This window comes from Streptomyces sp. NPDC006372 (genome assembly GCF_040612515.1).
Taxonomy (GTDB): Bacteria; Actinomycetota; Actinomycetes; order Streptomycetales; family Streptomycetaceae; genus Streptomyces.
Window position 1 is genome coordinate 1 of record NZ_JBEXQJ010000037.1, and the last position, 57,671, is coordinate 57,671.

50 protein-coding genes (1 of these 50 running past the window's edge) are annotated in these 57,671 nt (G+C 70.4%); 31 read left to right on the forward strand and 19 right to left on the reverse strand.

All coding sequences use genetic code 11. The features are described from left to right. The first annotated feature begins 375 nt into the window (after positions 1-375). Together ABZ016_RS35770 and ABZ016_RS35775 are read left to right on the forward strand one after the other, a co-directional pair. Complete coding sequence (locus tag ABZ016_RS35770) at positions 376-1,983, forward strand: MFS transporter (RefSeq protein ID WP_356920886.1); 1,608 nt, start codon at positions 376-378, stop codon at positions 1,981-1,983. A 301-nt stretch (positions 1,984-2,284) separates the two neighbouring features. Further along, the gene (locus tag ABZ016_RS35775; RefSeq protein ID WP_356920887.1) at positions 2,285-3,475 is read left to right on the forward strand and encodes an acyl-CoA dehydrogenase family protein; all 1,191 of its coding nucleotides are present in this window, start codon (positions 2,285-2,287) and stop codon (positions 3,473-3,475) included. Positions 3,476-3,512: 37 nt separating this feature from the next. On the opposite strand, the gene ABZ016_RS35780 is transcribed toward ABZ016_RS35775, so the two are convergent. After that, a complete protein-coding gene (locus ABZ016_RS35780; RefSeq protein ID WP_356920888.1) occupies positions 3,513-3,950 on the reverse strand; it encodes a cell division protein SepF in 438 nt (145 codons plus the stop codon). Between the two features lie 290 nt (positions 3,951-4,240). On the opposite strand from ABZ016_RS35780, the gene ABZ016_RS35785 reads away from it, so the two are divergent. The 7 genes from ABZ016_RS35785 (at position 4,241) to ABZ016_RS35815 (ending at position 14,466) form a co-directional block, all read left to right on the forward strand. After that, positions 4,241-5,488, forward strand: a complete 1,248-nt coding sequence (locus ABZ016_RS35785; protein ID WP_356920889.1) for a DUF5685 family protein — start codon at positions 4,241-4,243, stop codon at positions 5,486-5,488. A gap of 252 nt (positions 5,489-5,740) precedes the next feature. Beyond that, entirely contained in the window at positions 5,741-6,646 is a 906-nt protein-coding gene (locus ABZ016_RS35790) for a S1 family peptidase (RefSeq protein WP_356920890.1), read from the forward strand. Between the two features lie 431 nt (positions 6,647-7,077). After that, a complete protein-coding gene (locus ABZ016_RS35795; RefSeq protein WP_356920891.1) occupies positions 7,078-8,160 on the forward strand; it encodes a S1 family peptidase in 1,083 nt (360 codons plus the stop codon). Positions 8,161-8,762: 602 nt separating this feature from the next. Continuing rightward, complete coding sequence (locus ABZ016_RS35800) at positions 8,763-9,959, forward strand: amidohydrolase (protein ID WP_356920892.1); 1,197 nt, start codon at positions 8,763-8,765, stop codon at positions 9,957-9,959. 346 nt (positions 9,960-10,305) lie between these two features. Then, positions 10,306-12,882 (forward strand): hypothetical protein, encoded by a 2,577-nt coding sequence (locus ABZ016_RS35805; RefSeq protein ID WP_356920893.1) that lies wholly within the window; start codon positions 10,306-10,308, stop codon positions 12,880-12,882. Next, complete coding sequence (locus tag ABZ016_RS35810; RefSeq protein ID WP_356920894.1) at positions 12,879-14,147, forward strand: CHAT domain-containing protein; 1,269 nt, start codon at positions 12,879-12,881, stop codon at positions 14,145-14,147. The genes ABZ016_RS35805 and ABZ016_RS35810 overlap by 4 nt, the downstream gene beginning before the upstream one ends. Then, positions 14,122-14,466, forward strand: a complete 345-nt coding sequence (locus ABZ016_RS35815; RefSeq protein WP_356920895.1) for a hypothetical protein — start codon at positions 14,122-14,124, stop codon at positions 14,464-14,466. The genes ABZ016_RS35810 and ABZ016_RS35815 overlap by 26 nt, the downstream gene beginning before the upstream one ends. Before the next feature lie 119 nt (positions 14,467-14,585). Here ABZ016_RS35815 and ABZ016_RS35820 read toward each other — a convergent pair whose 3' ends face one another. The 4 genes from ABZ016_RS35820 to kynU are packed head-to-tail and all read right to left on the reverse strand — an operon-like array spanning position 14,586 to position 20,350. Next, positions 14,586-15,887 carry an FAD-dependent oxidoreductase gene (locus ABZ016_RS35820; protein WP_356920896.1) on the reverse strand — a complete coding sequence of 434 codons (1,302 nt, stop codon included), beginning with the start codon at positions 15,885-15,887 and terminating at the stop codon, positions 14,586-14,588. Next, complete coding sequence (locus ABZ016_RS35825) at positions 15,884-17,635, reverse strand: FAD-dependent monooxygenase (RefSeq protein ID WP_356920897.1); 1,752 nt, start codon at positions 17,633-17,635, stop codon at positions 15,884-15,886. Before ABZ016_RS35825 ends, ABZ016_RS35820 begins: the two co-directional genes overlap by 4 nt. An 11-nt stretch (positions 17,636-17,646) precedes the next feature. Next, positions 17,647-19,155 (reverse strand): AMP-binding protein, encoded by a 1,509-nt coding sequence (locus ABZ016_RS35830; protein ID WP_356920898.1) that lies wholly within the window; start codon positions 19,153-19,155, stop codon positions 17,647-17,649. Continuing rightward, the gene (kynU, locus tag ABZ016_RS35835; protein WP_356920899.1) at positions 19,142-20,350 is read right to left on the reverse strand and encodes a kynureninase; all 1,209 of its coding nucleotides are present in this window, start codon (positions 20,348-20,350) and stop codon (positions 19,142-19,144) included. The genes ABZ016_RS35830 and kynU overlap by 14 nt, the downstream gene beginning before the upstream one ends. Positions 20,351-20,674: 324 nt before the next feature. Between kynU and ABZ016_RS35840 the strand changes: the two genes are divergently transcribed. From ABZ016_RS35840 to ABZ016_RS35915, 16 genes are all read left to right on the forward strand, one after another. After that, on the forward strand, positions 20,675-21,625 hold the full coding sequence (locus ABZ016_RS35840; RefSeq protein ID WP_356920900.1) for a tryptophan 2,3-dioxygenase family protein: 951 nt from the start codon (positions 20,675-20,677) through the stop codon (positions 21,623-21,625). Then, positions 21,622-22,515 carry an alpha/beta hydrolase gene (locus tag ABZ016_RS35845; protein WP_356920901.1) on the forward strand — a complete coding sequence of 298 codons (894 nt, stop codon included), beginning with the start codon at positions 21,622-21,624 and terminating at the stop codon, positions 22,513-22,515. The genes ABZ016_RS35840 and ABZ016_RS35845 overlap by 4 nt, the downstream gene beginning before the upstream one ends. Before the next feature lie 105 nt (positions 22,516-22,620). After that, positions 22,621-24,216, forward strand: coding sequence for a tryptophan halogenase family protein (locus ABZ016_RS35850; protein ID WP_356920902.1), 1,596 nt, complete (start codon positions 22,621-22,623; stop codon positions 24,214-24,216). Next, on the forward strand, positions 24,216-24,710 hold the full coding sequence (locus ABZ016_RS35855) for a flavin reductase family protein (RefSeq protein WP_356920903.1): 495 nt from the start codon (positions 24,216-24,218) through the stop codon (positions 24,708-24,710). Before ABZ016_RS35850 ends, ABZ016_RS35855 begins: the two co-directional genes overlap by 1 nt. Positions 24,711-24,758: 48 nt before the next feature. After that, on the forward strand, positions 24,759-26,195 hold the full coding sequence (locus tag ABZ016_RS35860) for an MFS transporter (protein WP_356920904.1): 1,437 nt from the start codon (positions 24,759-24,761) through the stop codon (positions 26,193-26,195). Next, entirely contained in the window at positions 26,192-27,832 is a 1,641-nt protein-coding gene (locus tag ABZ016_RS35865; protein ID WP_356920905.1) for an AMP-binding protein, read from the forward strand. The genes ABZ016_RS35860 and ABZ016_RS35865 overlap by 4 nt, the downstream gene beginning before the upstream one ends. A gap of 70 nt (positions 27,833-27,902) precedes the next feature. After that, positions 27,903-28,172, forward strand: coding sequence for an acyl carrier protein (locus ABZ016_RS35870; RefSeq protein WP_356920906.1), 270 nt, complete (start codon positions 27,903-27,905; stop codon positions 28,170-28,172). Beyond that, positions 28,169-29,176 (forward strand): hypothetical protein, encoded by a 1,008-nt coding sequence (locus ABZ016_RS35875; protein ID WP_356920907.1) that lies wholly within the window; start codon positions 28,169-28,171, stop codon positions 29,174-29,176. Before ABZ016_RS35870 ends, ABZ016_RS35875 begins: the two co-directional genes overlap by 4 nt. After that, positions 29,173-29,403: an acyl carrier protein gene (locus ABZ016_RS35880; protein ID WP_356920908.1), complete on the forward strand. Its 231-nt coding sequence runs from the start codon at positions 29,173-29,175 to the stop codon at positions 29,401-29,403. Before ABZ016_RS35875 ends, ABZ016_RS35880 begins: the two co-directional genes overlap by 4 nt. Before the next feature lie 6 nt (positions 29,404-29,409). Then, the gene (locus ABZ016_RS35885; protein WP_356920909.1) at positions 29,410-30,060 is read left to right on the forward strand and encodes a 4'-phosphopantetheinyl transferase superfamily protein; all 651 of its coding nucleotides are present in this window, start codon (positions 29,410-29,412) and stop codon (positions 30,058-30,060) included. After that, positions 30,053-30,532, forward strand: a complete 480-nt coding sequence (locus tag ABZ016_RS35890; RefSeq protein ID WP_356920910.1) for a PaaI family thioesterase — start codon at positions 30,053-30,055, stop codon at positions 30,530-30,532. The genes ABZ016_RS35885 and ABZ016_RS35890 overlap by 8 nt, the downstream gene beginning before the upstream one ends. A 36-nt stretch (positions 30,533-30,568) precedes the next feature. Beyond that, positions 30,569-32,167: a class I adenylate-forming enzyme family protein gene (locus ABZ016_RS35895; protein ID WP_356920911.1), complete on the forward strand. Its 1,599-nt coding sequence runs from the start codon at positions 30,569-30,571 to the stop codon at positions 32,165-32,167. Between the two features lie 17 nt (positions 32,168-32,184). After that, positions 32,185-33,417, forward strand: a complete 1,233-nt coding sequence (locus ABZ016_RS35900; protein ID WP_356920912.1) for a cytochrome P450 — start codon at positions 32,185-32,187, stop codon at positions 33,415-33,417. Between the two features lie 153 nt (positions 33,418-33,570). After that, on the forward strand, positions 33,571-34,932 hold the full coding sequence (locus tag ABZ016_RS35905; protein WP_356920913.1) for a cation:proton antiporter: 1,362 nt from the start codon (positions 33,571-33,573) through the stop codon (positions 34,930-34,932). Between the two features lie 362 nt (positions 34,933-35,294). Beyond that, positions 35,295-38,786, forward strand: coding sequence for a DNA polymerase III subunit alpha (locus ABZ016_RS35910; RefSeq protein WP_356920914.1), 3,492 nt, complete (start codon positions 35,295-35,297; stop codon positions 38,784-38,786). Further along, complete coding sequence (locus tag ABZ016_RS35915) at positions 38,783-39,766, forward strand: hypothetical protein (RefSeq protein ID WP_356920915.1); 984 nt, start codon at positions 38,783-38,785, stop codon at positions 39,764-39,766. Before ABZ016_RS35910 ends, ABZ016_RS35915 begins: the two co-directional genes overlap by 4 nt. A gap of 16 nt (positions 39,767-39,782) precedes the next feature. Here ABZ016_RS35915 and ABZ016_RS35920 read toward each other — a convergent pair whose 3' ends face one another. Next, positions 39,783-40,157 carry a cupin domain-containing protein gene (locus ABZ016_RS35920; protein ID WP_356920916.1) on the reverse strand — a complete coding sequence of 125 codons (375 nt, stop codon included), beginning with the start codon at positions 40,155-40,157 and terminating at the stop codon, positions 39,783-39,785. 96 nt (positions 40,158-40,253) lie between these two features. Here ABZ016_RS35920 and ABZ016_RS35925 point away from each other — a divergent pair, with 96 nt between their 5' ends. Both ABZ016_RS35925 and ABZ016_RS35930 read left to right on the forward strand, forming a co-directional pair. Then, complete coding sequence (locus ABZ016_RS35925) at positions 40,254-40,700, forward strand: MarR family winged helix-turn-helix transcriptional regulator (RefSeq protein ID WP_356920917.1); 447 nt, start codon at positions 40,254-40,256, stop codon at positions 40,698-40,700. 172 nt (positions 40,701-40,872) lie between these two features. Beyond that, positions 40,873-41,733, forward strand: a complete 861-nt coding sequence (locus tag ABZ016_RS35930) for an alpha/beta fold hydrolase (RefSeq protein WP_356920918.1) — start codon at positions 40,873-40,875, stop codon at positions 41,731-41,733. Between the two features lie 96 nt (positions 41,734-41,829). Here the strand turns inward: ABZ016_RS35930 and ABZ016_RS35935 are convergent, their stop codons facing one another. After that, positions 41,830-42,834, reverse strand: a complete 1,005-nt coding sequence (locus tag ABZ016_RS35935; protein ID WP_356920919.1) for a lytic polysaccharide monooxygenase — start codon at positions 42,832-42,834, stop codon at positions 41,830-41,832. Positions 42,835-43,017: 183 nt separating this feature from the next. Between ABZ016_RS35935 and ABZ016_RS35940 the strand changes: the two genes are divergently transcribed. Beyond that, positions 43,018-43,467: a GNAT family N-acetyltransferase gene (locus ABZ016_RS35940; RefSeq protein WP_356920920.1), complete on the forward strand. Its 450-nt coding sequence runs from the start codon at positions 43,018-43,020 to the stop codon at positions 43,465-43,467. A gap of 26 nt (positions 43,468-43,493) precedes the next feature. Here ABZ016_RS35940 and ABZ016_RS35945 read toward each other — a convergent pair whose 3' ends face one another. Further along, complete coding sequence (locus ABZ016_RS35945) at positions 43,494-43,628, reverse strand: hypothetical protein (RefSeq protein WP_356920921.1); 135 nt, start codon at positions 43,626-43,628, stop codon at positions 43,494-43,496. A gap of 138 nt (positions 43,629-43,766) precedes the next feature. Here ABZ016_RS35945 and ABZ016_RS35950 point away from each other — a divergent pair, with 138 nt between their 5' ends. Further along, positions 43,767-44,438: a class I SAM-dependent methyltransferase gene (locus ABZ016_RS35950; RefSeq protein WP_356920922.1), complete on the forward strand. Its 672-nt coding sequence runs from the start codon at positions 43,767-43,769 to the stop codon at positions 44,436-44,438. Here ABZ016_RS35950 and ABZ016_RS35955 read toward each other — a convergent pair. Both ABZ016_RS35955 and ABZ016_RS35960 read right to left on the reverse strand, forming a co-directional pair. Beyond that, positions 44,397-44,888, reverse strand: a complete 492-nt coding sequence (locus ABZ016_RS35955) for a DUF402 domain-containing protein (protein ID WP_356920923.1) — start codon at positions 44,886-44,888, stop codon at positions 44,397-44,399. The two genes, ABZ016_RS35950 and ABZ016_RS35955, sit on opposite strands and share 42 nt — an antisense overlap. Further along, positions 44,869-45,798 (reverse strand): GNAT family N-acetyltransferase, encoded by a 930-nt coding sequence (locus tag ABZ016_RS35960; protein ID WP_356920924.1) that lies wholly within the window; start codon positions 45,796-45,798, stop codon positions 44,869-44,871. The genes ABZ016_RS35955 and ABZ016_RS35960 overlap by 20 nt, the downstream gene beginning before the upstream one ends. Positions 45,799-45,870: 72 nt before the next feature. Between ABZ016_RS35960 and ABZ016_RS35965 the strand changes: the two genes are divergently transcribed. Next, complete coding sequence (locus tag ABZ016_RS35965) at positions 45,871-46,239, forward strand: GntR family transcriptional regulator (RefSeq protein WP_356920925.1); 369 nt, start codon at positions 45,871-45,873, stop codon at positions 46,237-46,239. Positions 46,240-46,319: 80 nt separating this feature from the next. Here the strand turns inward: ABZ016_RS35965 and ABZ016_RS35970 are convergent, their stop codons facing one another. From ABZ016_RS35970 to ABZ016_RS35995, 6 genes are all read right to left on the reverse strand, one after another. Beyond that, entirely contained in the window at positions 46,320-47,093 is a 774-nt protein-coding gene (locus tag ABZ016_RS35970) for a DUF72 domain-containing protein (protein WP_356920926.1), read from the reverse strand. A 33-nt stretch (positions 47,094-47,126) separates the two neighbouring features. Further along, entirely contained in the window at positions 47,127-48,221 is a 1,095-nt protein-coding gene (locus ABZ016_RS35975) for a DUF5925 domain-containing protein (protein WP_356920927.1), read from the reverse strand. Between the two features lie 76 nt (positions 48,222-48,297). Then, complete coding sequence (locus ABZ016_RS35980) at positions 48,298-49,071, reverse strand: polysaccharide deacetylase family protein (protein WP_356920961.1); 774 nt, start codon at positions 49,069-49,071, stop codon at positions 48,298-48,300. Between the two features lie 19 nt (positions 49,072-49,090). Beyond that, positions 49,091-50,098, reverse strand: coding sequence for a glycosyltransferase family 2 protein (locus ABZ016_RS35985; RefSeq protein WP_356920928.1), 1,008 nt, complete (start codon positions 50,096-50,098; stop codon positions 49,091-49,093). Continuing rightward, positions 50,095-50,916: a glycosyltransferase family 2 protein gene (locus ABZ016_RS35990; RefSeq protein ID WP_356920929.1), complete on the reverse strand. Its 822-nt coding sequence runs from the start codon at positions 50,914-50,916 to the stop codon at positions 50,095-50,097. Before ABZ016_RS35990 ends, ABZ016_RS35985 begins: the two co-directional genes overlap by 4 nt. Positions 50,917-51,399: 483 nt before the next feature. Then, complete coding sequence (locus ABZ016_RS35995) at positions 51,400-52,605, reverse strand: S8 family peptidase (RefSeq protein WP_356920930.1); 1,206 nt, start codon at positions 52,603-52,605, stop codon at positions 51,400-51,402. 336 nt (positions 52,606-52,941) lie between these two features. On the opposite strand from ABZ016_RS35995, the gene ABZ016_RS36000 reads away from it, so the two are divergent. Beyond that, positions 52,942-53,748 carry an SGNH/GDSL hydrolase family protein gene (locus ABZ016_RS36000; RefSeq protein WP_356920931.1) on the forward strand — a complete coding sequence of 269 codons (807 nt, stop codon included), beginning with the start codon at positions 52,942-52,944 and terminating at the stop codon, positions 53,746-53,748. A 37-nt stretch (positions 53,749-53,785) separates the two neighbouring features. On the opposite strand, the gene ABZ016_RS36005 is transcribed toward ABZ016_RS36000, so the two are convergent. From ABZ016_RS36005 to ABZ016_RS36015, 3 genes are all read right to left on the reverse strand, one after another. Continuing rightward, positions 53,786-55,402: a serine/threonine-protein kinase gene (locus ABZ016_RS36005; RefSeq protein WP_356920932.1), complete on the reverse strand. Its 1,617-nt coding sequence runs from the start codon at positions 55,400-55,402 to the stop codon at positions 53,786-53,788. 106 nt (positions 55,403-55,508) lie between these two features. Further along, the gene (locus ABZ016_RS36010) at positions 55,509-57,131 is read right to left on the reverse strand and encodes a nickel transporter (protein ID WP_356920933.1); all 1,623 of its coding nucleotides are present in this window, start codon (positions 57,129-57,131) and stop codon (positions 55,509-55,511) included. Further along, a protein-coding gene (locus tag ABZ016_RS36015) for a tetratricopeptide repeat protein (RefSeq protein ID WP_356920934.1) crosses the window boundary here: on the reverse strand, positions 57,128-57,671 show its 3' portion. 1,301 nt of this gene lie beyond the right edge of the window; 544 of the gene's 1,845 nt are visible here — the last part of the coding sequence; its start codon lies off the right edge, out of view; it ends in the stop codon at positions 57,128-57,130. The genes ABZ016_RS36010 and ABZ016_RS36015 overlap by 4 nt, the downstream gene beginning before the upstream one ends.

The window sequence follows — 57,671 nt, forward strand, 5'->3', positions numbered from 1 at the left end:
CTTCGCTGATCGAAACCAGCGCCGCCCGCCGATCCCCAGCCTCACCCTGCCGGTTGGAGAGGTTGTTCATCCCGGCGCGGGGCGGGGCCGCGCGCGTCTCGAGATCGGTCACGGGCCCGATTATCGACCCGGGGCGGAACCGGACGGCCGTCCGGGGCGTGGTCGACCGAGAGGGGAGTGGCGTACGCCACATCGTTCCGCTGAGCCCGTGAGAGGTCCGCCACTCGGCTCCGGCGCGGACTCGCGTACTCTGACGTGTCACTCGCTTTTCGTAAGCGCGGGCCGGAGACCACCGCTCCTCTCCGGCCGAGTCGCGGGGGCGTCCCCCACCCCGTGAGCCCGCCGATCGCGAGGGAACATCTGGGAGGTACGTGCATGTCCGGGACGACCACGGCCGCCGCTGCGCTGCGCCGTCGGGCCGCCGGGGCCGGTGCCAACCGCTGGGTGGTTCTCGTCGTCCTCTGCGTCAGCCTGCTGCTGGTCGCCGTCGACGCCACCGTGCTGCACGTGGCGGTCCCCGCCGTCACGGAGGACCTGAAGCCCGGCGGGATAGAGCTGCTCTGGATCGTCGACGTCTACCCACTGGTCTGCGCCTCGCTGCTGATCCTGTTCGGCACGCTGGGCGACCGCGTGGGCCGAAGAAGGATCCTGCTCCTCGGGTACGCGCTGTTCGGCGTCGCCTCAGGGGTGGCGGCCCTGGCCGACAACGCCCAGGTACTGATCGCGGCGAGGGCGCTGCTCGGCGTGGGCGGCGCGATGATCATGCCCGCGACCCTGTCGATCCTGCGGCAGGTCTTCCCCGACCGGCGCGAGCGGGCGCTGGCGATCGGCATCTGGAGTGCCGTGGCCGCGGTCGGCGCGGCGGTCGGGCCGCTGCTCGGCGGTTTCCTGCTGGAGCACTTCTGGTGGGGTTCGGTCTTCCTCGTCAACATTCCGTTGATGCTGGTCAGTCTCCCGGTGGGGCGGCTGCTGCTGCCTGAGTCGAAGGGGGACGGGGAGGGCCCCTGGGACGTCGTCGGCGCGCTGATGGCGGCGGCCGGGCTGTTCGGCGTGGTGCTGGGCGTCAAGCGGCTCGGTGGCGGCGAGTCGTTGGGGAGTCTGCTCACCGTGCCGCCGCTGGTGGTGGGCGTGCTGCTGCTGGTCGGCTTCGTACGGCGGCAGCGGCGGCGGACGCATCCGCTGGTGGACCTGAAGATGTTCGCGCGGCCGGCGTTCAGCACGTCCGTCGGGTGCATCGTGCTGGCGATGCTCGCGCTGGTCGGTCTGGAGCTGATCGCGGCGCAGTACCTCCAGCTGGTGCTCGGCCTCTCTCCGCTGGAGACGGGGCTGCGGCTGCTGCCGCTGACGTTCGCCGCGATGGCGGCCGGGCTGGCGGGGGCGCGGATGCTCCGGCGGTTCGGGCCGCGGCGGATGGTGTGTTTCGGGTTCTGTCTGACGGCGTTCGCGGTGGTGCTGCTGACCGCGATGGGCCGGACGGACGACTGTGCGCTGATGGTGGCCTCCTTCGTGCTGCTGGGCTTCGGGCTGGAGACCACGCTGTTCGGGGCGTACGAGTCGATGCTGAGCGAGGCGCCTCAGGATCAGGCCGGTGGGGCGGCGGCGATCGGGGAGACGTCGTATCAGCTGGGGGCGGGGATCGGGATCGCGCTGCTCGGCACCGTGATGAACGCGGCGTACGCCCCGGGGCTGTCCGGTGTGCCGGGTGTTCCGGCGTCGGCTTCCGCTTCGGCGGGGCATTCGCTGGGGGAGGCGTACGAGGTCGCCGGGCGGCTGGGCGGGAGTGCCGGGGTCGCTCTGCGGCATGCCGCCCGGGACGCGTTCGTGCACGGGCTGCATGTGACGTTGCTCGTGAGCGCGGGGTTGTTGCTGCTGGGGGCGGTGATGGCGTTGCGGTTGCCGCGGGTCATGCAGTGCGAGGAGGCCGGCGCCGCGGTGGAGGTGCCTGCGCAGAGGGACGCCGCGGAGTCGCGGGTCTCTGTGTAGTCCTCTCCCACCCACCCACGCACCACCCGTAACGGTCCGATCGAGGGACCCGGGTCGCCCGTGGGGGTGGCGCGCGGTGTTGGTGCGCCGCCGTGGCGGTGTCTCGCAGGGGTGTTCCGGCTTCGCTGAGCCGTGCCGCGGCGATCGGCCGTCAGGGTGAGACCCGCGGACGCCGACGGTGCTTCGCCCCCACTGGCGACCTCGACCCGTGAAGTTGGCAGCTACGGGTGGTGCGCGGGTGGGTGGAGGTCGTAGCGTCTTGGTTAGCAGTGCTAGTTAAAGAGCCTCGGAGGGTGTCGTCATGTCCGTGTCGTCCAAGCTGCCCCCCTTCGACCCCGTCGACCCCCTCGGCCTCGACGACCTGCTGGAGCCGGAGGACCTCGGGATCAGGGACACCGTGCGGGCCTGGGCCGCGGACCGGGTGCTGCCGTATGTCGCCGAGTGGTACGAGAAGGGCGAGCTGCCGGGCATTCGGGACCTCGCCCGGGAGCTCGGCGGGATCGGAGCCCTCGGGATGTCCCTCGACGGCTACGGGTGCGCCGGCGCGTCCGCCGTGCAGTACGGGTTGGCGTGTCTCGAGCTGGAGGCCGCCGACTCCGGGATCCGGTCCCTCGTCTCCGTGCAGGGCTCCCTCGCCATGTACGCGATCCACCGGTTCGGCAGCGAGGAGCAGAAGCAGCAGTGGCTGCCCCGTATGGCCGCCGGCGACGTCATCGGCTGCTTCGGGCTCACCGAGCCCGACCACGGCTCCGACCCCGCCTCCATGCGGACGCACGCCAAGCGCGACGGCACCGACTGGGTGCTCAGCGGCCGCAAGATGTGGATCACCAACGGGTCTGTCGCCGGCGTCGCGGTCGTGTGGGCGCAGACCGAGGACGGGATCCGCGGGTTCGTCGTGCCGACCGACAGCGCAGGGTTCTCCGCACCCGAGATCAAGCACAAGTGGTCCCTGCGGGCCTCCGTCACCAGCGAGCTCGTCCTCGACGACGTACGGCTGCCCGCCGACGCCGTCCTGCCGGAGGGCACCGGCCTGCGCGGGCCGCTCAGCTGTCTCTCGCACGCCCGGTACGGGATCATCTGGGGCGCCATGGGTGCCGCTCGCAGCAGCTTCGAGGCCGCGGTCGACTACGCGAAGTCGCGGGAGCAGTTCGGGCGGCCCATCGGCGGCTTCCAGCTCACCCAGGCCAAACTCGCCGACATGGCGGTCGAACTGCACAAGGGAATTCTGCTCGCCCATCATCTGGGGCGGCGTATGGATGCCGGCCGCCTGCGTCCCGAGCAGGTCAGCTTCGGCAAGCTCAACAACGTACGGGAGGCGATCGAGATCTGCCGTACGGCCCGCACCATCCTCGGGGCGAACGGGATCTCCCTCGAATACCCCGTGATGCGGCACGCGACCAACCTCGAGTCGGTGCTCACCTACGAGGGCACCGTCGAGATGCACCAGCTCGTGCTGGGCAAGGCGCTCACCGGGCTCGACGCCTTCCGGTGAACCCCGCGCGGAGGCAGGGCCGGTGAGCGGCCCTGCCTCAGCTCTGGTTGAAGAAGCCGTCCGTGCGGTGCCCGTTCGGGTCGCCGTTCACGATCTCCGTGTTGGCGGGGGTCAGCAGGAACACGCGGGTCGACACCCGCTCGATGGAGCCGCGCAGGCCGAAGATCAGCCCGGCCGCGAAGTCCACCACACGCTTGGCGTCGGCGGCGTCCATGGCCGTGAGGTTCATGATGACCGGCACGCCTTCCCGGAACAGCTCGCCGATGGCGCGCGCGTCCCGGAAACTGTCCGGGGTCACCGTGCCGATGCGGCGGCCCTTCTCCTCGGCGACGTCCGAGGCCACCTTGACGCGCGGATCGGTGACCCAGGCGTCCCCGGGCTCGGTCCCGTCGGAGTAGTCGTCGTCGTAGTAACGCTCGTCTTCGTTGTCGTCGACGAGGCCAAGCCAGGCACTTGCCTTGCGTACCGATCCCATGGACGCCTCCTCTCACAGCGGTCTTTCTGCTTTCCGCATCCCTATGGTCGTCCATGATGCGGATGGCGCGCCAAGTGGATAGACGCCGCGCGGGGGGTTTGTGACGGTACTGGTGCACAGCGAATCCGTCGAGAGTCCGTGTGTCCCAAGGGTCGTTTCCCAAACGGCTGCTGACTGTGAGTGAAATATGATTCTTCCCGGCGTACGGGTGACGGCCGGGGCGTACGGGTGAACCCGTCGGCCGGTACGATGCCGCAGCTCAGCGTCGTGATGAAGCTCGGGGGAACGTCGTGTTCGGAATCGTCAGGCCTTGCCGGCACCGGCTCGGAGAGAAGTACACGAGCCAGTGGATGGCGCATTTGTGCGGACTGTGTCTCACACTGCGGGGTGACCACGGACAGTTCGCTCGAATAGTGACGAACTATGACGGGCTGCTCATATCAATTTTGACGGAGGCTCAGGCGGGGCTCGGCGGAGCCGGGCGGCGTACGGCCGGACCGTGCCCGCTGCGCGGCATGCGCACCGCCTCCGTCGCACAGGGCGAGGGCGCCCGTCTGGCGGCGGCCGTCTCCCTTGTACTGGCCTCGGCGAAGGTGCGCGACCACGTCACCGACGGCGACGGGGTGTTGGCCCGCAGGCCGGTGGCGCGTGCCGCCCGCCGGGTCGCCGCGAGCTGGGACGTGGCAGGCGCCCGTACCGGCACGGCCGTCGGGTTCGACACCGCCGTCCTGGTCGACGCCGTGGACCGGCAGGGCGGCATCGAGGCGCTCGCCGGGTTCGGGACGCCGATCCTGACGGTCACCGAACCGACCGAGACCGCCACCGCCGCCGCCTTCGCGCACACGGCCGTCCTGGCCGGCCGGCCGCACAACGCCGGGCCGCTCGCCGAAGCGGGGCGGCTCTTCGGACGGCTGGCCCACCTGCTGGACGCCGTGGAGGACCTGCACGCTGACGCCGTGTCAGGCGCCTGGAACCCGATCGCCGCGACCGGCACCTCCCTGGTGGAGGCCCGGCGGCTCGCCGACGACGCGGTGGCCGGAGTGCGGCTCGCGCTGCGCGACGCCGAGTTCGACGATCCCGTGCTCGTACATCTGCTCCTCGTGCACGAACTGCGTCGTTCGGTGGACCGGGCGTTCGGCACGGTGCCGGTGTGCGCGTCGCACCAGGGCGGCGGGCCGTACCAGCCGGGTCCGTACGGGCCGGGTCCGTACGGGCAGCAGCCGCCCCAGGGCCCGTACGCCCAGGGGCCCGGCTCCCCGCAGAACCCGTACGCGGGTGGCGGCGGAAATCCGTACGCCGGCGGCGGAGGAGCGTACGGCGGCGGTGGGTTCGGCGAGGGCGCCCCGGCGCCGCAACCGCCCCGGGGGCGGCGCGGGTTCTGGGCCGGCTGCGGGATGTTCTGGCTGCTGTGCTGTACCTGCAAGCTGTGCTGCGCCGAGGAGTACGAGGGGCCGTGGTCCCGGAAGGAGCGCGAGGGCTGCTGCCGGGACTGCGACTGCGACGGCTGCGACTGCTGCTGCCCCTGCGACGGATGCTGACGCCCCGGAGCGTGCAGGGGCGGGGGAGCGGGCGCCGGCGTGGCAGGAGCGTGGAGACGCTCTGGTAAAGGACTTCCAAAGGCCGACGGCCGAAAGGCCCTCTTGCGCCTACCGGCCGTTCGGCCGAATACTCCCCCTCAGCGCTTGTCAGGGGCACGGCGTGTTCGGAAACCGAACAGCCGGTCCCAGGCTGCGCCTCACGGGCCCGAAACCCCACGAGGGCCCCCGACTTCCTTTGTGGAGGAACGAAAAGTGAGGATCAAGCGCACCACCCCTCGCAGCGGCATTTCGAGACGGACCCGGCTGATCGCCGTCTCCACCGGCCTCGTTGCCGCTGCCGCGATCGCGATCCCCAGCGCGAACGCGTCCGACACCCCCACCACCTTCAGCGCCGCGGAGCTCAAGAGCGCCAGCGGCTCGCTGCTGAAGGCCGACATCCCGGGCACCGCCTGGGCCGTCGACAGCAAGAGCAACCGCGTGCTCCTGACCGTGGACAGCACGGTCACCCAGGCCGAGATAGCGAAGATCAAGCAGCAGGCCGGCGGCAACGCCGACGCGCTCACGATCAAGCGCACCCCCGGCAAGTTCAACAAGCTCATCCAGGGCGGCGACGCCATCTATGCGAGTAGCTGGCGCTGCTCCCTCGGCTTCAACGTCCAGAACAGCAGCGGCCAGCAGTTCCTCCTGACCGCCGGCCACTGCACCGACGGCGCGGGCACCTGGTACTCCAACTCCGGCCGCACCACGGTCATCGGCTCGACCGCCGGCTCCAGCTTCCCGGGCAACGACTACGGGCTCGTGCGCTACAGCGGCTCCGTCAGCAGGCCCGGCACCGCGAACGGCGTGGACATCACTCGCGCGGCCACCCCGAGCGTGGGCACCACCGTCATCCGCGACGGCTCCACGACCGGTACGCACAGCGGCCGTGTCACCGCCCTCAACGCCACCGTCAACTACGGTGGCGGCGACGTCGTCTCCGGCCTGATCCAGACCACCGTCTGCGCGGAGCCCGGTGACTCCGGCGGTTCGCTCTACGGCAGCAACGGCACCGCGTACGGTCTGACCTCCGGCGGCAGCGGTAACTGCACCTCCGGTGGTACGACGTTCTTCCAGCCCGTCACAGAGGCCCTGAGCGCCTACGGCGTCAGCGTGTACTAGGCCCCGTCGGGCAGCAGTTCGCAGCGTTTTGTGCCCCCGCACGTACTTCGTGCGGGGGCTTTCCTGTTTGGTGGGTATTGATGTGATGGGTGGAGATTTCGCGGAGATATGGAGAGGGGGTGTCAGTACCCCTTTTGGTGCTGCTGGTTGAGGTCGGCCGAGGGGGCGCTTTTCGGCCATGGGTGAACCTCGCAGAGTGCGCACACATTACTCACGCGTAATGTTTGCAGTGTGAACGCACGGGAGTCGGGTCCGATTTGACCGTGGACGGTCACTATGAGGGGGCGTGCGGCCCGTCATCTACGCGCGTCCTGAACTCGACCTTGTGTGCTCCCCGTTGTCCTCGGAATAGTGGGCGCTCGTCAACGAAGCCTTCCGGTTCGCGAGGTCCCCACAACCTCCCGGGCCGTCCCCCCACAGGAGGACAGAAGTTGAAGCACCGACGCATATCCAGGCGGCGTGCAGCCGTGGCAGGTGGCGGAATAGTCGCGCTGGTCGCCGCGGGAGTCACCTTGCAGTCCGCGAACGCGAGCGAGACGCCTGAGGCCTCCGCGCCCAAGACCCTGTCGGTCGCGGCGGCCGGAAAGCTCGCCTCGACGCTGGCCCAGGACCTGGGCGGCGACGCGGCGGGTACGTACTACGACACCAAGAGCAAGAGTCTCGTGGTGAACGTGCTCGACGAGGCCGCCGCGGATGCCGTGGAGAAGGCCGGAGCCAAGGCGAGAGTCGTGGCGAACTCGCTCGCCGAACTCAAGAGCGCCCGCAGCACGCTGAAGGCGGACGCGACGATCCCGGGCACCTCCTGGGTCACCGACCCGACGACCAACAAGGTCGTCGTGACCGCGGACCGTACGGTGTCCAAGGCGGAGTGGTCGACGCTGACGAAGGTCGTCGACGGGCTGGGTGCGAAGGCCGAGCTCCAGCGCACGAAGGGGGAGTACAAGCCCTTCGTCGCCGGCGGTGACGCCATCACCGGTGGCAGTGGCCGCTGCTCGCTCGGCTTCAACGTGGTCAAGGGCGGAGAACCGTTTTTCCTGACCGCCGGGCACTGCACCGAGTCCATCTCGACGTGGTCCGACTCCAGCGGCAAGAAGATCGGGACCAACGCGGACTCCAGCTTCCCGGACAACGACTACGGGCTGGTCAAGTACACCGCGGAGGTGGCTCACCCGAGTGAGGTGAACCTCTACAACGGGTCGGCGCAGAAGATCACGGGTGCGGCCGACGCGACCGTCGGTATGAAGGTCACGCGGAGCGGGTCGACGACGCAGGTGCACGACGGGAAGGTCACGGGGCTGGACGCCACCGTGAACTACGGCAACGGCGACATCGTGAACGGTCTGATCCAGACCGACGTGTGCGCGGAGCCGGGGGACAGCGGTGGGTCGCTGTTCTCGGGTGACAAGGCGGTCGGGCTCACGTCCGGTGGTAGCGGGGACTGCACCTCGGGTGGGGAGACGTTCTTCCAGCCGGTGACCGAGGCGCTGTCGGCGACCGGGACCGAGATCGGCTGACGCACGGCTTTCCGGAGTCCCGCCCCTTGTGTGAGGGGCGGGGCTTTTGCGTGGGCGTCGCCTGCCCGTCTCGTCGTGGGCCGGGTCGCGTCGGGGTGTCCGTCATCGGGACGGTGTGATGCGGCCGGACGCCGGCTGACTTGGCGGCGCGGAATTGAATCAACCCAGGTCAGAGTTGCCCCCGCCGTTCTGAAGATCGAGAGCAAGGAACACGACACCGATTACGCGGTTGTCAGTCCCACTCCAAACCAGAAGCACGCCCTGGGAGCTCCCCGCCACGGCCAGCAGCGGGGAGCTCCTCTCAGTACGTCTGTGTCCGAACGATCAGGGACGGAGACCGGAGGAGCATCAATCTCATCGCGGCGATGCCCCAGGGTGTGGTTACCTCCACCGCCAAGGGGTGGCTCACCGGATGGGCAGGGGCATCAGTTTGCGGCGATCGTGTGTCCCACAAGACGACTTGAGCCAAAGGGGTAGCAGTGGATCGTCCCGTAGAGCACGCTCTCGCGCGCCGCACGTTACTGGCCGGCACAGCGGCAGCCAGTGCGGGAATGGTGTGGGGAGGCATGGGGAAGGCCGTCGCGGGTGGGTGGAGAGAGCCGGTGAAGCAGGCGGCGGTGGCCGCCGAGGCGGCGCGTCTGGACCGCGTGCTGATTCAGCTGCGGCGGGACATCCATCGGCACCCTGAGGCTCCGGGGCAGGAACAGCGCACGGCCGCTGTGGTGGCCCGCGAGCTGCGGGCGGCGGGACTGGACGTCACCACCGGAGTGGGCGGCCACGGAGTCGTCGGGGTCCTGCAGGGCTCGCGTCCCGGCCGGACCGTTGCCTACCGGGCGGACATGGACGCGGTTCCGCCCAAAGACATCGTCGGAGGAGGTCCCGCGCCGGCTCATCTCTGCGGACACGACGTCCACACCACGGTGAGTATCGGCGTCGCCCGGGTACTGGCGCGGCTACGGCGGCAACTGAGCGGAAGGGTAGTTTTCCTTTTCCAGCCTGCGGAGGAGACGCTGTCCGGTGCCCGCGCACTGATCGACTCCGGTGTGCTGGAGCGCGAGGACGTCGAGGAAATCCATGCGCTGCACTGCGGACCGTTCCCAGTCGGCCGGTTCGCCGTGACCCCGGGCTACGGGATGCCAGGCCAGGACAAGGCGGAAGTGACCCTGTCCGGACCGGACGCACTCGATGCCGCGCGGCGCTTGGCTGTCGATATCAACGCGCTCGCAACCGTGGCCCTACCGCAGACCCCGGCGGACCTGGAGCGGATCATTGCTGAGGCCCAGACGCCCGACGGGCCGCTGACCCGGTTCGTAGCCGTCCGGGCAACAGCCCAGGAGGCCAAGGTGAGCGTGTCCTATCGCTGCTGGCCGCAGGAGCGGTACGCAGAGGTACGCGACAACATTCGTCGATTGGCCATGCCATATGCGGGGGCCGGGGTGCGCTTCCCCGCTGAGCCGTTCCCGGCCATGGTCTGCCCAGAACGCGACGCCCGCCTGCTCGCACGCCACCTGCGCCGCACCGCCGGCCAGGACAAGGTCACCGAGCTCTGTGCCGCCTTCCCGCCCTTCAGCGGCGAGGACTTCGCCCTCTTCCTGGACCGGATCCCCGGTACGTACACCTTCCTCGGTGTCCATGCCCCTGGCACACCCATCACAACGAGCTATCCGCACTACCCCGACTTCTCCCCGGATGAGCGCGCCATCGGCGTCGGCGTGCGGGCGATGGCGGGCTGGATCGCGGAGCGCACCCACAGGCGCGCAGAGCCTGCCAGGCGGACCCAGCCAGCGCCGACCGGCTGACCTGCCGGCGATGCCATCAAGCCCATCCCGCGAATGCCGGGGGCTCAGCCCTCTGCAGTCACCGGCTTCCTTCCTTGTCCCATGGCACCGAGGTGCGCCTTGCGCCCGTGGCGGTCCCGGCGTACTGGAAAGGCCCCACCTTCACACGGGACCCAGAAGTGGCGTCACTCCTGGAGGCGCAGGCCGACCGCAGGCTCCACGCCCGTGCAGCACCGAGCCGGAGAAGCTCGTCCGGATCACCGGTACAACTCGATGAGCTCCTTCGTCCGGGTGCGTCGCGGGCGGCCTCGCAACTGGCCATACTGGTGGTTGAGTTGTCGGTCCTGGACTAGTCGACGGGGATGTGATGGCGAGGAGCACGGGCACGACGCGGAACGTCGCCCTCTTCGCGACGGCCGCGACGGTCCTGGTCGCTGTGGGTGGCGCGGGTGCCGTACTCGTTCCCGTGCACGGCGCTGCGGCGCTCGGTCTGTGGCTGCTCGGCGGCTGGCTGGTGATCGCGGCGGCCGCCGTGTGGTGCGCTGAGGCGGCCGTCGCCCGCGTCCGGCGCAGCCGCCAGGCCACTCGTCAGGGAAAAACCCGGACGCTGCACCTGTACACGACCGGGACCCTGGCGACGGCCTTCGTGGGCGAACTGACCCTGATCATCGCCAGGCTGATCCGCAGCCAGGAGGACGCGACGGCCTGGGCGGCCGGAGGTCTCTTCCTCGCGCTGCTGGGCGCGGCGTCCTGGCGCGCTGCCAACATCAGCGACCGCTACGGCTCGGCCAGTGGTCACACCCCGTCCGACAACATCCTCACCATTGCTCCCTTCGCCCTGGCCGAGGCGTGCGGCGCCTGGCTCACCGCTCGCTTCGCGGCCGAGGGGCTCCTGTGGGCGGGCTGGGCCCTTGGCGGCGCGATGGTGGCGCTGGCCGCGGGTTTCTGGCTGTCCGATTCGCAGGACTGGTCGGCCGAAGACAGGTACCTGAAGGTGTTCGGGGCCGCCGGGGCCCTGGGCGCGGTCGGTGTGGTAGCGGGGTTCGCGCTGCGAGGCGAGGCCGTGGCCGCCTGGTGGGCGGGCGGTGTCGTGGTGGGCGTTCCGCTGCTCGTCGTCGGTGCGCTCTCCCTCACCTCCGCCCTCCGCCGAAGGACCGCCGGCCGTCGCGGCCGAACGGCTCCGCCCGGGGCGCAGCTCGCCGGGATCCTGGTCCCGCTGGCCAGTGTCGCGTGGGCGATGTCCCACGGAGAGCCGTGGAGCGCGGCGGACTCCAGCGAACGGCTGCTGCGGGTCGGCTGGCTGGCCGTGGCCGGCGCCGTTCTGCTGCTGGTGCAGAACGGCGTACTGCTGTGGACGGGCACCGGACCGTCGGGGGGCTGGACGGCCGAACTGGCCCGGCACGTAAGGGGGCTGGCGCAGGAGGAGACCGGGCCTCCGAGACGTCCGGACCGCTCCGGCCGACTGTCACGCGGGCATGGGTACGGGCCTGGGTGGTCCTCCCCGGAGGGAGAGTGGGACTGGGAGCGGGAGCAGGCCTGGGAACGCGAGCGGGAGCAGCTCCGGGAGCGCGAGCGGGAATGGGAGCGGGAACAGGAGTGGCAGCGGGAGCAGACCCGGGAGCGCCGCTTGCGCGAACTGGACTCCACTCCGGACAGCGTCCCCACCTGGTGGCGGCGTCTCGCACAGCCCCTCCGGTCCGCCGCCGTGATCGAACTCCACCGGCGTACGGCCCTGGCCACCGGCCTCGCCATCGACGAGGTCTGGCCCCGGATCGCCCTGGTCGCCTCCGACGAGGTCCTGCGACAGGTGCGGCGCGGGGAGCGGGGCATCCTCGTCTGGCGGATCACCATCGCCGCGGCCCTGAGCACGGCGGGTGCCTGGCTGCTCATCGGGATCACCGGCTTCGGCGGTTTCCGCTACACGGACTGGCGGGCCGCCCCGCTCGTCTGGGGGCCGCTGCTCGTGGCGGCGATAGCGCTGATGCAGGCGCGCAGGTTGCTGGCCGAGGTGAACCAAGCCAAGGCGGACGCGGTCGAGGTCTACCGGTACGACCTGGCAAAGCGCATGCACATCACCCTGCCGCCGGACCCCTCGGGCCCGTACATGATCCGGCTGGCCGGCGCGCTGAGCGGTGACGAGCCCCCGCACCGATCCGGGTGGCACCGGCCGCAGGAGCCAGAGCTTCCCGACGGCGCCCGGCTCGACGAACTCGCCGACCTCGTGGCGCTACGGGTGCGGAGCGGCGTACGCGCCGAGGTACGCCAAGCGGTCCGGGAGAGGTACACCTCACTCGACCCGCGGTTCCCGGCCGGCGCCACCGGCGCGGACCTCGACCTGACCGCCCTCGCCCGGGAAGTCGCCGACCGGGCGGCCGGTCCCGTCGCCGAAGGACTGAAGAACCATCTGACGGAACTCCACCGGCAGTTCGAGCGGGACGTCCGAGCCGCGATCCACTCCTCGGTGAAGGAGTCCGTGGCCGGCCCCGCCCTGTCGAACTTCGTCGGCTACCTCGCGATCGAGCTGGACCGCGGGCAGCAGGACGTACGGGCCGACGGCGGCGCGGTCACGGCACCGGCGGGACAGCGTGTGAAGCTGTTCGTCTCCGTCGTGCGCGACCCACGCGCCCGTGACCTCCCGTCGGTCGTCGAGAGCCCCCCGGGCCGGGACTTCTTCGTCTTCGAGCCGGTACGCGTCGAGGGCGGCAGGGACTCCCGTACGGTGTCCTTCGACGCCATGGCCGACAGTTCGACGCTTACACCCCTGCCACAACGCCGGAACCTCCTCGTCGAGAACGAGCAGCAGACCGCTTTCGAATTCCGGCTGCCCGAGGAGGAGGGTGGCCACGAGGTGTGGTTCCAGCTCTACCAGGCGGGCCACCTCGTCCAGGTCGTCGCCCTCAAGGTAGAGGTACAGGCCCCGGCAGGCGCGACAGGCGACGCATGAACGAGGCACGGCCGCCGGACGTCTCCGTACGCGTCCTGACCACCGACGAGGCGATCCGGCTGGAGTTCACCGCCGGGCGCCCCGGCGTCGCGCCCGTGCGCGCCACTCTGCTCGGCAGCGACGCGCTGCTCAGGGTCCGCCAGGAACTGGACCGGGGGCTGACCCGCCTCAAGGACGAACTCACCGCGTTCGACGTCGAGGACAAGGACCTCAACCGGGTCTTCCAGAGTTTGCACGGCCTCGGCCGCACCCTGCTCTTCATCCTCTTCGGCGGACAGCAGGCCGTCCTCAAGGAACTCCAGGCGTTCTGGAACAACGCCCTGCCGTACGGCATGAACCCCGAACTGCCGCCCCCGCTCGTCGAGTGCGTCGGCAGCCGGGACGGCTTCCTGCCCCTGGAGTTCCTTCCGCTGTTCCGGATGTTCCCAGGCGCGCCCATCGAGACCCCGGACGACTTCATCACCGCCTGCCGGACCCTCGTCGGCTTCTCGTGCGTGGTGCGCCGGGCCATGTTGCCCGCCCCGGTCCACGGCGGCCTTACCCTGCACACCGGCCCGCAGGGCCGGGTCCCCGCCCGCTACCTGTACTACGAGCACCTCGAAGGAGCCGTCGAGGAACTGGCCTGGTTCAGCGGTGCCGGAAGCGCGCACATCGACCTCGAAGGCCCGTACCCCGACGGCGCGGAGCGCGGACCGGGCCTGGCCGAGCAGATTTTCGACCCCCGGCTTCTCCTCGACGGCACCCGGCGCGAACGGCCCGACCAAGTACAGCACTTCGCCTGCCACTGCTACACGCGCTCGGACGACACACTCGCCTCCGAGATCGAACTCAGCGGAGCGGGACACCACTCGCGCACCACGCTGGGCGCCCTCGGAGCGGACCTCGTGGCCCTCGGCGCCAGCCAGGACCTGCGAGACTTCGACCTGCCGCTGGTGATGATGAACGCATGCGGGTCCGGTCGGATGCGCGCCCCGGGAGCTCCGTCGTTCCCGTACCTCTTCCTGATGAACGGCAACCGCGGCTTCATCGGCGCCGAGACCGAGATCCCCGACGACATCGCCGCCGCGTTTTCCACGGCGCTGTACGAACGCTTTCTCGTCCGCAGGATCCCGCTGGGCAGAGCACTCCTCGAATCCCGCCTGCACCTCTTGTACAAGCTGCGCAACCCGCTCGGCCTCACGTATGCCGCCTACGCCGATCCTGGCCTGCATGTCCGCCCGACACCCGAGGAGAGACCCCGTGCCTCAGCCCCAGCCCACCCCTGACCCCGCGAAGACGATCAGCGTCCTCGGCTTGGAGGACACCGACTCGGGTCGCACCGACCGGCTGACCCTGCGACGCCTTGAAGAATGGCGGGCCGCCCGCACCGAGATCCCCGCCGAGGAACTCCGCTCCCGCCTCGGCGACTTCGTCATGACGATGCACGACGTGATCGCCTCGCTGCCTCAGCGAGCGGGCGAGTTCCAGCTGAACGAGGTGACGTTCAGCGCGGAGGTGAGCGCGAAGGGAACGGTGTCCCTGCTCGGGTCCGGCGGTGAACTGGCAGGGCAGGCGGGGATCACCTTCACCTTCACCCGAGGCTGAACCGTCCTCCGGCAGATGCCACGGCATGGGCACGGAGTCAGGCGGCACTCCGCTTCTTGCTGCGGCGTCCTGCGGGGGCGAAAGCCTTTGAATGCCCAGTTCGGTGAGGTTCTTGCCGCTCAGGGCTCATCGCGGAGCATCTCGCGGCTCCGTTCGGCTGCCAGTCGCGCGGCAGCAAAGCCGGAGGCGATCGCGGACCGCAGCCCCGAGGGCCGGGAGAGGTAAGCGCCGGAAAGATATAGACCGTGTCGTGCGAGGTGGCCGATTGCCTCCTTCAGATGCGCGGCCGTCTCCGCAGTCGTTTCCGGAACACCGTGTGGGAAGACGTCCACCACTCGGTCCGCGATCGTCGGCAGCGGCCCGCAGACCCTGCCCAGCAGATCGACCGCGAGATCAGCGAGTTCCTGATGACGCATGGCGTGCGAAGAGGTGAGCCGCAGGCTGCATCGGACAACATTGGCGCTCGTTCCGGGGCTGTCGAACTTTCGGTCGACGAAGGTCACCGCAACCAGTGGGCTGAGTTCCGGCGCTCCGACGAGGATTCCGGTGACCCCTGGTGCGAGCGGGCGCATCCCAGCGTCGAACCGGAACGTCACTGTCGCGGAAGCTCGATAGCGCACACAGGACAACGGTGCTGCGGCGGAGGTGTCTGCGAGCAGTCGCCCGGCGACCGGTGCTGGAACGGCACTGATCACCGAGCGCGCCGAGAGTCTCACCGAGCCGTCCTCGTTCAGAAGATGCCAGCGGTCGGCGACCGGAACAATCCGCGCGACAGGGCTGCGCAGGCTGATCAGCGATGAGAGTTCCTCGCCCAGCCGTTCTGCCAGCCGGGCGGTACCACCGGCCAGCCCCCAGGCATGTCGACCTGTTCGGCTACGGCGCGGCAGGCTTGGATCGAACGAAGACTGCCGTACGGGCGAAAGCAAGGAATCGGCAGCGCGGCTCGTGACGGCCGACCGAACAGCCCGTCCGAGTGGCTCGTCGGCGCCAGGGCGTTGAAGGAAACGGCCCACGACCGCATGCGCGGCAGCTGATGCGGCGGCAGGCGGGGACACGTATCCATGGCGTAGGACTTCGCGTACTAGTGGTCCTGTGTCGGACCAGCGCGGCACCTGTCGCAGTTGGCCGTTCGTGAAAATGCGAACCTCGGGTGCCGCCGGCGCGATCTTGTGCTCGGCCAGTCCGAGATCTTGCAGAAGAGCGGCCAACTCGGACGAGCCGCCCCCGACTGTCTGCGCGCCGGTGTCCACTGGGATATCTCCGACTAACGCCCGCCGAAGGTTACCTCCCACCCTGTCGGCCGCCTCCAACACTCGGACGGAGACTTCCGGCAGGCTGGAGCGCAGCGCGTAGGCCGCGCACAGGCCGGCTATGCCGGCCCCTACGATGACGACATCGGCTGCATCGTTGGTTGACATCATCCCTCACACCACAGATCGAGACGCCTGCCCAGCATGTGTGGCTCCGTCCTTTCCGGGGGAGCGGTGAATCCGCTGAGCATCATAGGGACCCCGAGGACACTCCCTATCAGTTCAGCTGTCTCCAAAGCGGTCAGCAGCTGGTCATGGGAGGTGCCGCCTTCACCCGATGCCGCGAGGTCGACCATGTCGCAGTACCCGGCCGTACGGAGCGCGCCGAGCCAGGTCAAGAGCGGTTTCGTGGCGCCCCGAGCAGGTGGTTCGCCGGTGGAGGCGAGCCGGGTACGCACCGCTACCGGGCGCCCGCCGAGGTCCGCAGCACCCAGCTGGGCCAGCAACCGTGCCGCATGATCCTCTACCGGCTCTGCGGGGTGTGGCCCACCATCGAGCACCACCAGTTCGGGAGCATCGACTGCGTCCCAATCCCGGACGTCGTTCAGAGCGCCCACATCCAGGAGGATCGCGCGGACCGCGCCCGGGTACGCGGACGGCTTCGGCTTCGCCCGGTCGGTGCTGATCACCAGTCCGAATTCCGTCCCGTCGTCCACGCGTCGGGAGTCCGGGGTAAGGGAAATCGCTCGGCGGTTGCGGATCTTGACGTTCCTGATGAACAGTGGGAGGCCGAAAACACCGCCCCCCTCGTCGTCGGCATCGGCGGTGAACTCTTTCAACGCATGCTGGACGAGGGGTTGTGCGGTGAGCTCCAGTTCACGGACGTCAGGGTGTGCCGTCCGGCCGAGCAGCGCCATGGTGAACTGCGCCGGCGGCTTCTCCGCATACGCTGGAATGTTCTCGAACCAGCGCATGCTGCGTGCACCGGCGGACTGCAGATCCCCGACGGCCCGCAGGCGCCGGCGCTGGTATGCGTCCAGGGCATCACCCATTTCGGTGTGCTGAGCCAAGGAGCGGGCCAGGTAGAAGCCGTCCTCCAACGCCAGTCTCGTTCCGGACCCCACCGAGTAGTGCACGGTGTGGGCGGCATCCCCGATGACCACGACGTTGCCGTGTACGAATCTGTCGAGACGGACTTCGGGGAAGTGCGCCCAACGAGGTTCACCGTTGGCCTCGAGGACATGTCCCTGCAGGTGCTCTTCGAAGACCGAGGACCAGTGGGCGAGGTCCACCTCCTGAGCGCAGGGCGTCGGCCCGGTGCCGGCGATCTCGACGACGAATGTGCTGAGGTCGTCCCCGTGCGGGTAACCGTGACCGATGACCACGGTGTCGCCGCTCTGCTCGATGATGAAGGTCATGGCGTCGAAGCGGGCCCGAGTACCGAGCCACAGGAATCTCGACCGTCCGTAGGTGGTCCGTGCTCCGAGGCCGGCTGCGAACATCTGCCGGGTCTTGCTGTGGGCACCGTCGGCCGCGATGATCAGATCCGCACTCAGCTCATCGAGATCGACCGGGGTCTCATAATGTAGTTCGACTCCCAGATCGACGGCTCGGCGAGCCAGTTGGCCGAGGAGACGGTGACGGCTCACCGCCCTGTAGCCGTGGCCGGGTATGCGGTACCTCCGGTCGCGGCGGCGAACCTCGACGTCCTGCCAACTGGTCTGCTCCGCGAGCAGCGCGTCGAGGTGGGGGGCCATGTACTGGATCGCGCGTGCCGCGACATCGGAGAACACCACACCGTATCCGTAGGTGACGTGCTTCGGTGCTCGCTCGTACACCACGACATGGTGGTCGGGCCGTGTGCGTTTGATCTCGGCGGCCGCGAACAAGCCGGCGGGCCCGGCACCGATGCAGGCCACAGACATCGGTTTCAACTCGTCCTCGCTGCGACGGCCTCGTCGATGTGGCGGCTGACAAGGACCCTGCGCAGGATCTTGCCCGCCGGATTGCGGGGGATCTCGTCGACCAGCTTCACCAGCTTGGGCTGCTTGTAGGAGGCCAGGCGGTCGGCCAGAAACCGCTGGATGTCCACCGGTGAAAGAACGGCGCCCGCCCGGGCGACGACGAAGGCGACCGGCACCTCTCCCCAGTCCGCGTCCGGGACTCCCGCGACGGCCACGTCGTGCACGTCGGGGATCTCCCCGATCACGCTCTCCAACTCGGCGGGAAAGACGTTCTGGCCACCGCGCTTGATGAGATCCTTCTTGCGCGCCTTGAGGTGGATGTACCCGTTCTCGTCCATGTGGCCCACGTCGCCTGTGCGCACCCAGCCATCGACGATGATCTCCGCCGTCTCCGTGGGGTCGGAGGCATAGTGCGACATCCGGCCGATCGCCAGTACGCAGACCTCACCCATCTCTCCGCTCGGTACCGGCTGGTTGTGCTCATCATGGATCTCGACCCTGATGCCGGGCACGCCGCGTCCCGATGACTCAAGGGGAGCGCCCGGTGCCGCCGGGGAGCTTGCGGTGAGCCAGGTCGCGATGGTGCCCCCGGCCTCGGTCATCCCGTAGACGTTGCGGAAGTCGCAGCCGAAGGCATGCATCGCGTCCGCCAGCAGGTCCGGGTTTATCGGGGATGCACCGAAGAGGATCTCGCGGAGGTTGCTCTGGACGGTGGTGTCCTTGCCGACCGCCATCATCAGGAACCGCAGCACCTGCGGCACCAGCCAGACGTGGGTGATCTCCCGGCGCTCCAGTTCACGCAGGACGGCGCGCGGCTGGAACTCCCGCATCAGGCAGAGGGTCGCACCCGCGGCCAGGTAGTGCATGGTGAAGGTGATGCTGCCGTGGGTCAATGAGTTCAGGTTGAGCAGCCGCACCCGGTCGTCGGCCTCGACCGCGGCCAGCCAGGATAGCGACATCTGCCGCAGTGCGCCCGCGGTGTGCACGACCCCCTTGGGTTTCCCGGTCGTTCCGGAGGTGAGGAGGACGGCGTACGGATCGTCCAGCCGCGCGGCCGGCGGTGACGCCGGCACCTCGGCGGTCAGCAGCGCCTGGAACTCCTCGGTGTCGAAGACGATCTGCTGGTGGCCGCCCAGTCCGAGCCGTGCCACCGGGCGCTGCTCGCCGAGGACGTGCTTGACCTCCAGGCGCTCGGCGACCTCGTGGAACTCCGCCGCCGACATGGCGTGGTTGACCGGTACGAAGGGCGCCCCTAGGTGGGCCAGCGCGAAGTAGCTGACGACGACCTCGACCCGGTTGCGGGAGTAGACGGCGACCCGGTCCCCGTGCTTGACACCCAGGCCGCCCAGGTGGGCGGCGACCGCGTGCGCGGCCCGTCGCAACTCCCGCCAGGTTAACTGCTTTTCGCCTTCGACAACGGCGGGCGCGTCCGGTCGCTGCTGGCAGTGCCGGTCAAGGATCTCACTGAGCCACATGGTTCCGTCCGGTGATCTCGCGCAGCGTCTCGACCGCCTCGAAGACGTCGACGTGCGATACGTAGAGGGCATTGAGGCCGAACCGGAGCAGGTTCGGCGGGCGTACATCCCCGATGACGCCGCGGCCGATCAGCGTGTCCATGAGCGAGGGCGCGCTGTCGTGACTGATCGTCACCTGGCTGCCGCGGCGGTGCGGCTCGCGGGGGGTGACGAGTTCGAATCCACGGCCGGTGAGGCGCTCATCGACACAGGAGATGAAGAACTCACTGAGGGACAGGCTCTTGGCTCGGACGTCCTGCATACTGACGCCCTCGAAGGCGTCGAGTGCCGCGTCGAGCGCGATGAGCGAGAGCATGTGCGGTGAGCCGATGCGGGCCCGGGAGATTCCGGGAGCCGGCTGGTACTCGGCCGCCATGCCGAACGGCCGAACGTGCCCGTGCCACCCCGTCAGCGGCTGGTCGAGCACGGCGTGATGCCGCCGGGCGACATAGATGTAGGCGGGGGCGCCCGGGCCGCCGGAGAGGTACTTGTAGCCGCAGCCGACCGCGAAGTCCACCTTGTGCTCGTCCACCGCCAGCGGCATGGCGCCGGCGGCGTGGCACAGATCCCAGACCACCACGGCGCCGACGGCGTGCGCGGCGGCGGTCAGATCCTGGATGTCCCACAGGTCGCCGGTGCGGAAGTCGACGGCGCCGGCGGCGACCACCGCAACCTGCTCGCCGTAGGCCTGGATGTGGTCAGCCAGTTCGGTCATCGGGACGCTGTGCAGCTCCAGCCCGAGCATACGGGCGACGGATGCCGCCAGATAACGGTCGGTGGAGAAGCCGTCGCCGTCGACCAGCATGACCCGCCGGTCGGGGCGGAGGCGGGCCGCAGCCGTCAGCGAGTTGAAGAGCTGTACCGAGGTGGTCTCGCCGGCCACGGTCTGGTCGGCGGCGGCCCCCAGCAGCCGCCCGATCCGGTCACCGACCCGGTTCGGAGCGTCCCACCATCCGTCATCGGTCCACACCCGGATCAGGTGGTTTCCCCACTGCTCGGCAACTGCCTTCTGCACAGCCGCGGGAACGCCTGCAGGCAGTGCGCCCAGCGAGTTCCCGTCCAGATAAACAACGCCTTCCGGGAGTAAGAACTTACTTCGCCGGTCGGCGATCGGATCGGAATCGTCTAACTGCTTGGCCAGTTCACGGCTCGGCATATGGCACGCCCCCCAGGGAATTGCGAGTAATCACCTACAACCGGTCACAGTTCTCCCCGGATGTAGCGCCCGGCAGCATACCCCACGGTCGGCCATTCAATCGCCCCCGACCAAGGCCGGATTGGGATGCTTGACACTGCAGCAACCGGGGGCTACCTTCTGGTAGTGATCTTGGGCTTGCGCCTTTCCCTTGTACGATATTTCGGATTGCCTGACCGTTTCGCCCGTGATTAGGGTTTCGTCGGCGATCACGTGATCCGTGTCACTGGGGCAGGTGTTTTCCGCCTATCTTTCACGCGAATAGTTCGGGGGAGTTGACTGGTTATGACGGAATTACCCGGGGGGGCGTCGACTCGACACGGGGCGGCCGAGTCGAGCAGAAGTCAGCCGCGTGCCTATCGCCCGCTGACCGAGGAGGAGCGCCGGGCTCAGGCGGAGCAGACCGGCGGCGAGCCGGTGCTCGACTTCAGCTATGGGCGGGTCGATGCCAACAGCACGCCCTACATCGACTACCACAGTGTCGACACCCTGCTGAGCTTGCAGCATCCGCGCAGCGATGAGCCGGCCGAACTGTGCTTCTACATCACGGGGCAGGTCCAGGAGCTGCTCTTCAAGCTCATGTTCACCGAGGTCAACCGGGTCCGGGACCTCCTCTTCGAGGACAAGCTGGACGACGCCCTGTGGGGCCTGCGGCGGATCGAGCGAATCCAGCGCGCGCTGACCGCCAGCTGGGAGCCGGTGAGCACGATCACCCCGACGGAGTTCGCCGGGTTCCGAGACCAACTCGGCTCCGCGTCCGGCTTCCAGTCGTACATGTACCGGCAGTTGGAATTCTCCCTCGGCAACAAGGAGCCGAGGATGGCCGAGGCCTACCGGGCCGTACCGTGGCTGCACAAGCAGATGCTCGAAGTCCTGCGGGCGCCGAGCCTGTACGACGCGGTACTTGCCCTGCTGCACAAGCGCGGCCTGCCGATCCCGGAGGCGTGGGTGCGCCGGGACTTCACCCGGCCCTACGAACCCTCGTCCGAGGTGGAGAACGCGTGGGCAGTGGTCTACCGCGAGCGTCGGGAATTCCGCGATCTCCACATGCTCGCCGAGGCACTGGCCGAGCTCAATTACCAATACTCTCGCTGGCGCACCACTCATCTGCTGACCGTGGAAAGGATCCTCGGGAACAAGCCGGGCACCGGTGGAACCCTGGGGGTCGCCTGGCTCCGCAAGGTCGCCGAGCATCGCTTCTTCCCCGAACTATGGTCCGTCCGCTCGGAACTGTGAGCGAGAGGATCACGGGGGTGGGATCGCTTGTCTATGGCGCCTACGATCAGGCGGCGCTGGACATTCAGTATTCGCCGAGCTCGCGCACGACAGAAATGCCGGAGATTCTGGCACAATACGCCAGCAGAAGTTCCGCCGTCCGGTCGGAGCTTTCGGCACAGACAGACCTGCAGTACGGTAAAGAACCCTGCGAGCGGCTCGATTTATTTCCGGGCAAATTACCAGGCGCACCACTGGTGGTATTCGTACACGGCGGCTACTGGCAGGAACTGAGCAAAGACGACTCCTCGTTCCCGGCGCGCGGCCTGGTGGATTCCGGGGCGGCATTCGCCGCCGTAGGGTACGGCCTGGCGCCGCGGTACCGCCTGGACGAGATCGTCGAGCAGATCCGGTGCAGCCTCGAGTTCCTGATCGAGCAGGCCCGGGAGCTCGGGTTCGACCCTGCCAGGATTCATCTGGTCGGCCATTGCGCCGGAGCCCATCTGGTGCTCATGTCGCTGCTCGACGACTGGCGGCCGGGAGGGAAGTCCCCTGCTGAGGCCTTCGCCGGCGCGACTCTCATCAGCGGGGTCTACGACCTGGAGCCGCTGAGCCTGACCTATGTGAACGAGCCACTGGGTCTGGACCGCGCGACCGCGCGCAGGCTCAGCCCCATCCACCGGCTGCCCGACCGGTTCCCTCCCCTGATCGTCGCCCGCGGCGGCGCCGAGACGGACGAGTTCTGCCGACAGCACGACCTGTTCGTCGAGGCCGCGACCGCCCGGGCCGAGACGGTCCGCGCACTGGTCGCGACGAACCGGAACCACTTCGACGTCGCCTTCGATCTCTCCGACCCGGCCACCGGGCTCGGCACGGCCCAGCTCGAGCAGCTCGGCATCGACGCCGGCTGATCCAGCGGCCCGCGCCCCCGCGCCCGCCGCCTGCGGGAACGCACGGGCGCACCCGAGACAGTCGGGCATTCTCCCACCACTTCGCCAGCTTGGAGTTCATTCAGCATGTCAACGGACAACAGGATCAAGAGCATCGTCGTTCTCGGAGGCGGCACCGCGGGCTGGATGACCGCCGCCTATCTGGGCAAGGCCCTCGGCCCGGCGGCGCGGATCACCGTCCTCGAAGCACCCAGCGTCCCGAAGATAGGCGTCGGCGAGGCGACCATTCCCAACCTGCAGAAGGTCTTCTTCGACTTCCTCGGCCTGTCCGAGGAGGAATGGATGCCCGAGTGCAACGCCAGCTTCAAGATGGGCATCCGGTTCGTCAACTGGCGGACTCCGGGCGCCGGTGAGGCCGAGGGCCGTCCGCACCTCGGGCGGCGTGACCACTTCGACCACCTCTTCGGTCTGCTCCCGACCCATGACAACGTTCCCCTGTCGCACTACTGGACGCGCAAGAAGCTGAACGGCACCACCGACGAACCGTTCGACTACTCCTGCTACGCCCAGCCGGCGATCTTCGACAAGAAGCTCTCCCCCCGCTTCCTCGACGGCACCAAGTGGGCCAGCTACGCCTGGCACTTCGACGCGCACCTGGTCGCCGACTTCCTGCGCCGCTTCTCGACCGAGAAGCAGGACGCGGTGCACATCGAGGACAAGTACACCCATGCGGACCTGGACGAGCACGGGTACATCACCGGGATCCACACCGAGGGCGGCCGCCACCTCGAGGCCGACCTCTTCATCGACTGCTCCGGCTTCCGCAGCCTCCTCCTGAACCAGGTGATGGAGGAGCCGTTCCTGGACATGAACGACCACCTGCTCAACAACCGGGCGGTGGCGACGCAGGTGCCGCACGACGACGACGCGAACGGCGTCGAGCCGTTCACCTCGGCCATCGCGATGTCCTCCGGCTGGACCTGGAAGATCCCGATGCCGGGCCGGTTCGGAACGGGCTACGTCTACTCCGACCAGTTCACCTCGCAGGACGAGGCCACCGAGGAGTTCTGCAAGATGTGGAACCTCGACCCGGAGAAGCAGCCGCTCAACCACATCAAGTTCAAGGTCGGCCGGACCCGGCGCGCCTGGGTCAAGAACTGCGTCGGCATCGGCCTCGCCTCGGGCTTCCTGGAGCCGTTGGAGTCGACCGGTATCTACTTCTCCTACGCCTCGCTCTACCAGCTGGTCAAGCACTTCCCGGACAAGCGTTTCGATCCGGTGCTGATCGACCAGTTCAACCGCGAGGTCCAGGTCATGTTCGACGACACCCGTGACTTCGTCCAGGCGCACTTCAGCTTCGCACCGCGCAACGACACCCCGTTCTGGCGCGCTTGCAAGGATCTCGAGCTCGCGGAGGGCTTCCAGGAGAAGGTGCGGCTCTACAAGTCCGGTCTCGGGGTGAACCTCCCCGTGACCGACGAGAGCAACTACTACGGCAACTTCGAGGCGGAGTTCCGCAACTTCTGGAGCAACGCCAACTACTACTGCGTGTTCTCGGGGCTCGACTACCTGCCCGACCACTCGCTGCCGGCCCTGGAGTTCAAGCCCGAGTCCGTCGAGGGCGCCGAGGCCGTCTTCGCCCAGATCAAGCAGCGCGAGGGGGAACTGCTGGAGACCCTGCCGACCATGCACGAGTACCTGAAGCACCTGCACAGCAAGTAATGACGCTCCAGCCCCAGATGGTCGCTCCGGCCGAGTTCCGCTCGTTGATGTCGCAATTCCCGACCGGAGTCACCATCGTGACGACGACGAACGAGCGCCGACAGCCGCGAGGCATGACCTGCTCCTCGCTGTGCAGTCTCACCCTGCAGCCGCCGACCCTGCTGGTGTGTCTGCGCTCGCAGAGCCCGACGTTGGAGACGCTGCTGGCACGGGGCAGCTTCGCCGTGAACTTCCTGCACAGCGAGGCCCGTGCCGCCGCCGAACTCTTCGGTTCGGGCGCACCCGACCGGTTCGACCAGGTGCCCTGGGTGCCTGGTCCGGCCGGGCCCCACCTCACCGAACACTCTCATGCCGTGGCCGACTGCCAGGTCTCGGACACGGCCGAGGGCGGCAGTCACACGGTCGTCTTCGGACGGATCTCCGCCATCTCGCAGCGAGCGGGTCTCACCCCGCTCCTGTACGGCCGGCGCACGTTTCTGCCCTGGCCGCAGTGACGCAGGAACAGCCCTCGTGCCCAACTCGCCCGACAAGGAGTAGTGAGCGTGACGGACGCCACCGTCCAGCAAAGTGACACTTCCACGCAGCAAGCACCTCGAGGGGCCCTCGCCGTCGTCCTGGTCGCCGCCTTCCTGGTGCTCGCCGACACCTCCGTGGTGAACATCGCGGCCCCCGTGCTGCAGGCCGACCTCGACGCGAGCTTCGCCGAGACCCAGTGGGTGGTGGCGTCCTACCAGCTCGCCTACGCGGCCCTGCTGATCACCGGCGGACGGCTCGGCGACCTGTACGGGCACCGGCGCCTGTTCGTGGCGGGCCTGCTCGGATTCGTCCTGGCCTCGACCGCCTGCGCGTTCGCGACCGGCCCCGCGGTGCTCATCGTGGCCCGGACCCTGCAGGGCGTCACGGCCGCCATGATGTACCCGCAGACGCTGTCGGTGATCCAGGTCGTCGTCCCGCCGGAGCAGCGGCCGAAGGCCTTCGCGACCTTCGGAATGGTCGCCAGTTCCGCCACCATCATCGGACCGATGATCGCCGGTGTGGCGATCCAGGCCAACCCGCTGGACAGCAGTTGGCGGCTGGCCTTCCTGGTGAACGTGCCGGTGGGGGTGCTCGGTGCGATCGCGGCGATGCGTGTTCTTCCCGCCACGCGGTCTCCGCACGCCCGGAGGCTGGACCTCCCCGGCGTCCTCACGGTCACGGCGGCTCTCACCTGCCTGTGCCTGCCCCTCATCGAGGGACACGAGAAGGGGTGGCCGTGGTGGTGCTTCGCCCTGCTCGGCTGCTCAGTCCCGCTGTTCGCCCTGTTCGCGCTGCGCTGCTCGGCCGTCCACCGCCGTACCAAGTCGGCGCTGGTACCGCCGTCCCTGTGGGGCCAGCGCGGGTTCACTGTCGGACTGGTCATGTACCTCCTGGCCTACTCCGGCATCGCATCGTTCTTCTTCTACCAATCGCTCATGCTGCAACAGGCCTTCGACTACAGCGCGCTGGCCGTCTCAGCCATCGCCACGCCGTTCGCGGTGGGCTCACTGGGCGGCTACTACTCGTCGGCTGCTCTCGCGAGGCACACGAGCGGCCGGATGGCGATCGTGACGGGTGGGCTGATCTGGTCGATCGGCGTCGGCGCGGCCGGGGCCACCGCCCTCCTCGCCGGCGACGGGCTCCAGGGCTGGTACTTCCTGCCCTCGTTCCTGATCGCCGGTCTCGGCCTGGGCCTCGCCCTCGCGCCGCTGATGGGCGAGGTACTGAAGTCCGTGAGCGGTGCGGACGCCGGCTCAGCGTCCGGAACCCTCAGCACCGGCCAGCAGATCGGTGCTGTCCTCGGCATGGCGCTCATCGGCTCGGCCTATTTCGCAGTCCTCGGCTCAGGAGACCGGCAGCACTACCGCCTGGCCTTCGCCGTGGCCTCGTTCTGTATCGCCGTCGCGGCGGCAGCGCTCGCGGCGGGTGTGCGTTTTCTCCCCAGGACGGATACTCCGCGATGAACCAGACACTGATCGAACACCTCGAGTCCCGAGCGCACTCGCTGCGCGACCCGGAACTGACCTTCGTGGACGAGGGCCGCAAGCTCACCCTGACCGGTCTGCTGCGGGAGGCGCACGACACGGCCCGGGGCCTGACAGCCCTCGGCGTGCGGCCCGGCCACCGGGTGGCCTTCGTCATGCCGAACGAGAGCAGCTTCCTGGTGATGCTGTTCGCCGCCCAGTACGCGCACGCCACCCCGGTTCCGTTGGCCCCGCCCTTCGGCGCCGGCAGCATGCCCGAGTACGTCCGGCACGTCGCCGGGATCCTCGCCGACGGCAACATCGGACTCCTGGTCGTGGACTCCGCCCTGCCGACCCTGCAGGACGCGCTGACCGCCGCGCTGCCCGACGCCGTCGTGCTCTCCCAGGCGGCGATACCCGGGGCGGACGAGGAACTGCCCGCCGGGCGACCGGATTTCGAGCATCCCGCTTTCATCCAGTACACCTCCGGCAGCACCTCGGCGCCGAAGGGCGTGACGCTCACCCACGGCAACCTCGTCGCGGGCCTCCGCGCCATCGCCGAGCCCTCGGCGGTGACTCCCCAGGACAAGTGGGGGATCTGGGCACCGCTCTTCCACGACATGGGCATCTTCGCGTTCCTGACAGCCCTGTCCGCCGGCTGCGACGTCGTCCTGTGGCACCCCCGCACCTTCGTGCGCGACCCGCTCGGCTGGCTGGGCCGGTTCGCCGACGAAGGGTGCACCCTGTCGCCGGCACCCAACTTCGCGCTGGACGTGATGGTCGCCGCGGCCAAGGCAAAGGGCCTGCCGGACGGACTCGACCTGAGCAGGTGGCGGCTGCTCTACAACGGCGGCGAACCGGTCAACGCCCACTCTGTCGAGGAGTTCCAGCAGACCTTCGGCCCGGTGGGCTTCCGGCCCGAAACCATGCGCCCCGTCCTCGGCATGGCCGAGGCGACCCTGCTGGTCACCTTCCCGCCCCTGGGCCGGGCACCGCTGGTGCGCTGGGCGGACCGGAAGGCGCTGCTCGACGGCGCCTTCGTGCCCGCACCCGCCCATGAGGACGGCTCGCGCGCCCTGGTGAGCGTCGGGCTCGCCGTCCCCGGCGTCGAGATCCGCATCAGCGCCGACGGCCGGGCAGCCCCCGAGGGACGGGTCGGCGAGATCGAGCTCTCGGGCGCCGTGGTGACCCGCGGCTACTTCGGGCGCCCGGTCGGCGACGAACGGACACACGACGGGTGGCTGCGCACCGGCGACCTGGGGGTGATCATCGACGGCGAGCTCTACATGGTCGGCCGTGCCAAGGACCTGATCACCGTACGGGGCCTCAACTACTACGCGGAGGACGTCGAGGCGGTCATCCGCGACCTGCCCGGCCTGTCCCGCAAGCGGTGCGTCGCGATCCCTGACGACGAGCGGATGCTGGTCGTGGCCGAGACCGCTCTGGAGGACCCGGCCGAGCGGGCCGCGCTGCTCGACGAGATCCGTAACAGGATTCAGACCCGGATCGGGCTGCCCGACACAAAGGTCCGGCTGGCCCCACCCAGATTCCTGCCGCTCACCAGCAGCGGCAAGGTGCAGCGCCGCAGGCTCCGCTCCCTGTTCGGCGAACTCGCGGGCTCCCCGGCCGGCAGCTGACGGACCACCTGGCGGCTTCCTGCCGACGAAGACATCACCGCAGTGACCGAGAGACAAAAGAGGGAAAGTGTTGAACAACGGTAGTGCGCAGTCCGTCCGCGAGGTGATCGGAAAAGAGGTCGGGCTCGCCCCCGAATCGTTGCCCGGAGACGGCGAGCTCTCCGCGCTCCCCGGCATGGACTCGGCCAAGCTGCTCGAAGTGGTCAGCACGCTGGAGGCGGCGCACGGCGTCTCGATCGACGACGACCTGCTCTTCTCGATCGAGACCGTGGACGACCTGATCCGTGCCCTGGACAGCAGACTGGCGGTCGACGCGCCCGCGGCGGAGCCCGGTCAGTGACGCAGGACACCGCGAGGGCCTGGCTCAACGGGCTGGCCGGCATCGTCCCGACCCCCGACGAGTATGTGCGCTTCGATGTCGACCGAGAGGCGGCGTTAGGGATCCTGCGCTGCTCCAAGGACGTCCTCGACCTGCTGGTGCGCGAGGGTCTGCGCCAGCGCACCGTCGGCGGGCGCATGCTGTTCGATGACAGCGACATCCGCAACGTGGCGACGAACTCCGGCCTGGGCACCTCGGTACCCGAACTCGTCCAGCGCTACGTCTTCCGCTTCGTCACCGGTGACCCGAGTGGCTGGATCTCTCCGCAGACGTGGACGGTACGGAACCTGGCCGCCTGCCTGGAGTCGCCCGACTGCGCCGGTGACTGGGCCTTCGCGCCGCTGGTCTGCGAGCAGTTCGGCGGCCGGGCGCGGGACACCCGCACCGTGGTGGGAGCGGAGGCGGCCGCCGGCGGCGAGAGCGTCGACGGCCGGGTCCCGCTCGCGCGGTTCGACGCCACGGTGCACCTGACCGGCGAGGTGCGACGAATACGCGATCCGCTGGTGCGCGAGGCGTTCCGCGAGTCCCTCGACGAGATGCTGACCGGCCGACTGCGCTACCAGGCCATGCCGACCGCGCTGCGCAACGATCCGGCGGCCGCGCGCGCCAACGGCACGGTCAACTGCATCAGCGTCAGCCTCCACCTACAGCAGGTCTTCACCGAGGCCGGCATCCGATCCCGCACCCGCAAGGGCTACGTCGTGGGGATGCTCGGCAGCGAGCACTCCTGGGTCGAGGTCCTGGAGGACGGCCTGTGGAAGGTCGTGGACCCCGTCTATGCCCTACTGGGGCTGCAGCAGGGGGCCCCCGAGGACTACGTCGAGTTCTGCCTGGGCTCGATCCTCAACCGGCTGATCCCCTGTGACGGTCCGGCCGACGCGGAGACCGTCCGGCATCAGCACCAGGGCGCCACCGCACCCACCCGCAACGTGATCGTGACCAAACCAGTGAAGGAGACCGGATGAGTGCCGCCCGTCGAGTGCTCGGGGAGTGCGTGGCGTTCGCCGCCGCCGTCGACGCGATCGGTGACGATGACGACCTGCGGGAATCCGGACTGAACTCCGGGGAAATGGTCCTGTTCGTCATGCGGGTCGAGGAACTGCTCGGCCGGCCGTTGACCGACAGCGAGCTGGACTCGGTCACGACCATCGCCAGCGTCGACGCCCTGCTGAACCCGCAGCCCGCCCAGTAGATGGCCGTGTCCGCCCGGGAGGCGGCCCGGCTGATGGCCGCCGCCAGGGCCCGCCTGCCGCAGCGCACGGTGCTGCGCTTCGCCCGGAGCGTCAGCGGCGGCCCCGGCCTGCATGTGGCGGAGTCCCAGCTGCTCGCCGAACTGCCCCCCGGCCGGCGGCAGGACTTCGCACTGGGCCGGTGCGCGGCGGCCCAGTGCCTGCGGGCCCTGGGCCGGCCAGGACCGGTGCTCGCGAGCGGGCGGATGCCACGCTTCCCGGACGGCGTCCGCGCCTCGATCAGCCACCGGGACGGGCTGGGGGTGTGCCTCGCGGCTGCCGCCCACCAAGTCCGGGCGATCGGCGTCGACGTCGAGCTTGCCGAAGCACTTCCGCTCGAAGCCACGCGGCTGGTGTGTACGGATCGGGAACGCGGCTGGCTGGACCGCCACCCCGCCCCGCGCGGCCTGCTGGCGGTGCTCTTCTCCCTGAAGGAGTCGATCTACAAAGCACGCTGCGCGCTGGACCTGCCCACCCGAAACTTCAAGGAGATCGAGATTCCGCCCCATCCAACGGGACCGTACCCCGGGCACCTCACCGTCGGCGGACTCGTCATGACCGTCGGCGTCCTGGAGTCGGACCGGCTCATCCTGACCTGGGCGGTCGTCGCCCATGACTAGCTACCACCGACTGCTCGACGAGATCGTGGCCGGCGAGTCCGACCCGCCGGCGATGGTGACCGCCCTCGGACTGCCCCGGATCGACGGCTGGGCCCCCTGCCGCGTCTGGGGCACCTGGGAGGTGGACACCGTACTGGTCGGCCCAGGAGGAGTGTTCGGAGGCTACCTGGCCGCCGTCGCGGACAGCTTCTCCGGGATGTGCATGTACACGGTCCTGGCGGACGGCCAGTGGCTGGCGACGCGCGAACTGTCGACCCGCTTCCTGCTCCCCCTGCGCGGGGGCCGGGTGCACACCGAATCCACCGTGATCAGGAGCGAAGGCCGCCGGACGTGGGTGGACACCGTCTTCCGGAGCGAGGACGGCACCACCGTGTGCACCGCGCAGGCCGTTCAGGTGACCACCGTCGCCAACTGGACCGGTCCTGCAGCTCCCTGGCGTGACCGCCCGGCGCCGACGGCCGGCTCCGCCTGATTCCCTTCTCCTTCGACACCTCTCAGGGGTCCCTACATGAGTTCCATCTCGCACTACGAACAGGACGAGGCTCTGCGCATCGGTGAGCTGTTCTCCATGGGAGCGGCCCTCCACCCCCACGTCCGGTTCACCCTCGACCACCCGCTGACGATGTTCCCCGAGTCGGGCACGGAGCTGACGTACAGCCAGCTGGCCGACCACGTGGCCGAAACAGCCGCCCGGCTGAGCTCCGCAGACGTCGGACCCGGGAAGAAGGTGGTGCTCTTCGCCTCCAACACCTTCGACCTGGTCCTCCTGACGTGTGCGATAGCGCAGGTCGGCGCGGTGCCCGTGCTGCTCTCGCCCAAGCTGACCGGTGACGTCGTCGCCCAGCTGGTGGCCAAGTGCGACCGGCCGGTGCTGCTGACCGACGCGGCGACCCTGGCCGGTCCTCTGGACGGCTTGGACCTGTCCGAGGTCACCAGCCGTGTCCTGCTGATCAGCGATGAGAGCGCTGCCCACGTCAGCCTGGCGAAGTTCGCCGGCTCCCCGCGCCGGGCTCCGGTCCGCCTGGCGCCGGACGACCTCTGCCTGATCACCCACACCTCCGGCACCACCGGCCTGCCCAAGCTCGTCATGCAGTCGTCCCGCAGCCTGTGGTGGCACCTCAAGCCGCAGCTACGCAGCGCGAAGAAGCTGAACAGCCGTGAGGCACGCGGCATCTGCGTCTCCTTCGTGCACGTCAGGACCTGGCCGCTGCTGTGGATCGCCCTCTACCGCGGCCAGCACACCGTGGTGCTCTCCGCCCCCGATCCGGACAAGGCCGCCGAACTGTTCAGCGCGGTCAAGCCGGGCATGCTCGAAGCCCACCCGAACTGCTACATCCTGTGGGAGAAGCTCGCCGAGGACCCCCGGGGCCCGCTGGCGAACGTGCGTTACTTCGTCAACACTTTCGACGCGATGCACCCTCGGACCATGCGGATCCTGCTCGCCGCGAGCCGGCGCAAGATGCCGCTCTACCTCCAGGGATACGGGCAGTCCGAGGTGGGCCCGATCTCGCTGCGCATCTACAACCGCCAGCTGGCCAAGAACGCGGACGGGCGCTGCCAGGGCTTCACCGCCCGCGGCGTCAGCGAGGTGAAGATCGGGACCGCGGCCTCCCCCAAGTCCGGGCCGAACCGCATCGGGCCGATCCTGGTCCGCTCCCAGGGGCACTCCCTGGGCCTGCTCGGCGACGCCGAGCAGTTCGCCGAGCGCTTCTCCGGCGGCTGGTGGCGCACCGGTGACCTCGGATACCGCACCAAGTGGGGCTGCGTGCACCTGCTCGACCGCGAGGTCGACCACATCGACGGGGTCACCAGCAACCTCGAGATCGAGGACCGCCTCATGGAGCACCTACCCGAGTTGACCGAGGTCGTGCTGGTCACCGACGGCGCCGGAAAGGTCGCTCCGGTCATCGCCACCCACAACGACAAACCGCTGGCCGTGCACGCCTGGAAGCGCGCCACCGCGGGCCTCCCGGAGATGCGCGAGCCGCTGCACTGCCGCTGGACCGACCTGCCGATGACCTCCACCTGGAAGGTCCGCCGCCAGGTCCTCACCACCATGATCACCGAAGGCGCGCTTCCGCTGCTCGAATCCGCGGCGCGGGCCTGAAGGCCGGAGCAGAAGCGATGACCATCGAGGTAGACCTCTTCTCACAGGAGTTCGGAGCCGTTCCGTTCCCCGTGCTCAGTCAACTGCGCGAGCAGGCTCCCGTGCACTACGACCCCACGACCCGCCTGTGGCTGGTGACCAGGGACGAGGACATCCGGCGGGTGCTGTTGGACCCGGAGACCTTCCCCAGCGACAACGCCCTGAGCCCAGTCATGCCGCTGCGCGTGCCCGCGCTCCGGATCCTCAACAGGGCCGGCTTCAACACCAAGCCGGCACTGTTCAACAACAGCGGCCCCAGTCACGCGGGACTGCGCGCGATCATGCTGAAGCTCTTCAGCATGCAGCGCGTGCGAGCGGCCCTCCCCATGATCGAGCAGATCACCGCGGAGGAACTGGACGTGGTCGAGTCCGTACTGGCCGAAAAAGGGCAGTGCGATCTGGCCACCACTGCGGCCCGGCAGATCCCCGTCCGGGTGCTGCTGGAGATCCTGGGGCTCGCCAAAGTCGCACCGGTCGACGTCATGACGGTCGCCGGCTGGGCCGAGGCCTTCATCCACCTGTTCTGGGGCCGCACGGGAAAGGACGAACAGCGCGAGTACGCCGAGCGGGCCGCGGAGCTCTACGCCTGGCTCAGCGACCTGATCGAGCTGCGAGACGTACCGGAGGACTCACTGCTCGGGGCACTCCTCGCCTATCGCGGTCCGGACGGGGAACCCGCCACCCGCGAGGAGTTCCTCGGCGTGTGCTCCAGCGCCATGGTGGCCGGGCACATCACGACCACCCAGATGATCAGTTCCACGCTGTACCGCGCGCTGGAGGGCCGGCGGCACTGGCAGGCGCTGGGCGCCGACCCGGCGCTGAGCGGGCCCTGGGCGGAGGAGATCATCCGCAGGGAGACCTCGCTCACCGCCTGGCGCCGCGTCACCAGCCGTGACACCACCGTGGGCGGTGTCGAACTACCCGCGGGGGCGCAGCTGCTGGTGATGCTCACCAGCGCCGGCAATGATCCGGAAGCGTACGAGAACCCCGAGGAGATCTGCCCGTTCCGCGACGGCGGACGCCGGCACGTCGGATTCGGCCTGGGCAGCCAGCGCTGCCCAGGCGCTGAACTCGCGCGGGCCGAAGGACAGGTCGTCCTGGGCCAGATGGTCCGGAGGTTCCCCACGATGCGCCTGGTGAGCGAGGAGCGCCCGCCGTACCTGGAGCTGATCTCCTTCCGGGCTCCCACCAGCGTGCTCGTCACCGTGTGACGGTCATCCACCACAGAACAGCCGGGTGGACTCCCGCGGTAGGGCCCTCCCCGGGCTCTGCCGCGGCAGGACGCCGAGGAACGGGACGTTCATCCCCCGTGTCCGGTGGCTGCGGCCCCGGCTGCCAGACGCCCGAAGACATAGGAATCGACTATGCAGCAACCGGCCGGGGTCATTCTCGCCGCCACCGACCAGAACCTGAATCCGTTCCTGCGCGTGATGCCGGCCGTCGTGGTCGTCATGGCCGCCTCCGCCCTCTGCGGACGACTGGCGATCCTGCTCAGGCAACCGCGCGTACTCGGGGAGATGATCTCCGGCATCCTGCTCGGTCCGACACTCTTCGGGGCGCTCTTCCCCGGAGCTCAGCAGGCCGTCTTCGCGCCGGACGTGAAGCCCGTCCTGTCGGTGCTGAGCACGATCGGACTGACCCTCTTCATGTTCCTCGTCGGCGTCGGCCTGGACCACGGGTCGACCGACGGCGCCAAGGACGCCCGGAACGCAGCCGTCCTGGCCTTCTCAGGCATCGTCCCCTCCCTGCTGCTCGGCGCCGCCATCGCCTGGCCATACCACGACCGCCTCTCCCGGGCCGACGTCAGCCCGGTCGAGTTCGCGCTGTTCACCGGCGGTGCCCTGTCCCTCACCGCGTTCCCAATGCTCGCCCGCATCCTGTACGAACGCCGGCTACAGAACACGCCGCTCGGCCGGTTGTGCCTGCTCGCCGCATCCGTCGACGACGCCGTAGCCTGGTGCTTCCTCGCGGTCCTGTCCGCAGTGCACACCGGCACCGGCGCGGCCGACGCGCTGCGCACCATCGGGCTCACCGTGGCGTTCGTTCTCGTCCTGCGGCTCGGCGTCGCCAGGCTGCTGCGCGTGCTCGGCTCCCAGGTCGCGCGCACCGGCCGTTTCGGCCTTGACCAGATGTACCCGATCGTCGGAACGGTCCTGCTCGCCGGTCTGTTCACCGACTACATCGGCGTCCACGCCGCGTTCGGCGGCTTCATCGCCGGCCTCGCCATGCCACGCGACCCGGCTTTCCGCGAGGCCCTGCACAGCCGGATGATGGAGCTCGTTTGCGTGCTGCTGCTCCCCATCTTCTTCGCGTTCTCCGGCCTCAACACCCGGCTCGACGGGCTGGCCGACTGGGGCATGCTCCTGCCCTTCGTCCTGATCCTGGCCGCCGGCTTCGTCGGTAAGTACTTCGGCTGTGCCCTGGGAATGCGGGCCACCGGCTTCTCCTGGCGTGAGTCCTGGGCCGTCGGCGGCTTGATGAACGCCCGCGGCATGATGATCCTCATCTTCATCAACATCGGCCTGGAGCAGGGGATGATCACCCAGGACGTCTTTTCCATGCTCGTCCTCATGGCCGTGTTGACCACCGCCGCCGCCGTGCCGCTGTACCGCTGGGCCTTGCCCGAGCGACTGGAACAGGCCATGTCTCCTGCAGACCAGGAGGGCCCCTCGGACCCGAAGAACACCGAGTCCCTCGCAGTGACCGTCGCCGCCGGAAGGGAGTGACTGGCAATCTCGGGCCCAGCCTTCTCGCCGTCCTCCTCAAAGCCCTTCTCGCCGCTGCCGCGTACTTGCCAGCCTGGAAATCCGCCTCTGGGACCTGAACGAGCAGCGCGTGCGCCGCACCGTCTGTGCCCGAGACCTAAGACCTGGTCACACCGACTGGAGGCGCTTCGCACCGCACATCCCGTCCCCTGAGGGGTGTGGTCGACGCAGAGGTGGGGACGTGGCACAGACCGGTGTTTTCGCAGGTGGGGCGGGGCCGAACGGATGTCGCACACGTATTCGAAATTTGGTCTATGGTGGGGGTGAGGTAGCTGGGAACAGACGTTCGATAGCCGAGTTGCTCACGAGTGCGGGAGGTGCGTGTGCCGGGGTTCACGCATCTGCACACCGTCTCCGGATTCTCCCTGCGATATGGAGCCTCGCATCCGGAACGGCTGGCCGAGCGCGCCTCCGAGCGGGGTATGGACGCCCTGGCTCTCACCGATCGCGACACGCTGGCCGGTGCCGTCCGGTTCGCGAAGGCCTGTGCGAAGGCAGGGGTCCGTCCGGTGTTCGGGGCGGATCTGGCGGTGGCGGGAGTGGAACCCCCCGAGCCCGGGCCGCGGAGCCGGCGTCGCACCCCGGTGCGGGGTGGTGCCTTTGTCGACGAGTCGGCCCCTCGTGTCACCTTTCTCGCCCGGGACGGTGGCCGGGGGTGGGGGGAGCTGTGCCGGCTCGTGTCCGCGGCGCACGAGGCGGAGGGAACGCCCCTGCTGTCCTGGGAGCGCAATCATGCCGAGGGGCTGACCGTGCTGCTCGGGCCCGATTCGGAGGTCGGTCGTGCGCTGGCCGCCGGGCGTCCCGACCGGGCCGCGAGGCTGCTCGTGCCCTGGCGGGAGGTCTACGGCGACGCCCTGCGGCTGGAGGTCGTCTGGCATGGCCGGAAGGGAACGGGGCCCGGCTCCCTTCGGCTGGCCGCCCGTACCGTCGGGTTCGCCGCCGAACAGCGGATCCGGCCCGTGCTCAGCAACGCCGTGCGGTACGCCGACCCTGGGCTGGGGCCGGTCGCCGACGTCCTGGACGCCGCCCGTCGGCTGGTGCCCGTCGACCCGGCCAAGGGGCTGGACTCCGGTGCGGCCTGGCTCAAGGACGCGGAGGCCATGTTCGGGGTGGCGGAGCGGATCGTGGTGGCCGCGGGGTTCCGGCAGGACACCGCGCACCGGCTGGTGGAGCAGACCGAGGCCACGGCCGCGGAGTGCCTGGTCGACCCCGAGGACGACCTCGGGATCGGGACCGTCCACTTCCCCGAGCCGCACCTGGTCGGCGCCGGCCGCCGCACCGCCCAGCGGACGCTGGCCTCACGGGCCGCGGCGGGGATGGTGCTGCGCGGGTACGACCGGCGGCGGGACTACTGGGAGCGGATGCACCACGAGCTGGACATCATCGCCCACCACGGGTTCGCCTCCTACTTCCTGACCGTCGCCCAGGTGGTCGACGACGTGCGGGAGATGGGCGTACGGGTCGCCGCCCGGGGGTCCGGGGCGGGGTCGCTCGTCAACCATCTGCTCGGGATCGCGCACGCCGATCCGATCGAGCACCGGCTGCTGATGGAGCGCTTCCTGTCGAAGGAACGCGTCGTGCTGCCCGACATCGACATCGACGTGGAGTCCGCACGCCGGCTGGAGGTCTACCGCGCGATCATCGACCGGTTCGGCACCGAGCGGGTCGCGACGGTCGCGATGCCGGAGACGTATCGCGTCCGGCATGCCATCCGTGATGTGGGGGCCGCCCTGTCCATGGATCCGGCCGAGATCGACCGGGTCGCCAAGTCCTTTCCCCATATTCGGGCGCGGGATGCCCGTGCGGCACTGGAGGAGTTGCCCGAGCTGCGCGCGCTGGCCGGGGAGAAGGAGAAGTACGGGAGGCTGTGGGAGCTGGTCGAGGCGCTGGACGCGCTGCCGCGCGGCGTGGCCATGCATCCGTGCGGGGTACTGCTCTCCGACGCCTCCCTGCTCGCGCGTACGCCGGTCATGCCGACCAGCGGCGAGGGTTTCCCGATGTCGCAGTTCGACAAGGACGACGTCGAGGACCTCGGGCTGCTGAAGCTCGACGTGCTGGGGGTGCGGATGCAGTCGGCCATGGCGCACGCGGTGGCGGAAGTGCGTCGGGCGTCGGGTGTCCGGGTCGATCTGGACGCCCTGCCGCCGGGGGATCCGGAGACGTACCGGCTGGTCCGGTCCACCGAGACGCTCGGGTGCTTCCAGATCGAGTCGCCCGGGCAGCGGGACCTGGTCGGACGGCTCCAGCCGGCCACTTTCCACGATCTCGTCGTCGACATCTCACTGTTCCGGCCCGGGCCGGTCGCCGCCGACATGGTGCGGCCGTTCATCGAGGCACGGCACGGGCGGGCGCCGATCCGCTACCCGCACCCGGATCTGGAGGAGCCGCTGCGGGACACGTACGGGGTCGTCGTCTTCCACGAGCAGATCATCGACATCGTCGACATCATGACCGGCTGCGGGCGTGGTGAGGCGGACCGGGTGCGGCGCGGGCTGTCGGACCCGGAGTCGCAGGCGCGGATCAAGGTGTGGTTCGCGCAGCACGCGGCGGCCCGGGGTTATGACGCGGAAACGATTCAGCGGACCTGGGAGATCATCGAGGCCTTCGGGTCGTACGGCTTCTGCAAGGCGCACGCGGTCGCCTTCGCCGTGCCGACGTACCAGTCGGCCTGGCTGAAAGCGCATCATCCGGCCGCGTTTTACGCCGGGCTGCTCACGCACGACCCCGGGATGTACCCGAAGCGGCTGCTGCTGGCGGACGCGCGGCGGCGCGGGGTGCCGGTGCTGCCGTTGGACGTGAACAAGTCGGGGGTCGCACACCGTATCGAACTGGTGTCCGGTATTTGGGGTCTGAGGCTGGCCCTCTCCGATGTGCACGGCATCAGCGAGGCCGAGGCGGCGCGGATCGCCGAGGGGCAGCCGTACGACTCACTGGTCGACTTCTGGGAGCGGGGCCGGCCCAGCCGTCCGCTGGCGCAGCGGCTCGCGCAGGTGGGAGCGCTGGACGCGTTCGGCGCCAACCGCCGGGATCTGCAACTGCATCTGACCGAACTGCACCGGGGCGCCCGGGGTGGCGGCGGTGGCCAGTTGCCGTTGGCCGGGGGACGGAAGACCGCGCCGGCCGGGCTGCCCGACCTCACCTCCTCGGAGCGGCTCAGCGCCGAGCTGGGCGTGCTGTCCATGGACGCCTCGCGCAATCTGATGGACGACCACCGGGCGTTCCTCGACGAGCTGGGCGTGGTGTCGGCGCGGCGGCTGCGCGAGGCCCGGCACGGGGAGACGGTGCTGGTCGCCGGCGCCAAGGCGGCCACCCAGACGCCGCCGATCCGGTCCGGCAAACGCGTCATCTTCTCCACCCTGGACGACGGCACGGGCCTGGTCGACCTGGCCTTCTTCGACGACTCGCACGATGCCTGCGCCCACACCGTCTTTCACTCCTGGCTGCTGTTGGTGCGCGGAGTGGTGCAGCGGCGCGGCCCACGCAGCCTCAGCGTGGTGGGCGCCGCCGCCTGGAACCTCGCGGACCTGCTGGAAGTGCGCCGGGAAGAGGGGCTGGAGGGGGTGGCGGCCCGGCTGGCCGGGACAGGCGACGGCGATCTCGGTGACGACGGCGAGGGGGCCGCGCGCCGGCGGCTCGCCGGCTCGGAGGGGGCGCCCGCACCGGCGGGCTCCGCGGCCCAGGACCCGATGGAGCAGCGGAGGATCCGCATGTCCACGGGGTACGAGATGCACCCCTGGGCCGATCTGCGTCCCGCGGGCGAGGGGCCCGCGGTGGGAAGGAAGTTGTGGCACCAGAGTCCGGGGAGTGCGGGATGACCATCCTCTGTGTACGTTTCCAGCTGCCTCCGGCGAGCGAGGCGGATCTGCCCCAGCTGCTCGGGATGCTCGAGGAGTTCACGCCCGTCGTCCAGGCCCTGCCGCCGGACGGGGCGCTGGCCGACCTGCGGGGCGCCGAGCGGTACTTCGGGCGGGACGCCGTCGAACTGGCCTCGGTGATCCGGGTGCGCTCGCTCGCGCTGTACGGCGTCGACTGCGTGATCGGTGCCGGGCCCGGCCCGATGCTGGCCCGGGTCGCGCTGCGTGACGCCGTGCCCGGGATGACGTGTGCGGTGCCCGACGAGCCGGGGGCCGTCGTGGAGTTCCTCGCCGGCAAACCCGTCGCCGCGCTGCCGGGTGTGGGCGCGGCGACCGCCCGCACGCTGGACGACTACGGACTCGACACTCTCGGCAGGGTCGCCGCCGCGCCGCTGTCCACGCTCCAGCGGCTGGTCGGCGCGAAGGCCGGACGCGAACTGCACGAGAAGGCGAACGGAGTCGACCGCGGCCGGGTCGTACCGAACGCCGTCTCCCGGTCCCTCGCCACGGAACGCCCCTTCGGGCGCGACGAACTGGACCCGGACCGGCACCGCCGGGCGCTGCTGTCGGCCGCCGAGGAGATCGGCGCCCGGCTGCGGACCCTGGACAAGGTCTGCCGCACGCTCACCCTCACCGTGCGCTACGCCGACCGGTCCGCCACGACCCGCAGCCGCAAGCTGAACGAACCGACCGCGCACTCACCGGCGCTGACCAGGGCCGCGTACGGCATGTACGAGGCGCTCGGCCTGCAGCGCGCCCGGGTGCGGGTGATCGCCCTGCGCGCCGAGGGGCTCGACCCCGCCGACCAGGCCTCCTACCAGCTGACCTTCGACCCCGTGGACGAGCGGGTCCGCCGTATCGAGGAGGTCGCGGACCGCGCGCGAGCCAAGTTCGGGCCGCGGGCGGTGATGCCCGGGGGGTTGGCGGGGCGGGCGGCGTAGACCCTCCCGCCTGACGTCAGTTGGCCCACGGCGGCACGATGCGGGTGCCGTCGGCCAGTCGTGCCTCCAGACCGACGGAGGTGGTGACCCAGGAGTACGCGGTCCGGTCGGTCGGGTTCTCGACGGCCAGGGTGGCACCGGCGTTGACGATCACGGTGTCACCGGCCGTGATCCGGTCGGTGTGGCCATCGAGGGTGATCAGCAGTTCGCCGTCGAGCAGATGGAAGATCTCCTCGCGGCTGACGGTGTGCGCCGGTGCCTTGAGGCCGGCGGGGATCTCGCCCCGCCAGGCGCAGAGTTCCTCGCTGCCGCTGCGTGGGGTGGCGTACGAGACGAAACGGGCGCCGTGGATCTCGTGGGTGACGGCTTCGGTCGCGCGGATGACGGGCATGGCTGCCTCCAAGCTGGGCGCACGGCAAGTGGTCAAGTGGCTTGACTATATGGTCAAGTTACTTGACCGTCACGTCAAGGGTGTTTCAATGCATGCGTGCAGAACTCCGAGGCCATGGCCCTGTCCGCCGCCCTGCTCGCCGCCGCCGGCGGGCTCACCCAGCGCATCCACGAGGGCGTGGTCGCCCGTGGCTTCGAGGGGCTGCGACCCGCGCACGGTTTCGCCTTCGCCCGGCTCGCTCCGGACGGCGCGACGGTCACCGACCTCGCCGTCCACCTCGGCGTGACCAAGCAGGCGGCCAGTCAGCTCGTCGACGAGATGGTCCGCAAGGGGTATGCCGAGCGGCGGGCGCACCCCGAGGACGCGCGGGCGCGGCTGGTCGTGCTGACCGGCCAGGGTCGGGCCTGCACGCGGGCGGCGGAGGAGGCCGCCGCCGAGGCCGTACGGGAGTGGGGTGCGGTGCTGGGGGAGAGGGAGGTTCGGGCGTTGCGGGAGCAGTTGCTGCGCATTGCGCCCCAGGGGCCTGTCCGGCCCGCCTGGTGAGGGAGTGCCGGGCGGGCCGGTCGGTGGCGGTTATCGCTCGAAGTTTTTACTGACGCGTAACTTCCCAGTTTGGCTACCCGTCCGTAACTTGACGAGTGAACAGCATCCTCGTGATCCGGATCACAGGGCGTCGTGCCGTCGCACCTCCCTTGACCCGCAAGGAGATCACTCGATGCTGCCCTGGAAGCGAGTCCTCAGACCCCTGGCCGCGCTGCTGCTGACCGCTGCGGCCGTCACCGTCCCCGCCACCACCGCGACCGCGGCCGCCGCTCCGAGCGCCGGCTGGAACGACTACTCCTGCAAGCCCTCCGCCGCCCATCCCCGCCCCGTCGTCCTGGTCCATGGCACCCTCGGGAACTCCGTCGACAACTGGCTCGGCCTCGCCCCCTATCTGACGGCCCGCGGCTACTGCGTCTTCTCCCTCGACTACGGACAGCTCGAGGGCGTGCCCTTCTTCCACGGCCTCGGACCCGTCGAGAAGTCCGCCGGACAGCTGGAGGACTTCGTCGACAAGGTGCTCGCCGCCACCGGCACCGCCGAGACCGACATCGTCGGACACTCGCAGGGCGGCATGATGCCCCGCTACTACCTGCGATTCCTCGGCGGCGCCGGCAAGGTGAACGCCCTGGTCGGCATCGCGCCCAGCAACCACGGCACCGACCTGAACGGCTTCACCAACCTGCTGCCCTACTTCCCGGGCGCCGCCGACCTGTTGACGAAGGCCACGCCCGCCCTCGCCGACCAGGTCACCGGCTCCGACCTCCTCAAGCGGCTCAACGCGGGCGGCGACACCGTGCCCGGCGTGCGCTACACCGTCATCGCCACCAAGTACGACGAGGTGGTCACGCCCTGGCGCAGCCAGTACCTGAGCGGGCCCGGCGTGCGCAACGTCCTGCTCCAGAACCTGTGTCCGGTGGATCTGTCCGAGCACGTGGCCGTCGGACTGTTCGACCGGATCGTCTTCCACGAGGTGGCCAACGCGCTGGATCCCGGGCGGGCCACGCCCACCACCTGCGCGTCGGCGTTCGACTGACACGTGTACGTCCGGCACGTGACGGGCTGACACGTGTAGACGAAACGTTTCGGGGCCTGTCCGGCCTGAGCCGCCGGACAGGCCCCGAGTCCTGGATCAGCGGCCCTGCCGGCCGCCGCTCACCGCCCGGCGCCGGGTCGACAGGAACAGGGCCGACGAGCCGAGCGCCAGTGCCGCCGCGCCGCCGACCGCGAGGTACGTGGTGCTGCTGTCACCGCCGGTCTCGGCGAGGTTTCCGGTGGCTCCGGCTGCCTTCGGCCGGTTGGCGGCGGCTGGTGCCGCCTTCGGCCGGGCCGGGGTGGTGTTCTCCGGGGCAGCGGCCGGCTTCGCCGAAGTGCTGGGGTCGTCGTCGCCGTGCCCGTGGTGCTCGATCGTCGACTTGCTGTTTCCCTCCTCGATCTGCTTCTTGGTGGGAGCGGAAGCGGTCGGAGCCGGGGCAGCACCGCCACCCCCGGCCTTGGCGGCACCGCCGAAGGTGACGTCCGAGCACGAGTAGAACGCCTCCGGGCTGTCCGACCGCTGCCAGACCGCGTACAGCAGGTGCTTGCCGGAGCGCTTCGGCAGGCTGCCGGAGAAGGTGTAGAAGCCGCCCTCGGCGGCCGGGTCGGTGGACGTCGCCACCGGGTTCTTCAGGTCCAGGTCCTTCCAGGCGAGCGGCTTGGCCGGGTTGTAGCCGGGCTTGGTGATGTAGACCTTGAAGGTGCCCTTGTGGGGGGCGGTCACGCGGTACTTGAAGGTGTGTGAGCCGCCCCGCACGGAGGTCGCGGGCCAGTCGGCGCGGGCCAGGTCGAGCCCCTTGAACTCCGCGTTGCCGGCGCTGCACAGCTTGCCGTCGGGTATGAGCTGCTGGTGCCGCCCGCCGGCGTCCCCGATGCGGATGCCGTTCCAGTCGTACAGGGCCTGGGTGCCGCCCGCCGCGACCGCCGCCTTGCACGCGGCCGACTTGGGGCTCTCGGGGCCCTCGGCGTAGCACTGCGAGACCCGGCTGACCGGGTCGCCCATCGAACCGTGCGCGGCCGCCGGTGTGGCGGTCAGCGCGGTCAGGGCGAGCGGGACGGCGCCGAGGGCGGAGACGGCGACTGCCTTACGGCGTGCGGGCATGCGGGAACTCCTCGAAACGGTACGGGGAACAGGGCCGGTCCCGAGCGGGCCGGATCCCGTGGGGTTGATCCGAAGCTAGCCCCAGGAAACCGTGAAATCGCCTGCTGGGGGCGGGGGGAGGAGATCCTTATGGCCGCGTTAAGGAAGTGCTCAGACTGGCATCAGGTAGGTACCGTGCACGGCATGGAGGACGAGGAGATCCGGCCGGCCGGCGCCGCCGACGTACGCGTCGTCAGGGACGTGATCGACGCGGCCTTCCGCCCCTACATCGAACGCATCGGCCAGGTGCCGCAGCCCATGACGGAGGACCACGCGGCGAACGTGGCGGCGGGAAAGGTGTTCGTGACGGGTGAGCCCGTGATCGGACTCGTCGTGGTCGAGGCGTTCGCGGACCACCTCTTCCTCGACACCGTCGCCGTCCACCCCTCCGCACACGGCAGGGGAGTGGGACGACGGCTGCTGCGGTTCGTGGACGCGCACGCGCGAGCGCTCGGCCTGCCCGAGATCAGGCTCTACACGAACGCGATGATGTGGGAGAACCAGCAGATCTATCCGAGGTACGGCTACGAACTCGTGGAACGCCGCGGGGACGGGCCCTACGACCGCCTCCACTACCGCAAGCGGCTGCTCTGACGCGTCTCATGACCGGCACCGGACGCTCAGCTGTCCGGCCACCAGGTGCGGGCGATGTCCTTGCGGACCTCCGGGCGCCCGGCGGGGCGCTCGTCGATCTCGTCGCGGACCCGGCGGACGTCCGGCTTCTTCAGGGGCTTCTGCACGGTCACACGGCGCATGGCTGCCTCCTTGGGGCCTACCGGGTTCCGCGTTCTCACGGAGGTAGACCTTTCGGGGGAGGGTTACTCATCGCTCCTGGTCTGTCAGTGGCGGCTGTCACGATTCGAGTGTCAGTGGCGGGTGTCACTCTTGGGCGCATGACCAACGACAGGGGCGCAGTGACCTCGGGGAACACCGGCGGCGGCATGGACTGGGACGCGCGGGCCGCGACCTTCGACGAGGAGCCGGACCACGGGCTGCGCGACCCCGGGGTGCGCCGCGCCTGGGCCCGGCGGCTGCGCGGCTGGCTGCCCGGACGCGCGGGTGACGTCCTCGATCTGGGCTGCGGCACCGGCAGTCTGTCGCTCCTCGCGGCCGAGCAGGGACACCGGGTGACGGGCGTGGACCTCTCCCCGGCGATGGTGGCGCTCGCCCGGCGGAAACTGGCCGGGCGTGACGCGGTGTTCCTCGTCGGTGACGCCGCGAGGCCACCGGTCGGGGAGCAGCGCTTCGACGCCGTGCTCGTACGGCACGTCCTGTGGGCCCTGCCCGAGCCCGGCCGCGCTCTGCGGCACTGGGCCGGACTGCTGCGACCGGGAGGACGGCTCGTGCTGGTCGAGGGCGTGTGGGGGGCGGCCGAGCCGGTGGGCATACCGGCGGAGCGGCTCGCCGGGCTCCTCGCCCCGATCGCCGGGCAGGTGCGTGTGGAGCGGCTGTCGGACGACCCGCTGCTGTGGGGCGGGGAGGTCACCGACGAGCGGTACGCGGTGGTCGCGCTGGGCGGGGTCTCAGACCAGGAGGGCGGTGAAGTCGCCGCCGCGGGCCAGTGACTCCAGGTCGTCCAGCGCGGACAGTGCGGCTGCCGCCGCTTCGGGGTCGGTCCGTGCGAGCCCGCTCTCGGCGAACTCGTCCTCGTCCAGGCGGCGTACGTCCGTGCCGTCCGCGGACACCCACAGGTCCAGGTCGAGGTCCTCCACGACCAGCTCCGGACCCGAGCGCAGGGCCGGGCGGGTGATGTCGCAGTACCAGCCCTTCAGCGCGCCCGTGGCGGAGCGGACCTCCTTGATCGCGTACCAGCGGTCGCGCCAGTAGTACTCCGTGAAGACGTCCCCGGGCTCGAAGCGGACGAACCCGAAGTCCCGCACGCCGCCGCCCGCCCACGGGGCGCGGACCGCGACCCGGGTGCCGTCGTCGGACAGGAGCTCGCCGGTGTAGCGGATCTTCGTGCGGCCCGCCTTGAGCAGGACGACGTCCAGCTGTTCAGCGGAGTTCTCGGACATAACGCACTTCCTTCGCGCAGATCTCGTAGCCGAGCCACTTGTTGATGGCGATCATCGGATCGTTCCCGGTGTCGTTGCCGGTGAACGCCTCCGTGTACCCCGCCGCCCGGGCACGGTACAGGGAGCCGGTCTTGGCGAGCTTCGCCAGGCCCCGGCCGCGATGGGCGCGGGCCGTGCCGGTCATGGCGGTGCCGTAGCGCGTGCCGCCGTCGGTGTGCGCCACGCTGAAGGCGGCGGGGCGGCCGTCGACGACCGCGACCGTCGTCAGTTCGCGGTCGAGGAGCGGATGCTTCCAGTGCTCCTCCAGCCAGGCCTCGTAGTCGCTGAACCCGGTTTCGATGTCGCTCGGTTCGTCCACCGCCGTCATCGCGTCCAGTTCGTAGATCGGGCGCGGGTCGTCGGCGTAGTCGGCGGCCGTGCGCAGCTCGACGCCCGGCGGCACCTCCTGCCGGGGCGGCAGCGTGCCGGAGGCCAGGTCCAGGCGCAGGAAGTACGCCGAACGGCTGGCCCGGAAGCCTTTCCGCTCGGCGAAGGCGCGGTTGTCCGGCTCGTCCAGCACCCACGCGAACAGCTTCCTGACGCCCAGGGCGGCCAGACGCTCCTCGGCGGTGCGCAGCAGGAGCGAACCGGCGCCGCGGCGCCCGTGGCCCGGGCGCACGTAGATGTTGGCCGAGCCCTGGCCGGGTTCCGGGCTGTCGTGGGCGACGCTGATCTGGGCCGTGCCGATGATCTCGCCGGCCTCCTCGGCCACGAGCTGTCCGAAGTGGGCGTCCGGATGGGCGTGGATCAGGGTGTGCACCACGGACTCGGGCGTGGACAGCATGAAGGGCAGGGCGAGACGGCGGGTGGTGGAGAACCCCTCGGCATCGGCTCGCACATCGGGTCGCAGGTCGCGCACGATCACGGTCATGGAGGCGCACGCTACGTGGGGCGCGTCCCCGGCGCTTCCCATTTTCCGCGCGGGGTACGGGACAATCGGCCTGTGACCTTGAGGATCGACATCGACGACAGTGCCCCGCCGTACGAGCAGGTGCGGGCCCGGATCTCCGAGCAGGCACGGTCGGGAGAGCTGCCCGTGGGGTACCGGCTGCCGACCGTGCGGGGGCTGGCCGAGTCGCTGGGACTCGCAGCGAACACCGTCGCCAAGGCGTACCGGGCGCTGGAGGCGGACGGGGTGATCGAGACGCGGGGGCGGCACGGCACGTTCGTGGCTGCCGCCGGCTCGGCGGCTGAACGGGAGCTGGCGGCAGCGGCCCAGGCGTACGTGGAGAGGGCTCGGCGGCTGGGGCAGGGGGAGGACGTGGCCCTCGCCGCGGTACGGGACGCCCTGCGGGCGGCCCACGGGGAGTAGGGCGGGGCTCTGGCCGGCTGAGCGGGATTCCGCATCGCCGGATTCCGCCGTCGGGGCCGGGCGCCGTTGCGGTGGAGGGCCTAGCCGGCCTGCGTCAGACGCTCCGGCGTCCGTGTGACCGGCAGGTCCGCCGATCTCCCGAGGCGGGCGAACGTCCTCGCGTCCGCCACCGCCGCGCCGCCCGGGTCGTTGTTGAAGTACGTGTAGACGTCCTCACCGTCGGGCCACGTCGTGGCGACGCGGTCGAGCCAGGTGGCGAGGGAGCGGCGGCCGTAGCGTGGCCAGGGCTGGGCGCGGCCCTGGTGGAAGCGGACGTAGCCCCAGTCGGTGGTGCGCCACAGGGGCGTTGCGGGGCGGGCCAGGACGTCGGCCCAGCACAGGGCCGCGCGCCGGGCCCGCAGCACCGCGCGGACCTCCGGCGTCCACCAGGAGTCGTGGCGGGGCTCGACCGCGACCCGTGTCGAGGCGGGGAAGCAGGCCAGACAGGCGTCCAGGAGGCCCGGGTCGGCGCGCAGGTTGGGCGGGAGCTGGAGCAGGACCGGGCCGAGACGGTCGCCCAGGCCCGCGGCATGACTCATCAGACGCCGCACCGGCTCCTCGGGGTCCTTGAGCCGCTTGATGTGGGTCAGGTAGCGGCTCGCCTTGACCGCGATCACGAAGTCCGCCGGAACCCGCCCGCGCCAGTCCTCGAAGGTCTCCCGGGCCGGCAGCCGGTAGAAGGCGTTGTTGATCTCGACGGTGGCGAAGTGCGCCGCGTACTCCTCCAGCCAGAGCCGCATCGGCAGCCCGGACGGGTACAGGACGTCCCGCCAGTCCTTGTACTGCCACCCGGACGTGCCGACGAAGAGGGTCATAACCCCATCAAAACACCGGCCGCGACGGACCTCCTACAGATACAGCCCGGCGTCCGCGCCCCCGCGCGGCTCCGGCAGGGCCGTCGGGGACGTGCCCCGGCGCAGCGCGTACAGCTCCGCCAGGGTCGCGCCCTCACGGCCGATGCCGTCCTCCCCGCCCAGCCAGCTCACCGCCTCCGGCCGGGTCAGCGGGCCCACCTCGATCCGGGCGAGGCAGCGGCCGGGGCGGACCACGGCCGGGTGCAGGCGCTCCAGGTCCTCGTTGGTCGTGACCCCGACCAGGACGTTGCGGCCCTGGCCGAGCAGCCCGTCCGTCAGGTTCAGCAGCCTCGACAGGGCCTGACCCGCCGTGTGCTTGGCCTCTCCGCGGATCAGCTCGTCGCAGTCCTCCAGGAGCAGCAGCCGCCAGCGGCCCTTGCCCGCCGAGTCCTCCTCGCCGATCGCGATGTCCATCAGATAGCCGACGTCGCTGAACAGCCGCTCGGGGTCGAGGACGCAGTCCACCTGGCACCAGTCCCGCCAGGACCTGGCCAGCGTCCGCAGTGCCGACGTCTTGCCGGTGCCCGGCGGGCCGTGCAGGAGGAGGAGGCGGCCCGAGATGTCCTCGGGGGTCGTCTTCATCAGGCGGTCCATCGCGTCTGCCACCGGCGCGGTGTAGTTGGGCCGGACCTCGTCCCAGGTGCCCGCCGCGATCTGGCGGGTCGTGCGGTGCGGGCCCCGGCGCGGGGAGACGTACCAGAAGCCCATCGTCACGTTGTCCGGCTGAGGTTCAGGCTCGTCCGCCGCGCCGTCCGTGGCCTGGTCGAGCACCTTCTTCGCCAGCTCCGCGCTGGTCGCCGTCACCGTGACGTCCGCGCCCCGGTTCCAGCGGGAGACCAGCAGCGTCCAGCCGTCGCCCTCCGCCAGCGTCGCGCTGCGGTCGTCGTCCCGGGCGACGCGCAGCACCCGGGCACCGGACGGCAGCAGCGTCGCCCCGGACCGTACGCGGTCGATGTTGGCGGCGTGGGAGTACGGCTGCTCGCCCGTCGCGAAGCGGCCGAGGAACAGCGCGTCGACGACGTCGGACGGGGAGTCGGAGTCGTCGACGTTGAGCCGGATCGGCAGTGCCTCGTGCGGGTTTCCAGACATAGCCGCCATGATCCGGCACGGGGCCGCCGCGTGCACCCCGTTTCCCGGTGCACGCGGCATGTCGCCCGGCCGCAGGTCAGGCCACGGAGCGCGACACCACCCGCCGGGTCCGTCGCGCCCCGCGGACCACGGCGTACCCCTTGGTCAGGGCACGGTCCCCGGCGAACGTACGGGCGATCGCCCGGCCCTGGACCACCCGCTCGAACTCGGCGAGGCCGGTGCTCCGGCGCACCGTCACCCGCCGCAGGGCGTACGGCCCCTGCGCGCGGCGGGCGAGGCCGTTGCCGACGGCGAGGGCCTGGGCGTACCCCGTCTCGCGCACCGCCTGCCGGACCCGGCGGCTGGAGTAGCCGTAGGGATAGGCGAACGAGGCCGGTACGACGCCCAGTTGGTCCGTGACGATCTCCTTGCAGTGGATCAGCTCGAACCGCAGGGTGGCGTCGGAGACCTGGTCGAGCTGCGGGTGGCTGTGGCTGTGCCCGCCGATCTCGACCCCCGCCGCCGCGAGCTCGCGGACCTGGTCCCAGTCCAGCATGGTGTCCAGGGCGCCCCCGGTGTCGTACGGCCCCCGGAGCCACCCCGTCGAGACGAACAGGGTGGCCGGGAAGCCGTGCTCGGCGAGCGCGGGCAGGGCGTGCCGGTGCACGCCCTCGTAGCCGTCGTCGAAGGTGATGAGGACCGGCCGCTCGGGCAGCGGGCGGCCGGAGCGCCAGCGGGCCCCGAGGTCGGCCGTGGTGAGCGGGGTGAGACCCCGGTCGGCGAGCACCGCCATCTGCTCGGCGAACGCCTCCGGGGTCACCGACAGGGCGCGGGTCGCCTCGTTCGGATCGGCCGCGACCGCGTGGTACATGAGGATCGGTACGCGTGCGTCACTCACGGGGCGCCACCTCCACCTCGGGCACCCGGAACGTCGTCCCGCCCCGGCGCGCCCGGACGCTGCCGACCACGTAGCCTCCCGCCGCCGTCAGCACCCCGGCGACGATCGCGCCCGCCCGCCCGGCACCGCCCGGCCGGGCCAGCAGGGCGTCCCGCAGGCCGCGGGCCACCCCGGCGGGCAGGACCCGGGTCGTGTAGCGGCGTTCGGACTCGAGTCCCTTGCCGGCGCCGACGCTTCGGGCCACCAGGGCTTTGGACAGGCCCTCGGCGTAGGTGCGCGTCCGGAAGTAGCGGAAGTGCTCGCGCGCCTCGGGCACCCGGTGGTGGATCACCGCCCGGTCGTCGATCAGCAGCACGGCGTCCGGCCGGGCGCGGCTGAGCCGGATGCACAGTTCCGTCTCCTCGCAGCCCAGCGGGCGTTTGTCGCCGTCCCTGCCGATGCCGGTGGCGAAGCCGCCCGCCGCGTCGAAGGCGCTGCGGCGGAACGAGGCGTTGCCGCCGAGCACGTTGCGCACCCGGACCCGGCCGCGCGGCAGGCCCCGGTAGGTGCAGCCCACCACCCAGTCGAACTCCTCCGGGAACCAGCCGGGCCTCCGGCCGGACGCCCACACCGGCTCCGTGCGCCCGCCGACCGCCATGACGCGCGGGTCGGTGTACGCCTCGGCGAAGTGCCGCAGCCAGTCGCGCTCGGCGACGGCGTCGTCGTCGAGGAAGGCGACGACCTCGCCGCGCGCGGCCGCGATGCCGGTGTTGCGCCCGGCGGACAGGCCGCGGGGGCCCGCGTTCGCGAGCACCCGCACCACAGCGCCGTCGGAGGTCCCCTCGTACTCCTTGTACTCCTTGGCCAGTCGCTCCCGGAGCGTCGCGTTGTGGTCGACGACCAGCAGCGTCTCCAGGGCCGGCCGCGACTGCGCCCGCACCGAGGAGACCGCCGCGAGGATGTCCTCCCAGCGGTCCTCGGTGTACGCGCAGATCACGACGGAGATGCCGGGACCGCTCAAGACACCTCTCCCCGCACGGCGGCCGGCATCGGCGACCGGGACGAGCGGCGGCGCAGCGCGCGCCGGTTGGAGCGTTCCTGGAGGATCACCCTGAGGACGCGCAGCCCGTCGCGCACGGCCCGCAGGTTGCTGGTGCCGTGGATGCGCAGGTACTCGTGGCTCGGTATCTCCTGCACCTTGAGCCCGGCCTTGACGACCCGGATGTTCATCAGGGTCTCGACCTCGAAGCCCGTGCAGTCGAGGTCGATCTTGTCGAGGCAGTGCCGCCAGAACGCGTTGTACCCGTAGCACAGGTCGGTGTACCGGGCGCCGAACTTGCGGTTGACGGCCGTGCACAGCGCCCAGTTGCCGAGCTTGCGGATGAAGGTCATGTCGTCGGTGCCGCCGCCGTTGGCGAAGCGGGAGCCCTTGGCGAAGTCCGCGCCGGAGACCAGGGCCGAGACGTACGACACGATCTCGTTGCCGTCGGCCGAGCCGTCCGCGTCGACCATCACGATGATGTCGCCGGTGCAGGCCTGGAATCCGGTGATCAGGGCGTCGCCCTTGCCTTTGCCGCGTTGCTCGACGACCTTGACGTCGGGCCACAGCCCGCGGGCCACCTCGACGGTGTCGTCGGTGGAGTTGCCGTCGACCAGGACCACTTCGTGTATCCAGTCGGGCAGGGTCTTGAAGACGTAGGGCAGGTTCTCCGCCTCGTTCATGGCCGGGATCACCACGCTCACCGGCGGCGCGATGGCCAGGTGGGAGGAGACGGGTCGGTACTTGGCGGCAGTCGGCGGATGCGGGTCCGTCGCGGCCGGCTGCAGAACTGAGCTCATGAGTCTGGTCCCTCTCAATCCGGTGGACCGCCCCCCCAGGGCAGTCCGGATCCAGTCCGGTTCGAAAGGGGGGTTCTCACCCGTGGCACGCCGAGATGGAGCTTCGGGCACGCCGGGTGAGCTGGCTAAAGCTGGCCGACCGCGAAAAACGGCAGCCGACCGCGCGGCACGGCCCGGTCACCACGTGCGGTCACCGAGCACGGCACCCCCCTACCGCGCCCCGCGCCGGTTCGTCGCGGTCCTTGAGCCCTCCCCTGGAGCCGCTTACTGACGGACCGATGCGGGTGAGATGTATGACGGTATTGACGATTGAACCCGTATGGCAAGACCTGGAACGGCCTCTCACGTTTTTGTTGTTTTGTTCGTTGAGACATGCTTTTTGTGGGGCGGAAGTTGAAAGATTCGGTCACGCGAAACAACCGTTCCCCGAAGGCTCGGTCCGCCTCCGGGGAACGGTTGTTCAGGTACTGGTGTCCGTGCCGGTCACTGCACGAGCTTCAGCAGCCGGTTCGGCGAGCCCGAACCCGCGCTGGTGACCTTGCCGGTGGTGGCGCCGTTCACCAGGGCCGCGGCGACCTGGGCCGGGGTGGACGAGGTGTGGCCCGCCAGGTATACCGCCGCCGCGCCCGCGACGTGCGGGGTCGCCATCGAGGTGCCGGAGATGGTGTTGGTCGCGGTGTCGCTGGTGTTCCAGCCGGCCGTGATGGAAGAGCCGGGCGCGAAGATGTCCAGGGCCGAGCCGTAGTTGGAGTAGCTCGCCTTGGCGTCCGTGCTGGTGGTGGCGCCGACCGTGATCGCCTCGGCGACCCGGGCCGGGGAGGACGAGGAGGCGGTGGTGCTGCTGTTGCCCGCGGCGACGGCGTACGTGACGCCGCCGGCTATGGAGTTGCGGACCGCCGTGTCCAGCGAGGCCGAGGCACCGCCGCCGAGTGACATGTTGGCGACCGAGGGGCCGGAGTGGTTCCGCGTCACCCAGTCGATGCCCGCGATCACGCCGGCCGTGGTGCCGGAGCCGCTGTTGTTCAGCACCCGCACGCCCACGATCTTCGCCTTCTTGGCGACGCCGTAGGTCGAGCCCGCGATCGTGGTGGCCACGTGGGTGCCGTGGCCGTTGCCGTCGGAGGCGTCGTTGTCACCGTCGACGGCGTCGTAGCCGTGCGCGGCCCGGCCGCTGATCTGCTGGTGGGTGATGCGCACCCCGGTGTCGATGACGTAGACCGTCACCCCGCTGCCCGCGCTGTCCGGGTAGGTGTAGGTGCCGGAGAGCGGGAGCGAGGTCTGGTCGACGCGGTCCAGGCCCCAGGGGGCGTTGGTCTGGGTGGCGGCCAGCCGGACGCGCTGGTTCTGCTCGACGGAGGCCACCGCCGGGTCGGCGGCGAGCCGCCTGGCCTCGGTGGCGGAGAGGGTAGCGGAGTAGCCGTTCAGCGCCGTGCCGAACGTCTTCTCGACGGTGCCTCCGTACTGCTTCACGAGGCCCTTGCCCGCGGCCGAGGACGCCTTGAGGCCCCCGCTCCGCTTGAGCGTGACGATGTAGCTGTCCTTGACGGCGGTGGGTGAGTCCGCGGCGAGCACCCGGCCTTCGGCGGGGGCGGCCTGAGCGGGGAGGGCGGTGAGCCCGCCCACGAGGGCGGCGGTCGCCGACAGGGTGATCGCGGCGAACCCGAGTCTCTTGCTACGCAGTTGTGCCATTACGAGGGAGTCCTCCTCCAGGCGGCGCGCGCCTGGGTGGGGCGCGCGTCATGTGGGGGGTGTGCGCGTGCTCGCGCACACGGGACCGGGAGCGTCGCGTTCCGCTCTCGGCCGGAGTAAAGCGTCGACCAACTACCGGCGTAGAACAAGAGAGTTGAGCATCAGTCAACAAATCTGTCATGGGCACGTAACAAGCGAGGTCGGTCACGTAACAAGAGGCGTGGTGAACGCGCCACGCGCCGTGAAAAGGGCCGAAAAGACTTGGCATGGACACTTCCTGTCAACACGCGTAGCTGCTACGACGGTTAAGGCAGAGATCCTGCTAAAGGAGGTTCCATGAGACGTTCCCGATTTGTCGTCTTCGTGAGCTCACTCCTCCTCGCCGTCGGCACCGCCCTCACCGGGGCGGCGACGGCGCAGGCGTCCCCACTCGCCGCAACCGGCGGCTATGTGGCGCTCGGTGACTCCTACTCCTCCGGAGTCGGCGCCGGCAGCTACATCAGCTCCAGCGGCGACTGCAAGCGCAGCACGAAGGCCTTCCCCTACCTCTGGGCCGCCGCCCACTCACCCTCGACGTTCGACTTCACGGCCTGCTCGGGCGCCCGAACGGGTGATGTTCTGTCCGGTCAGCTCGGCCCGCTCGGCAGCGCCACCACCCTGGTCTCCGTCAGCGTCGGCGGCAATGACGCGGGATTCGCCGACGTCATGACGACCTGTGTGACCCAGTCCGACAGCACCTGCGTCTCCCGCATCAACACCGCCCGGTCGTACGTCGACTCCACGCTGCCCGGCAAGCTCGACGGCGTGTACTCGGCGATCCGCTCCAAGGCACCCGGCGCCCGCGTCGTCGTGCTCGGCTACCCCCGCTTCTACCAGCTCGGCACCGCCTGTCTCGGCCTGTCCGAGACCAAGCGCAAGGCCATCAACGACGCCTCCGACCACCTGAACACCGCCATCGCCAAGCGTGCCGCCGACCACGGATTCGTCTTCGGTGACGTCCGCACCACCTTCACCGGCCACGAGATCTGCTCCGGCGACTCCTGGCTGCACAGTGTCAACTGGCTCAACATCGGCGAGTCGTACCACCCGAAGGCCCCCGGCCAGTCCGGCGGCTATCTGCCCGTGCTCAACGCCAACGACTGACCGTCCGGCCGGAGTCCGTGCCCCGCCCCGGCCCCGCTCAGCCGGAGTCCGCATCCGTGTCCGAAGGAGAAGGGGAGGCCCCCTCCGGCGGGGTCTCCGTCTCACACGTCACCGAGAACGACACCGACTCGGACTTCGTGCGCACCGGCTCCCGCACCTCGACACTGATCTCGTTCTCGAACGTCCCGGTCTTCTCGTTCGTCGTCAGGGTCACCGCGTCCTGCTTCGAACGCCCGCCGCCCTCCGGGAAGGACAGCGTCTTCCAGTTCCGGTCGGTCAGCGAGCCGTCCTCCGTGACCCAGCGGTAGCGCACCTCGGCGGGCAGCCGGCCCACCGTGAACGTCGCCGTGAACCGGGGCGCCTCGGCGCTCGGCGGCGGACACTCGCCCGCGTAGTCGGTCCGGCTGCCCGCCAGGGACACCCGCACCGACTGCGGTGGCGGAGAGCTCTCCTCGCTCTCGGTCTCGCTCGGCGTCGGGGACGGGCTGGACTTCTCGCTCTCGGTGTTCCGCGACGGGTCACCGGTCGCGGCAGGCGTGGTCAGCCCGCCACCCCGGTCGGTGTTCCCGGAACCCTCACCGCCGTCCCCGCGGTTCAGCAGCGCGTACGTCAGCCCGCCCACCGCGAGCGCCAGCACGGCCACGCCCGCGACCAGCACCCGGCCGGCCCGGCGGTCGCGCTCCGGACGGGTGGCCGTCGTCGTCGCACCCGACCCCGCCGGTGCCGGCCCGCCCGGGAACGGCATCGGGGGCGTGGGCGAGGGCTCGGGGTGTCCCGCCACCGTCGGCGGGAAGGGGGCCGCCGGCAAGGGACCCGTGCGCGGCGAGCCGCCCGCGCCGATGACCCGCAGATCCTGCTCGGCCCGGTCGGCCGGCAGCCGCTCCGACGGATCCTTGCGCAGCAGCCCCTCGATGACCGGGGCGAGCGGGCCGGCCCGACGCGGCGGCGGCAGCTCCTCGTCGACGATGGCGCGCAGCGTGCTCAGCGGGGTGTCGTGCCGGAAGGGGGAGTGGCCCTCGACCGCCGCGTACAGCAGCACGCCGAGCGACCACAGGTCGGACTCCGGGCCGGGCGTGCGGCCGAGCGCCCGCTCCGGGGCGAGGAACTCGGGCGAACCGATGACCTCCCCGGTCATGGTCAGCGCGGAGCTGCCCTCGACCATGGCGATCCCGAAGTCGGTGAGCACGATCCGGCCGTCGTTCGCGATCAGCACGTTGGCCGGCTTCACGTCCCGGTGCAGCACCCCCGCCTCGTGTGCCGCCCGCAGCGCGGCCAGCACCTCGGCGCCGATGTGCGCGGCACGCTGCGGCGGCATCGGACCCTCGGAGTCCAGGACCTCGGCCAGGGACAGCCCCCGGACCAGTTCCATGACGATCCACGGCCGGCCTTCGTCCGTCGCCACGTCGTACACCGTGACGACGTTCCGGTTGGCGACCCGGGCCGCCGCCCACGCCTCCCGCTCCAGCCGGGCGTACATCCGCTGCACGTCGTCGGCCCCGAGCCCCGCCGGGGCGCGCACCTCCTTGACGGCGACCTCGCGGTGCAGCAACTCGTCGCGGGCGCGCCACACCGTCCCCATACCGCCCTCGCCGAGCGGTGCCAGGAGCCGGTAGCGGCCCGCGATCACACGCTCATGGCCCGGTTCTTCGGACACGGCGCCCCCATTCGCAGCCGGGCGAACTCTCCACGAGGTCTCTTTTCCCCATGAGGCCGGAATTCCTCACGACGTCCCGTTCCCACGGCCTTCTCTCGAACGTAACTCAGCCCAGCGCGGATGCCGCCCCCTTGAACACCAGTCCGGCACCGAGCACCACCACGGCGAAGGCCGACCCCAGCGGGGCGGTCCGGCGCACCAGGGCCGCCATCGGGCCGGCCGTCCAGCGGGGGCGCCGGTCCAGGAGCCGGGTCATCCCGCTGCCCGCCTTGACCACGGCGTACCCGGCGGCCGTCAGGGTGAGCGCCAGCCCGACGCCGTAGGCGACGACGAGCAGCAGACCGAACCAGGCCTGCCCGAGTGCCGCGGCGCCGACGAGTACGACGACGGCGGACGGGCTGGGCACGAGGCCGCCCGCGAAGCCCATGAGGATCGTGCCGCGGAGGGTGGGTGCGACCGGATGGGAGTGGGTGGAGCCGCCGTGGGTGTGCTCGATCGTGTGGGGGTGGGAGTGCGGGTGGGCGTGGTCGTGAGGATGGTCGTGCTTGTGGTCGTGGTCGTGCTTGTGGTGGTGCTCGTGGTCGTGCCTGTGGTGGTGGTCGGGGGCGTGGCTGTGGCTCTCGTCGTCGTGGGTGTGGGTGTGGCCGCCGTGGGAGTGGCCGTGCCCGTGTCCATGGGTGTGCGCGCGGTTGCGCAGGGCACGGCGGAGCAGGCTCGCGCCCGCCAGGGTCACCAGGATGCCGCTGGCGACGCCGAGCCAGGCGATCACCGAGGGGGCCGCCGCCGAACCGGCCGTGACCAGCAGGCCCAGGGCGACCACCCCCAGGGTGTGGGTGACCGTCACCGAGGCGGCCATGGGCAGGACGTCCTTCATCCGGGCCTGACCGCCCCGGGCCGCCGCGGTCGCCGCCATGATCGTCTTGCCGTGGCCCGGGGCGAGCGCGTGCATCGCGCCGAGGACGACGGCGATCAGGAGGGCCAGCGCCGCGAAGCCGACGGTGAGGTCGTGCCGGGCGACCAGGTCGTCCAGGGCCCGCGTCCAGCGGTCGGCGCCCCGGGGCAGCACGGAGGCGGCGGGGGCGTCCGACTCCTCGTCGGACAGGGCCGGGCCGCCGGGGCGCACGCGCAGGGCGGCGGCCGCGGTGTCGGCCGGGGAGGAGAGCAACTCCTCGGGGTAACGGGTCAGTTCGGCCGACACCGACTTCTCCGGTACGTCCGAAGCGGCGAGTGTCATACGGTCGCCGCGCGCCGTGATCTCCCGCCAGCCCGGGCCTGAGGAGGCGCCGGCGCCCCGGAAGCCGAGGGACACGGTCTTCTCGGCCGACGGGCCCGACGGGAGCGGAGCGGTCAGCTCGCACTCCACGCGGAGGGTGTCGAGCCCGGCCTGTCCGGGCCGCACGCGCGCGTGGCTGCGCTCGGCGGTGAGGGCGGCGGTACGGCCGTCGACGGTGACCCGGCTGTCCGTGGCGGCCGTGGCACACCGCTCCCGGGCCCACATGGCCATGCCCAGCCGCTCGATCTCCGGCTTCGCCTGGGTGGCCGGGATCTCGGCGAGGTCCTCCACGTGGTGGACGCGGACTTCGCCGGGGGCGACGACCAGGCCGTCGTAGCGGTTGACGGTGAAGTTGCCCAGCGGGTGGGCGCTCGCCGAGCCGGCGGGCACGAGGGTCAGCGCGCAGGCGGCCGTCAGGACGGCGGCGCCGGACGCGAACAGTCGGCGCAGGGTCACCGGGAGCCCTCCAGGTCCTTGAGAGCGGCACGGGCCTCGCGGGCGCCCAGGGGCGAGAATCCGGGATTCAGGTCCAGGGCGGCCTTCAGGTGGGTGCGCGCCTCGCGGTCGTCGCCGGTGGCACGCTCGATGATCCCGCGGTGGTAGAGGAAGGCCGCGTTGCGGTAGCCGGTGGCGGTGGCCCGGCGGGCGTACGGCAGGGCCTCCTCGTCGCGGCCGTTGACGTGCAGGGCCCAGGCGAGGGCGTCGGCCGTGTGCACGCTGTGCCGGCGGTTCCACTCGGCACGGGCGGCGCGCAGGGCCTCCTTCTTGTCGCCGTGGTCGGCGGCGGCCATGGCCGTGTCGAGGTCGGCGTTGACACCGCCCGCGCGGGCGAGGGCCGTCCAGGCGTCGACGAGGGCGTACTGGTCGCCGGCCTTCGCCCGGTCGCCGTCGGCGCCGCGGTCCTCGTACAGCTCGCCGAGAGCGACGAGCGGGCCGGGCAGCGGGAAGCGGGCGACGACTCGCTCGAGACCCTCGACGGCGGCCGCCCGGTCGCCG

Coding starts and splice junctions, on each gene's coding strand:
- ABZ016_RS35770 (WP_356920886.1), top strand. CDS start 376: ATGTCCGGGACGACCACGGCCGCCGCTGCGCTGCGCCGTCGGGCCGCC.
- ABZ016_RS35775 (WP_356920887.1), top strand. CDS start 2,285: ATGTCCGTGTCGTCCAAGCTGCCCCCCTTCGACCCCGTCGACCCCCTC.
- ABZ016_RS35780 (WP_356920888.1), bottom strand. CDS start 3,950: ATGGGATCGGTACGCAAGGCAAGTGCCTGGCTTGGCCTCGTCGACGAC.
- ABZ016_RS35805 (WP_356920893.1), top strand. CDS start 10,306: ATGGCGAGGAGCACGGGCACGACGCGGAACGTCGCCCTCTTCGCGACG.
- ABZ016_RS35810 (WP_356920894.1), top strand. CDS start 12,879: ATGAACGAGGCACGGCCGCCGGACGTCTCCGTACGCGTCCTGACCACC.
- ABZ016_RS35820 (WP_356920896.1), bottom strand. CDS start 15,887: ATGATGTCAACCAACGATGCAGCCGATGTCGTCATCGTAGGGGCCGGC.
- ABZ016_RS35830 (WP_356920898.1), bottom strand. CDS start 19,155: ATGTGGCTCAGTGAGATCCTTGACCGGCACTGCCAGCAGCGACCGGAC.
- kynU (WP_356920899.1), bottom strand. CDS start 20,350: ATGCCGAGCCGTGAACTGGCCAAGCAGTTAGACGATTCCGATCCGATC.
- ABZ016_RS35840 (WP_356920900.1), top strand. CDS start 20,675: ATGACGGAATTACCCGGGGGGGCGTCGACTCGACACGGGGCGGCCGAG.
- ABZ016_RS35850 (WP_356920902.1), top strand. CDS start 22,621: ATGTCAACGGACAACAGGATCAAGAGCATCGTCGTTCTCGGAGGCGGC.
- ABZ016_RS35855 (WP_356920903.1), top strand. CDS start 24,216: ATGACGCTCCAGCCCCAGATGGTCGCTCCGGCCGAGTTCCGCTCGTTG.
- ABZ016_RS35865 (WP_356920905.1), top strand. CDS start 26,192: ATGAACCAGACACTGATCGAACACCTCGAGTCCCGAGCGCACTCGCTG.
- ABZ016_RS35880 (WP_356920908.1), top strand. CDS start 29,173: ATGAGTGCCGCCCGTCGAGTGCTCGGGGAGTGCGTGGCGTTCGCCGCC.
- ABZ016_RS35890 (WP_356920910.1), top strand. CDS start 30,053: ATGACTAGCTACCACCGACTGCTCGACGAGATCGTGGCCGGCGAGTCC.
- ABZ016_RS35895 (WP_356920911.1), top strand. CDS start 30,569: ATGAGTTCCATCTCGCACTACGAACAGGACGAGGCTCTGCGCATCGGT.
- ABZ016_RS35900 (WP_356920912.1), top strand. CDS start 32,185: ATGACCATCGAGGTAGACCTCTTCTCACAGGAGTTCGGAGCCGTTCCG.
- ABZ016_RS35905 (WP_356920913.1), top strand. CDS start 33,571: ATGCAGCAACCGGCCGGGGTCATTCTCGCCGCCACCGACCAGAACCTG.
- ABZ016_RS35915 (WP_356920915.1), top strand. CDS start 38,783: ATGACCATCCTCTGTGTACGTTTCCAGCTGCCTCCGGCGAGCGAGGCG.
- ABZ016_RS35920 (WP_356920916.1), bottom strand. CDS start 40,157: ATGCCCGTCATCCGCGCGACCGAAGCCGTCACCCACGAGATCCACGGC.
- ABZ016_RS35930 (WP_356920918.1), top strand. CDS start 40,873: ATGCTGCCCTGGAAGCGAGTCCTCAGACCCCTGGCCGCGCTGCTGCTG.
- ABZ016_RS35935 (WP_356920919.1), bottom strand. CDS start 42,834: ATGCCCGCACGCCGTAAGGCAGTCGCCGTCTCCGCCCTCGGCGCCGTC.
- ABZ016_RS35940 (WP_356920920.1), top strand. CDS start 43,018: ATGGAGGACGAGGAGATCCGGCCGGCCGGCGCCGCCGACGTACGCGTC.
- ABZ016_RS35945 (WP_356920921.1), bottom strand. CDS start 43,628: ATGCGCCGTGTGACCGTGCAGAAGCCCCTGAAGAAGCCGGACGTCCGC.
- ABZ016_RS35950 (WP_356920922.1), top strand. CDS start 43,767: ATGACCAACGACAGGGGCGCAGTGACCTCGGGGAACACCGGCGGCGGC.
- ABZ016_RS35955 (WP_356920923.1), bottom strand. CDS start 44,888: ATGTCCGAGAACTCCGCTGAACAGCTGGACGTCGTCCTGCTCAAGGCG.
- ABZ016_RS35960 (WP_356920924.1), bottom strand. CDS start 45,798: ATGACCGTGATCGTGCGCGACCTGCGACCCGATGTGCGAGCCGATGCC.
- ABZ016_RS35970 (WP_356920926.1), bottom strand. CDS start 47,093: ATGACCCTCTTCGTCGGCACGTCCGGGTGGCAGTACAAGGACTGGCGG.
- ABZ016_RS35975 (WP_356920927.1), bottom strand. CDS start 48,221: ATGTCTGGAAACCCGCACGAGGCACTGCCGATCCGGCTCAACGTCGAC.
- ABZ016_RS35980 (WP_356920961.1), bottom strand. CDS start 49,071: ATGTACCACGCGGTCGCGGCCGATCCGAACGAGGCGACCCGCGCCCTG.
- ABZ016_RS35990 (WP_356920929.1), bottom strand. CDS start 50,916: ATGAGCTCAGTTCTGCAGCCGGCCGCGACGGACCCGCATCCGCCGACT.
- ABZ016_RS35995 (WP_356920930.1), bottom strand. CDS start 52,605: ATGGCACAACTGCGTAGCAAGAGACTCGGGTTCGCCGCGATCACCCTG.
- ABZ016_RS36000 (WP_356920931.1), top strand. CDS start 52,942: ATGAGACGTTCCCGATTTGTCGTCTTCGTGAGCTCACTCCTCCTCGCC.